The sequence below is a fragment of the Candidatus Babeliales bacterium genome, assembly GCA_035944115.1.
Taxonomy (GTDB): Bacteria; Babelota; Babeliae; order Babelales; family Vermiphilaceae; genus DASZBJ01.
Genome location: DASZBJ010000049.1, coordinates 1 through 57,671, shown reverse-complemented (window position 1 = coordinate 57,671; position 57,671 = coordinate 1). Strand labels below are relative to the sequence as shown.

General features: G+C 39.4%; 49 protein-coding genes and 2 tRNA genes (1 of these 51 running past the window's edge). 25 read left to right on the top strand and 26 right to left on the bottom strand.

Annotated elements, in window-relative coordinates:
• A protein-coding gene (locus VGT41_06240; protein ID HEV2601860.1) for a hypothetical protein crosses the window boundary here: on the top strand, positions 1-15 show its 3' end. Its footprint begins 1,071 nt before the window's first position; the window shows 15 of its 1,086 coding nt (coding positions 1,072-1,086); the start codon falls outside the window, past its left edge; its stop codon occupies positions 13-15.
• 68 nt (positions 16-83) lie between these two features.
• Here the strand turns inward: VGT41_06240 and VGT41_06235 are convergent, their stop codons facing one another.
• From VGT41_06235 to VGT41_06205, 7 genes are all read right to left on the bottom strand, one after another.
• Positions 84-1,607, bottom strand: a complete 1,524-nt coding sequence (locus VGT41_06235; protein ID HEV2601859.1) for a leucyl aminopeptidase — start codon at positions 1,605-1,607, stop codon at positions 84-86.
• Positions 1,608-1,691: 84 nt separating this feature from the next.
• A complete protein-coding gene (locus VGT41_06230) occupies positions 1,692-2,042 on the bottom strand; it encodes a hypothetical protein (protein ID HEV2601858.1) in 351 nt (116 codons plus the stop codon).
• Between the two features lie 17 nt (positions 2,043-2,059).
• Entirely contained in the window at positions 2,060-2,425 is a 366-nt protein-coding gene (locus VGT41_06225; protein ID HEV2601857.1) for a hypothetical protein, read from the bottom strand.
• A gap of 146 nt (positions 2,426-2,571) precedes the next feature.
• Positions 2,572-3,588, bottom strand: coding sequence for an alpha/beta hydrolase (locus VGT41_06220; protein ID HEV2601856.1), 1,017 nt, complete (start codon positions 3,586-3,588; stop codon positions 2,572-2,574).
• 75 nt (positions 3,589-3,663) lie between these two features.
• Positions 3,664-4,275, bottom strand: a complete 612-nt coding sequence (locus VGT41_06215; GenBank protein ID HEV2601855.1) for a thioredoxin family protein — start codon at positions 4,273-4,275, stop codon at positions 3,664-3,666.
• Between the two features lie 22 nt (positions 4,276-4,297).
• On the bottom strand, positions 4,298-5,410 hold the full coding sequence (locus VGT41_06210) for an alpha/beta hydrolase (GenBank protein ID HEV2601854.1): 1,113 nt from the start codon (positions 5,408-5,410) through the stop codon (positions 4,298-4,300).
• Positions 5,411-5,569: 159 nt separating this feature from the next.
• Positions 5,570-6,691: an FAD-dependent oxidoreductase gene (locus VGT41_06205; GenBank protein ID HEV2601853.1), complete on the bottom strand. Its 1,122-nt coding sequence runs from the start codon at positions 6,689-6,691 to the stop codon at positions 5,570-5,572.
• 137 nt (positions 6,692-6,828) lie between these two features.
• On the opposite strand from VGT41_06205, the gene VGT41_06200 reads away from it, so the two are divergent.
• Positions 6,829-9,324, top strand: coding sequence for an AAA family ATPase (locus VGT41_06200; protein ID HEV2601852.1), 2,496 nt, complete (start codon positions 6,829-6,831; stop codon positions 9,322-9,324).
• A 230-nt stretch (positions 9,325-9,554) separates the two neighbouring features.
• Positions 9,555-10,376: a hypothetical protein gene (locus tag VGT41_06195; protein HEV2601851.1), complete on the top strand. Its 822-nt coding sequence runs from the start codon at positions 9,555-9,557 to the stop codon at positions 10,374-10,376.
• Between the two features lie 78 nt (positions 10,377-10,454).
• Here the strand turns inward: VGT41_06195 and VGT41_06190 are convergent, their stop codons facing one another.
• Positions 10,455-10,901 carry an RpiB/LacA/LacB family sugar-phosphate isomerase gene (locus VGT41_06190; protein HEV2601850.1) on the bottom strand — a complete coding sequence of 149 codons (447 nt, stop codon included), beginning with the start codon at positions 10,899-10,901 and terminating at the stop codon, positions 10,455-10,457.
• Positions 10,902-10,922: 21 nt separating this feature from the next.
• The gene (locus VGT41_06185) at positions 10,923-11,567 is read right to left on the bottom strand and encodes a hypothetical protein (GenBank protein ID HEV2601849.1); all 645 of its coding nucleotides are present in this window, start codon (positions 11,565-11,567) and stop codon (positions 10,923-10,925) included.
• 103 nt (positions 11,568-11,670) lie between these two features.
• Here VGT41_06185 and VGT41_06180 point away from each other — a divergent pair, with 103 nt between their 5' ends.
• Both VGT41_06180 and pgk read left to right on the top strand, forming a co-directional pair.
• Entirely contained in the window at positions 11,671-12,912 is a 1,242-nt protein-coding gene (locus tag VGT41_06180) for an FtsX-like permease family protein (GenBank protein ID HEV2601848.1), read from the top strand.
• Positions 12,913-12,925: 13 nt separating this feature from the next.
• Positions 12,926-14,110, top strand: a complete 1,185-nt coding sequence (gene pgk, locus VGT41_06175) for a phosphoglycerate kinase (protein ID HEV2601847.1) — start codon at positions 12,926-12,928, stop codon at positions 14,108-14,110.
• Here pgk and VGT41_06170 read toward each other — a convergent pair.
• Complete coding sequence (locus VGT41_06170) at positions 14,100-14,633, bottom strand: hypothetical protein (GenBank protein HEV2601846.1); 534 nt, start codon at positions 14,631-14,633, stop codon at positions 14,100-14,102. The two genes, pgk and VGT41_06170, sit on opposite strands and share 11 nt — an antisense overlap.
• A 345-nt stretch (positions 14,634-14,978) precedes the next feature.
• Between VGT41_06170 and VGT41_06165 the strand changes: the two genes are divergently transcribed.
• On the top strand, positions 14,979-16,079 hold the full coding sequence (locus VGT41_06165; GenBank protein ID HEV2601845.1) for a hypothetical protein: 1,101 nt from the start codon (positions 14,979-14,981) through the stop codon (positions 16,077-16,079).
• Here VGT41_06165 and dnaA read toward each other — a convergent pair.
• The 3 genes from dnaA to VGT41_06150 all read right to left on the bottom strand — a co-directional run bounded on the left by dnaA (position 16,006) and on the right by VGT41_06150 (position 19,735).
• On the bottom strand, positions 16,006-17,376 hold the full coding sequence (gene dnaA, locus VGT41_06160) for a chromosomal replication initiator protein DnaA (protein HEV2601844.1): 1,371 nt from the start codon (positions 17,374-17,376) through the stop codon (positions 16,006-16,008). The two genes, VGT41_06165 and dnaA, sit on opposite strands and share 74 nt — an antisense overlap.
• A 129-nt stretch (positions 17,377-17,505) precedes the next feature.
• A complete protein-coding gene (locus VGT41_06155; protein ID HEV2601843.1) occupies positions 17,506-18,627 on the bottom strand; it encodes an N-acetylmuramoyl-L-alanine amidase in 1,122 nt (373 codons plus the stop codon).
• Positions 18,628-18,691: 64 nt separating this feature from the next.
• Positions 18,692-19,735, bottom strand: coding sequence for a C39 family peptidase (locus tag VGT41_06150; GenBank protein ID HEV2601842.1), 1,044 nt, complete (start codon positions 19,733-19,735; stop codon positions 18,692-18,694).
• Positions 19,736-19,923: 188 nt separating this feature from the next.
• Here VGT41_06150 and VGT41_06145 point away from each other — a divergent pair, with 188 nt between their 5' ends.
• Positions 19,924-21,147 (top strand): hypothetical protein, encoded by a 1,224-nt coding sequence (locus tag VGT41_06145; protein ID HEV2601841.1) that lies wholly within the window; start codon positions 19,924-19,926, stop codon positions 21,145-21,147.
• 220 nt (positions 21,148-21,367) lie between these two features.
• On the top strand, positions 21,368-22,366 hold the full coding sequence (locus VGT41_06140; GenBank protein HEV2601840.1) for a DUF2935 domain-containing protein: 999 nt from the start codon (positions 21,368-21,370) through the stop codon (positions 22,364-22,366).
• A 101-nt stretch (positions 22,367-22,467) separates the two neighbouring features.
• Here the strand turns inward: VGT41_06140 and VGT41_06135 are convergent, their stop codons facing one another.
• The 4 genes from VGT41_06135 to VGT41_06120 all read right to left on the bottom strand — a co-directional run bounded on the left by VGT41_06135 (position 22,468) and on the right by VGT41_06120 (position 25,291).
• Positions 22,468-23,409: a hypothetical protein gene (locus VGT41_06135; GenBank protein HEV2601839.1), complete on the bottom strand. Its 942-nt coding sequence runs from the start codon at positions 23,407-23,409 to the stop codon at positions 22,468-22,470.
• 197 nt (positions 23,410-23,606) lie between these two features.
• Positions 23,607-24,776 (bottom strand): FAD-dependent oxidoreductase, encoded by a 1,170-nt coding sequence (locus VGT41_06130; protein ID HEV2601838.1) that lies wholly within the window; start codon positions 24,774-24,776, stop codon positions 23,607-23,609.
• A 133-nt stretch (positions 24,777-24,909) separates the two neighbouring features.
• Positions 24,910-24,986, bottom strand: a tRNA-Arg gene (locus tag VGT41_06125).
• Between the two features lie 228 nt (positions 24,987-25,214).
• Positions 25,215-25,291, bottom strand: a tRNA-Arg gene (locus VGT41_06120).
• A gap of 77 nt (positions 25,292-25,368) precedes the next feature.
• On the opposite strand from VGT41_06120, the gene VGT41_06115 reads away from it, so the two are divergent.
• Genes VGT41_06115 through VGT41_06105 form a run of 3 tightly spaced genes read left to right on the top strand, consistent with a single transcriptional unit; the run spans position 25,369 to position 26,363 of the window.
• Entirely contained in the window at positions 25,369-25,677 is a 309-nt protein-coding gene (locus VGT41_06115; GenBank protein ID HEV2601837.1) for a hypothetical protein, read from the top strand.
• 30 nt (positions 25,678-25,707) lie between these two features.
• A complete protein-coding gene (locus VGT41_06110; GenBank protein HEV2601836.1) occupies positions 25,708-25,950 on the top strand; it encodes a hypothetical protein in 243 nt (80 codons plus the stop codon).
• 56 nt (positions 25,951-26,006) lie between these two features.
• The gene (locus tag VGT41_06105) at positions 26,007-26,363 is read left to right on the top strand and encodes a hypothetical protein (GenBank protein ID HEV2601835.1); all 357 of its coding nucleotides are present in this window, start codon (positions 26,007-26,009) and stop codon (positions 26,361-26,363) included.
• A gap of 62 nt (positions 26,364-26,425) precedes the next feature.
• On the opposite strand, the gene VGT41_06100 is transcribed toward VGT41_06105, so the two are convergent.
• The 4 genes from VGT41_06100 to VGT41_06085 all read right to left on the bottom strand — a co-directional run bounded on the left by VGT41_06100 (position 26,426) and on the right by VGT41_06085 (position 33,038).
• A complete protein-coding gene (locus tag VGT41_06100; protein ID HEV2601834.1) occupies positions 26,426-27,175 on the bottom strand; it encodes a TlyA family RNA methyltransferase in 750 nt (249 codons plus the stop codon).
• A 257-nt stretch (positions 27,176-27,432) separates the two neighbouring features.
• Positions 27,433-28,887 carry a trypsin-like peptidase domain-containing protein gene (locus tag VGT41_06095; GenBank protein HEV2601833.1) on the bottom strand — a complete coding sequence of 485 codons (1,455 nt, stop codon included), beginning with the start codon at positions 28,885-28,887 and terminating at the stop codon, positions 27,433-27,435.
• A 345-nt stretch (positions 28,888-29,232) separates the two neighbouring features.
• Positions 29,233-31,173, bottom strand: a complete 1,941-nt coding sequence (locus tag VGT41_06090) for a hypothetical protein (GenBank protein ID HEV2601832.1) — start codon at positions 31,171-31,173, stop codon at positions 29,233-29,235.
• Between the two features lie 182 nt (positions 31,174-31,355).
• Entirely contained in the window at positions 31,356-33,038 is a 1,683-nt protein-coding gene (locus VGT41_06085; GenBank protein ID HEV2601831.1) for a trypsin-like peptidase domain-containing protein, read from the bottom strand.
• Between the two features lie 228 nt (positions 33,039-33,266).
• On the opposite strand from VGT41_06085, the gene VGT41_06080 reads away from it, so the two are divergent.
• The 10 genes from VGT41_06080 to VGT41_06035 all read left to right on the top strand — a co-directional run bounded on the left by VGT41_06080 (position 33,267) and on the right by VGT41_06035 (position 49,708).
• Positions 33,267-37,025: an ankyrin repeat domain-containing protein gene (locus VGT41_06080; protein HEV2601830.1), complete on the top strand. Its 3,759-nt coding sequence runs from the start codon at positions 33,267-33,269 to the stop codon at positions 37,023-37,025.
• A gap of 13 nt (positions 37,026-37,038) precedes the next feature.
• Positions 37,039-39,465, top strand: a complete 2,427-nt coding sequence (locus VGT41_06075) for an ankyrin repeat domain-containing protein (GenBank protein ID HEV2601829.1) — start codon at positions 37,039-37,041, stop codon at positions 39,463-39,465.
• Between the two features lie 15 nt (positions 39,466-39,480).
• Positions 39,481-42,798 carry an ankyrin repeat domain-containing protein gene (locus tag VGT41_06070; GenBank protein ID HEV2601828.1) on the top strand — a complete coding sequence of 1,106 codons (3,318 nt, stop codon included), beginning with the start codon at positions 39,481-39,483 and terminating at the stop codon, positions 42,796-42,798.
• Between the two features lie 463 nt (positions 42,799-43,261).
• Positions 43,262-44,584: a glycine--tRNA ligase gene (locus VGT41_06065; protein ID HEV2601827.1), complete on the top strand. Its 1,323-nt coding sequence runs from the start codon at positions 43,262-43,264 to the stop codon at positions 44,582-44,584.
• Positions 44,585-44,756: 172 nt separating this feature from the next.
• Positions 44,757-46,106 (top strand): potassium transporter TrkG, encoded by a 1,350-nt coding sequence (locus tag VGT41_06060; GenBank protein HEV2601826.1) that lies wholly within the window; start codon positions 44,757-44,759, stop codon positions 46,104-46,106.
• 24 nt (positions 46,107-46,130) lie between these two features.
• A complete protein-coding gene (locus tag VGT41_06055) occupies positions 46,131-46,772 on the top strand; it encodes a TrkA family potassium uptake protein (GenBank protein HEV2601825.1) in 642 nt (213 codons plus the stop codon).
• Between the two features lie 65 nt (positions 46,773-46,837).
• Complete coding sequence (locus VGT41_06050) at positions 46,838-47,629, top strand: hypothetical protein (protein HEV2601824.1); 792 nt, start codon at positions 46,838-46,840, stop codon at positions 47,627-47,629.
• Between the two features lie 136 nt (positions 47,630-47,765).
• Positions 47,766-48,113, top strand: coding sequence for an IS630 transposase-related protein (locus VGT41_06045; GenBank protein HEV2601823.1), 348 nt, complete (start codon positions 47,766-47,768; stop codon positions 48,111-48,113).
• Positions 48,085-48,648, top strand: coding sequence for an IS630 family transposase (locus tag VGT41_06040; protein ID HEV2601822.1), 564 nt, complete (start codon positions 48,085-48,087; stop codon positions 48,646-48,648). The genes VGT41_06045 and VGT41_06040 overlap by 29 nt, the downstream gene beginning before the upstream one ends.
• Positions 48,649-48,808: 160 nt before the next feature.
• Positions 48,809-49,708 (top strand): hypothetical protein, encoded by a 900-nt coding sequence (locus VGT41_06035; GenBank protein ID HEV2601821.1) that lies wholly within the window; start codon positions 48,809-48,811, stop codon positions 49,706-49,708.
• Between the two features lie 83 nt (positions 49,709-49,791).
• Here the strand turns inward: VGT41_06035 and rplU are convergent, their stop codons facing one another.
• Positions 49,792-50,136 carry a 50S ribosomal protein L21 gene (gene rplU, locus VGT41_06030; protein HEV2601820.1) on the bottom strand — a complete coding sequence of 115 codons (345 nt, stop codon included), beginning with the start codon at positions 50,134-50,136 and terminating at the stop codon, positions 49,792-49,794.
• Positions 50,137-50,397: 261 nt separating this feature from the next.
• Here rplU and VGT41_06025 point away from each other — a divergent pair, with 261 nt between their 5' ends.
• From VGT41_06025 to VGT41_06010, 4 genes are read left to right on the top strand one after another with little or no spacing between them, the layout of a single operon-like run.
• Positions 50,398-51,162, top strand: a complete 765-nt coding sequence (locus VGT41_06025) for a hypothetical protein (protein HEV2601819.1) — start codon at positions 50,398-50,400, stop codon at positions 51,160-51,162.
• 23 nt (positions 51,163-51,185) lie between these two features.
• Positions 51,186-51,563: a hypothetical protein gene (locus tag VGT41_06020; GenBank protein HEV2601818.1), complete on the top strand. Its 378-nt coding sequence runs from the start codon at positions 51,186-51,188 to the stop codon at positions 51,561-51,563.
• The gene (locus VGT41_06015) at positions 51,564-52,241 is read left to right on the top strand and encodes a hypothetical protein (GenBank protein HEV2601817.1); all 678 of its coding nucleotides are present in this window, start codon (positions 51,564-51,566) and stop codon (positions 52,239-52,241) included.
• A 27-nt stretch (positions 52,242-52,268) separates the two neighbouring features.
• The gene (locus VGT41_06010; GenBank protein ID HEV2601816.1) at positions 52,269-52,895 is read left to right on the top strand and encodes a hypothetical protein; all 627 of its coding nucleotides are present in this window, start codon (positions 52,269-52,271) and stop codon (positions 52,893-52,895) included.
• Between the two features lie 4 nt (positions 52,896-52,899).
• Here the strand turns inward: VGT41_06010 and mutS are convergent, their stop codons facing one another.
• The 4 genes from mutS to VGT41_05990 all read right to left on the bottom strand — a co-directional run.
• A complete protein-coding gene (gene mutS, locus VGT41_06005; GenBank protein HEV2601815.1) occupies positions 52,900-55,521 on the bottom strand; it encodes a DNA mismatch repair protein MutS in 2,622 nt (873 codons plus the stop codon).
• Positions 55,522-55,647: 126 nt separating this feature from the next.
• Positions 55,648-56,334, bottom strand: coding sequence for a hypothetical protein (locus tag VGT41_06000; protein ID HEV2601814.1), 687 nt, complete (start codon positions 56,332-56,334; stop codon positions 55,648-55,650).
• Between the two features lie 66 nt (positions 56,335-56,400).
• On the bottom strand, positions 56,401-57,561 hold the full coding sequence (locus VGT41_05995) for a hypothetical protein (GenBank protein HEV2601813.1): 1,161 nt from the start codon (positions 57,559-57,561) through the stop codon (positions 56,401-56,403).
• Positions 57,549-57,671: IS5/IS1182 family transposase (locus VGT41_05990; GenBank protein ID HEV2601812.1), on the bottom strand; the 123-nt coding region annotated here is incomplete at its 5' end. The genes VGT41_05995 and VGT41_05990, both read right to left, overlap by 13 nt.

The window sequence follows — 57,671 nt, the reverse complement described above, 5'->3', positions numbered from 1 at the left end:
AAATCGAAATTATAATATTTTATAAAACGTATCGAGTAGAAGGCGGTAATTAACCGCCTTCTACTCTTAATACTTCACAATCACTATGACTTCTTAACATTCCAATTCATCGCAAGATCCACCAAAAGCCGTACGCCAACTCCAGTTGCAGAATCAAATCGGTAGTAAGAAATATCCGGCACATCAAACGCTGTTCCTGCAATATCCAAATGCACCCATGGGACATCTTCTACAAAGTTCTGTAAAAACAATCCGGCAGTAATTGCTCCTGCGCGGTATCGATTGCTTCCAATGTTACAAATATCGGCAAGAGGATTTTTAATCGCCGCTTTGTAATCATCATGGAACGGTAAACGCCATACACGATCACCAGAACTCTCTGCAGCTGCGGTTACACGTTCGGTAAACTCATCATGCGCACTCATCAAACCGGTATAAAAAGGTCCAAGAGCGTAGGCACACGCGCCAGTCAATGTTGCTAAATCGATCATTGCATCCGGTTTATAATGTTTGACTGCGTAAGAAAGCGCATCTGCTAAAATCAAACGTCCTTCTGCATCAGTATTACGTACTTCAGCTGTTTTACCGTTATAGAACGTAACGATATCACCGGGCATTAATGCCTTACCACTGGGTAAATTTTCAGCTAATGGGGCAATCGCAATCACATTCACGTCAGGCTTTAAAATTGCAAGGGCTTCTATCGCATTGATAACCGCTGCAGCTCCCGCCATGTCATCTTTCATTTTTTCCATATAATCTGCGGGTTTAATACTGAGCCCGCCAGAATCGAAGGTAATACCTTTACCCACAAATGCGATTGTTTCCGCATCTTTTTTGCTGCACGTGTATTCAAGGATAACCAACTTACAATCATTATCTGATCCACGAGACACCCCGGCAAGACCACCCATGCCCATCTGACGCACTTCATTTTCTGAAAATATGGTCAGTTTGAGGCCATGCTTATTTGCAATCGCTTCAGCTTTATTTGCAAGGTGTGTTGGCGTAAGATGTGATGGTGGCATGTCAATCCAATGCCGAGTCTGGTTAACTGATTGTCCAACCACTGCTCCTGCATTCATAGCCTCAACTATTTCTGCATCTGCATGATCAGTTACAAAAACAACTTGCTTTAATGTATCCTGTTTTTGGTCCGCATCAGTTATAAATTCATTAAAATGATATGCAGCGATATAGGTAATAGTAGTCGTATGATACGCAACGGCGTATGCAGTATCATTAAATAATGCTCCATGCGGAAGCTGGAATGCCATCGATGTTGTATTACGCGTTTCTGCTATGCGTACTGCACGACCAACAGCCCTGCGATATGTTTCTATATCAATGGCACCCGTTTTACCCGGCTTGCCAAGACCTATAAAAACAAGATCTACGCTCTGAGATCCATTTTCTCCAGTGACCACACAGGTCGATAACGCTTTACCAGTAAACTTTTTTTTCATCATGAGATCTTGCAGTGCAGAAAAATATTTTTCTGCTATTGGCTGCACATCTTCGTACAAAAAATTTTCCGGTACAAAAACCACTATCGCGTCGACATTTTGTTCAACAATCGATTTGGTATTTTTTATGATAGAAATCATCTATGATCCCTTTCGTAGGTAAAATCGGTAAACATGTCATTAAGTGTAACAAAAAGGGAGTGAAACTGAATCATTAACGTAACATTATGATTTTTGCTCTTCAATGTTACGCTCGCCTAATTGCTTGAGCATCAACTTAAGCTGCAATCTACTGCGCGCAGCCTCTGCTCCGTTGGGCCCCGATTGTACTTTGTGCATATTTCTTAATTTGCCCTCGCTAACTTTGCCCGCCGCTGGGTTAAATGCGCACCAATGTTGCACTTCTGTTTGCAGAGCTTCTCGTTGCAAATTTCTGAGTACGACCTTTGTTTTTTGCGTGTTGTTTGATGCACGAGAACCTTTTGAAGATAATGCTTTTGCAAGATCAGACGCAGGATTTGCTGCAAAAATAGTTCCTGAACTACATACGATCAACAGTAAGTATTTAAATTTCATAGTATATCCTTATAAAACTATAATTTTTGCTCTTCGCCAGCGTTCTTTAGTTCATTTTGTTTATTTCGAGCTTTTAATTTAGATTGTAGCCGATCATGTGCCGCATTCATGCGAGGATTACTCTCGCCTCCTTTATCTCTAAACATTTGCTGTTTCATTGCTTGATTGCTCATGTTTTCTGGATTTACTCCAGCAAGCAATGATCGGTCTTCTCCAAAAGCCTGGTTTTGCAATCTTTTCAATGCTGCTTTTGCATTTTGCGTGTTGCTTGATGCACGAGAACCTTTTTTCGAAGATAATGCTTTTTCAAGATCAGACGCAGGATTTGCTGCAAAAATAGTGCTTGAACTACATATAATCAACAGTAAGTATTTAAATTTCATAATATATCCTTATTGCATGACAGATGATGACACATTTTAACTGCGTACAGTTTAAAGATCATATTCAAATTGTCTATCATGCGATACATTATGTACAGATATAAGATACTCTATTTTTAGAATGCATCTATCATATGAACTGAACACTAATCCCTTATAATCTCACTCTTTTTTTCTTTATACAGCTGTCCCGTCTCGGCTAGATCTAAAAAGCTTCGCACCATATCGGTATACCGTTCGGGGCTATAAAAATAGGAATCAAAATGCTTACTGCCGTTGGTAATCCATAATATTTTGTAGGGGCAAGCCAAATTCGTATAGAGCTCCATCATTGCTGGGACGGGCACTTTTTCATCATTTTTGCACAGGATAAGGAACACAGGAATGGTAATCTGCTTCACCGTCTCCATAGGAGCAAATGACGAAACGGATAATTGAATGGCACCCGAATCATAAGCCGCTGACAATTTCAGTAATTTTTGTATCAGCAGTTGTACTCGAGGCTCGAATGCATGTTTTTCCAATAAGGCCCTACCAGGCATAGCAAAGGTATGTCCAAATAATGATATATGCAGAGTACTTAATCCACGCTTTACAACGTTATCAGAGGAATCAAAGGGACAATCTAAAATCATCGCCTTAAATAAACTCGGATCTTTTGCTTGCGCTTCGATTGCAGCAACCGCTCCCATAGAAACACCATATACATACAACGGTAGATCTTTTACTGCTGCATGATGTTTAATAAATTGCGCTGCTGCAACAACATCATACGCCTCATCTTTACCCAAGGTACACACTTGCCCTTCTCTTTTCTCTCCATGCGCACGGAAATCAAAGGTCATAATATTATACTTCCCGCGAGGAAATATCATGCGCAAGTAAGGCCTCTCTTGCTTATCACTTTTAAAGCCATGACACATTACTATTGTTCCCACAGCATTGGGATATCGAATAAAAAGCCCATTACGCTCAATGGTGAGATGAGAATCTTCCCGTTCTTGTGCATATAAAATTACTTGTTCCGCAACAGCGTTTTGAATAAAATCGGTTGCGGTTGAAACGGTAATTCCATACTGATGCAAGGGTATCTCGCTGTACCCTCCTTGTACAAAAAATACATACAAACTGCAATACAGAAAAAACCGAAGGCGTATCATCATACTTTTCCATGCGATATAAAGATTACTAACTGCTTACAACAATTCATAAATACTATCAAAAAAGCATAATAAGTTCTAAATAGAGAATCCAAAGCCAAAATATCCTCCCGGACGATAACAACAATCACCATAATAACCCCCATAATAATAAGGGGCCACAGACCAATAATATGCTTGTTCGGCTCGTCTTTGTTCTCGCACTTCTCGTTTATATTCTCTGCGATCAGATAGTTGATCACCTATTGTAGTATCAATAAATGTGCGGAGTTCATTCTGTGAAACAAATCCATCTATTTTCCCTACTGTATTATCTTTTTTATGTTTGAATGGCCGACCATCTTCAAAAATCAAAAATGCTGGAAATTGATCGACTCCAAATTGCTGTGCAGTCATAGTTAAATCCAATTTGCTCACATTCGCTCGTATAAAATACAGATCACCTTCTGTATATTCCCATTGACTACTTAATCTATGAAACATATTGCGAGCTGCTTTTAAATCCCGTCTATAATCACCGTCACAACGCAACTCTTTGTTTTCTTCGTAGAAAAAAACAATAGCAAATCGCTGACGCCGCAATTTGCTATATAATTTATTTTCAGAAGATACTTCATGCACACGTGCATCGACACACAATGCAAATAATCCTACTATCGCTACCATTACTGTATATATGTAACCCTTCATCTGTAACCTCCTATTCCCCTATTTACACTTTTCTATGCTCTTCCTGATCTTCTATAATTTCACTCTTTTTTGTTATGTATAAATCACCTGCAACAGCTAAATCTAAAAACCCTCGTACGGTATCCGTATACCGTTCTGGATTATGAAAATATGAACCGAAATGTTTGGTACCATTGGTAAGCCATAGCACTTTATATTCAGAAGCAACGCTCGAATACACTTTAGTAACCGCTTCTATTGGCACTTTTTCATCTTTTTTACAATGAATAAACAATATCGGAATTTTAATTTTTTCAGCACTAATCGCAGGACTAAATGGTGGAACACGCAATGGAATATCACGTGCATCAAGATTCGCTATCGTTTTAAGCAACGCCCGTACAAATGATTGTACATAGGGATGAAATGAATATTTTTCAAGCAACTGTTTACCGGGTACATCAAACTTATATCCGAATAAAGACACTTTTAAATTTTCAAGTCCACGCTTTAAAACATTCATTGATGAATCAAACGGACAATCTAATATCATTGCATGAAACAGTTCTGGTTCTTTTGACTGCGCTTCTATTGCCGCAACAGCTCCCATAGAAAATCCATAGACATAGAGTGGCAAATCTTTTACTGCTGTATGCTGCTTGATAAATTTACCAGCCGCTATCACGTCATACGATTCATCTTTACCAAGCGTACAAAACTGTCCCTTCCGATTCTCACCATGGGCACGAAAATCAAAGCTCATAATGTTATACGCGCCACGAGGAAACAAATTTCTTAAAAATGCTTCATCTTGCTTATCGCACATCAATCCATGGCATAATAAGACGGTAGCCACTGCATCGGGATATCGAACAAAGACACCATTTCGTTGAATTTTATTATGAGAACCATCTTGCTCTTGAGAATACAACACAACATGCTCTACAATTGCATTTTGAATCTGATCGCTTGAGCTAGAAACAATAATACCATGTCCCTCCAATTGCTCCTTTACCACCATCATATCATGATCTTTATGCAAAAAACCTGTTTGAACCGTTACATAGGTCACCACACAAATCGTTAATGCAATAACGACCAGCGCAATCTGCAATTTTTTTTGCTGCTCGGTCAAAAAACGCTGTATATAGTTCATCGCTTCATCTCCCTAAGACTCTCTTTTTATACCTTCTTTACCATACCTCTTATTCTTATAGTATATAAAATATCAGACAATTGTTTCAGATAGCAATACTATTGTTAAAAAATGAAATGAATCAACACAATACAAAGAATCTTGACCAAGCAACTTGTATTATTTTTTGATATTTTTCTGGGCTAATTCTTGTTGCGCAAGTCGTTGGGCGATCGCAGGAGAAAAACCGATATCTTGTAAGAAACTACGAACATCTAACCCTGCTTTAATGCCATCACCATATGAAGTACCCGCCTGACGATATCTATGATCCTCTACCTCTCCTGCGGCAAATATACCTGGCACTGACGTTTGCTTTGTACCACCCTGCGTCAGAATATACCCACTGGTATCTCTGGAAACTATTGATGCAACGAAATCTGAATTAGGGATATGTCCAATAGCAAGGAACATAATGTGCGCTGGTAGATAGGATTCTTCACCTGTTTGGCTATTAACAATCGTCACCCCAGTCATGCGCCCTTTTTCACCAAGCACCTCTTTTACTTGCGATGTATAGATAATTGAAATCTTTGGGTAATCCTTTAACCGACCCTGCATATGCGCTGAAGCCCGCATATGATCTTTGCGAACTATGATAGTCACCTTTTTTTGATGTGCTGAGGATTGTATTGCTTCTTCTATGGCAGAATCTCCTCCGCCTACAACAATCGCTTCTTTATCTTTATTCCCTGGAAGTGGTGCATCACATATTGCACAGGTAGTCACCCCTGATAGCTGCTCTCCAGGAATACCCAGCTTTAGAGGACGTGCGCCAGTTGCAATAACGACTGCCATAGCATGTATCGTAGTCCCACCTTGGGTACGTAATGCATAGGGCCAATCAGAAATATCAATCGATTCTATTGAATCATACTCAAAGACCCCACCTGCAACTTCAACCTGTTTATTAAGTTTTTCTATAATTTCCATGCCTTTAACAGAAAGATCTCCTGGCCAATTGATAACCTCATCAGTGGTCATCAATAAGCCTCCTGGTGTACTTCCAGCAAAAATGATTGTTGGCACATTATCAAGTAATGCGTAATGTGCGGCCGCAAGACCCGCTGGCCCTGAACCGATCACAACGAGGGGCTTAACATTATCTTTTGTAAATATTGCGTTAATATCGAACTCTTTTTTCGATGCACTTACCCGCTGAATGACAACTGCCAAACCCAAAAAGAGCATCAATGCTGGCAATGCAAGTGCTTTATACCAATTTTTTTGTTTAAACATCATACCAATCTCCTCATAATTCAAATTGAGCATTAAATGGTTTTTTTAAAAAATAAATTGAAGAAACCCGAATAATACCGTAAAATAAGCATGTTTATATTTTCCATTATACAAACTTCTATACCAAGGGCAACCTGCACATGAAGATACCTCACTCCTTAAAAATCATTGTTTTTTCCCTTTCTTTTATAATGTTAACAATTCCCACTCATATGCTAGCAAATGTTTCTACCGATGAGCCACAATTAACACAACAAGAGATTGACGCCTATAAAGCATCCCTTGATATGCTGTTTAAACACGAAATCGATATATTAACCGATACACTCAATGTTATTCAGGAGCTACTGCTTGGCCTGAAAAGCAGTATCATACCAAGCGAAAACCAACGAGCGGCACAAGAAAACACCCTCGATCTACAAATGTTTTTAGCCACACTAAAAACCAATCTACCTATCTATGCAGATCCAAACACCCTCGATCAGCTACAGTTTTTCAATCAATCTGCAATAGAACACTTGCTCAAAGCCCTTGCAAACAATAAAGAATTCTCAATCGATATTTTTGACCCAATGACCGTTTGCAAGCGATACACCCCTATCGACTTGTCGCTTGAAGAGCTATTTGAAAAATTTGCTACCACGGTAGAAAATAACAGTAAAAACCTCGCGCGCCTTAAAAAACGATCGAGCGTTGCCGGCCTTACTGACTGGAATAAAAAATATCGTCGCTTTAATGATAAATACATTCAGCCAACGCTTAAATACAACTTACATGGCCTATCGGCATTAACACTGGTAACTGCATTCGCTGCATTATGCGCACGCCTAGAAGTGACATGGGGAGCTGATCAAATAGTTGAAGATCATGAACCGAAAAACATATTGGACTCGAGCCTAGACGCCAATTTCGTCAGAAGATGGTTTGGATATATGCCAAGATATAATACCGCAGGGAACTCTCCTATCAACTCAAAACAACTATTTATGCTTGGCCATATCAGCGATCACATCCGTAACTTTCGATCAGGTTATATGCCCCTTCTTGCAACCTGCATTCCTATTTTAATCGGTTGGAACAAAACACTCGTAAAGCCGGTTACAAAATGGGCAACAAAAGTGATCACCCACTGGCATAACAAATCAATGGGCGGATTCTATGCCCTTAAACAAGATCAAAAAGATGGCTGGATGGTAAACCCACGCGTAGATTTCAGCGGCGTTATCGGAAACTCTGAAGGGGTAATGGAATTCCAAAGCATCGTAAGCTATTTAGAAAACCCTGAACGTTTTGATGGCAGCAGCAACGCGCCGGAAAAAGGTTGGCTCCTTACTGGACCTACACGAACTGGTAAATCATTCTTGGTAGAAGCACTTGCTGGTGAAATTAAGAAAATGTATGAGCGTACGGGTAAAAATCCTGAAAACTTTAAATTTTTCAAGGTACAACCAGAATGGCTTAATTCTGAAGGTAGCTTGAAAGCGCTGATGGTTGAAGCCCGATCATTAGCTCCTTGTATTCTCTTTTTCGATGAAATCGACCTTCTTAATTTACAAAGAACCGGTAACACCGTATTGCTCCACGCATTCCTTGATGCTATGAGCGGTGCATTAGAAGCCGATCCAGACAAAGTGGTTATTATGATCGCTGCAACCAACAGTCCTGAAACTATGGAAAAAGCGCTTAAACAACCAGGTCGACTTGGCAAACGTATTGAATTTGTGTATCCATCATTTACCCACAGAAAACAACACCTACAACGAAAATTACAAGGTATTGCAAATCTCGGTCTGTTTAATATTGAAAAGCTGGCCTATGAAACCGAAGGGCATTCATACGAGTCGCTCAACACTATTATAAAACGGGCATCGTTTACCGCCTTGGTACGCAATGAACCGCTGAGTCAATATCATCTAGAGCAAAGCTTTGATAAAGATGTACGCAACATCATCCCTGTTGATGATTTAGAACTACCCGATGACGAACGACACATCATTGGCTTGCGTCAAGCTGGTCACGCGCTATCTATGATCCTGCTTGCATCAAAGAACATTCTCAGCAAGGTGATCACCAAACCATATCTTGCAGAGCTTAAAGAGGTGCTTGTATGGGATCAATATAAAAAGAATATTGCCCCAACTCAGAAAAGAAAATATGGAAAAGTGTTTAGCTATCACACAAAAGATACGCGTAACATAAATAGTTATGAAGAACGTATCAAAGAGTGCAAAATAGCACTTGGTGGACGTGCCGCTGAAAAGCTGTTACTCGGAAACGCTGGCAACTCATATGATAACGAACAAGAAATATATGCCTACGAAATCGCTCTCGCTTTAGTATCTGACGGGCTTAACATTATGCAATTTTCTGACAAAACAAAACGGGAATATGAACAAAAAGCTCTCGCATTATACAGACAATGTGAGCAAGAAGTGTATGAGCTTTTAGCGCAAAACAAAGACACTTTAGCCATGATTGTAGATAAATTGGTTGAAAGCCAAGAATTAACCCACGAACAACTGACTGAAATAATGGGTATTGCGAAAGAACTTCCCTTGGCACAGGCACAACAGGAAGATAAAGAGCTTCCTATAGCTCAACAGGAAAGCATGGAATCAGTAGCAATAGCGGCTTAATTGACGCACATTTACGAAGAATTTTTACCTTAAAGGGGGCTACTTGCCCCCTTTTTCTATTCTAAGCCCTGCCTAATAATTGCCACTAAATCTTCCTACCCTCTTTATAAACCCTACCACCAGGCACAATTACTACAAATAGAAACAATAGCGTTTGACAGTCTGAATATATAGCTTAAACTGTACTTATGGGTAAGTAATAATAAAAAGACAATCATTAGGGGGACGATATGAAAAATATAACTATAAAAGCTCTTACCGGGCTCTTATTTTTAAATATCTCAGGAACAAGCTTATTCGCCGCGCAAGATGCACCAAGAACAAGCTGGGCTACACGCTTATGCGGATATTTTTCAAGCAAACCAAAACCAGTAATTCCTGTCGACTTTGATCTTTCATTATCTAAAACAGAAATCGTACGCGGTTTAGGGGCAAGCGCAGCCCAATCAGGCTACGATGGATTGGCATTTTTAGGTCGCAACTTCATTAAGAAACCTGTTACAGCCGCTGCAGACGTTGTGGCATATCCTTTCGGTCGATGCATAAGAAAAACATTCGAACCGTCGATAGAACTTTTTGAAGAAAAAATAAAAAAAGCTACTGAAGGCGCTAAAACAGAATTAAAAAAAGCAACAGAAGAAGCTACAACAAAATTAAAAGATACTGCCGCAGACATTACTAAAAAAACGATAGCTCAAGTAGAAGAAAAAGTATTAGGCAAAGAAGATCCAAGACAAGTTCTAGAACAAAAACAACAAGAAGAAGATCAAAAAGATCAATCTGATAATCAACAAGAAAATGCTCCCGCAGCAAACAATCAACAAAAGCCAACAGCATTGCTTCCTCGTGCATTAGCATACTTACATACTGGGGTAAACTTCACTAAATATAAAACCGAAGAAATGTCAAGAAAACTCCGCAGTGGCGCAACAAGATTTGCCATCTGGACAGCCGCTGGTATCACTATCAGCGCAGTAATTGTCATAGGGGCTCGCCATGCAATCAAATCAGGACACTTAACACGACTCATGAAATCGCAAGTGAAAGCATAAACATTTACCAAGTTCAGCAATTAAAAAAGCGGAGAGTTACTCCGCTTTTTTAATATTCATTTTACAACTTATCACACACTACTCGCACTTCATGGCATCAATCATATCAATTCTTTCTTGATACCGACCGCCCAAAAATTGTGTGGCCAGCCATGTTTCAACAATCGATATCAATTGATCTTGCGACACAAACGATGCGGGAATAACCAGCACATTTGCATTGTCATGTGCAACCGCAAGTCTGGCTATTTCATTATTCCATACCAATGCTGCATAAATATGCGGATATCGATTAGCTGCTACCGCCATGCCAACGCCACTGCCACAAATTAATATGCCATGATCTATGCAATTCGTTTTCATTGTGATGCACAATTTTTGTGCAAAGCGGGGGTAATCGGTGCGCTCATCACTATCGGCACCAACATCAATCCATTCAATGTGTTGGTTGCCAATATTCGTCACCGTTTTTAAATACGTTTTATAGGCAACGCCACGATGATCTGCGCCAATAACTATCTTCAAACGCAACTCCTTGTAAGCAGATTAGTTAACGAAACCGTTCTGTTCTAAATCCACTTCCCATACAAGCTGTACCTGTTTTTCAAGCGATCTAAAATGCAAAATTAATCCATCAGTCCCTTCATTAATAATCATCGAATCATCAACTGCTTTTGCATCAAATTTAACGCGATAAGCTGTTTTAAAACGATCATACCGTTTGCCAAAAAATAGGCGATATTCCTGCTCCATATCAATCGCTTTAATTTCAACCGGCTCAAAATAATCATCCCCTACTTGTAAAAACAGCGTCCAAAGGCTGTCTATTTCACCAAGTACATCGTTATAAGAGCTGAGAACATAGAACACAATATAATGCTGGTTTTCCGCAAGCTGTCTGCGTAACACCGCCTGCTTTTTTTCTTCAGATTTGCCATGATGCACTGCATATAAATCTGCATATGCTATACGTACTGCATCAGAAAGCCATAAAACATTAAAATCTCCTTTTGTCGCAAATTGATCATAAACAATCACAGAACGAATATACTGTTCTGGTATCTCTTTATCATAAGAAAGCGTTTTACCCTGGTAAAACACCCCTTTACCCCAATCATAAATGCCACCGCCGCATCCCGGTAAAGAAAATATCATAATAAATAATGTAAGAAGTGATATAGTATGTTTCATCTATTTGCCTCGTTAACGTAAAATAAAAATCAACAGTAGTAGATTAAAAAAAAGCATTCTATTTTACAAGAACAAACTCACAACAGATATCAAGGAGCGCATTATGCATTACATTACTTTCCTGCTTGCATGGCGTTATATACGCGGAGCACAAAAGCAATCTAACATATCAATTATGATAACTATCTGCTTTATTGGGATAACCATTGGCACATTTTCACTAGCACTCATTTTATCTATCATGAACGGCTTTGAAAAAGCAACGCATGAAAAGCTACAGGGGATCAACCCTCAAATTCAGCTCCGTGCATATGGCAACGAATTAAATGTCCCTGAAATTAGCAGTATAATTGATTCTGAATTTCCTGAAGTTGATTGCTATAGCCCAACGATTATCAAACAAGCAATCCTACAAAGCACAACAAAATCTGATGATACAACTCACGTAGTCATGGTAAAAGCAATTGATCCCAAAAGAGATATCCAGACGACTACCATTGCAAGTAAAATAACCCAAAAAAATATACCTACTGACAACCTCAGCGATCTATTACAAAGCAATCAAATTATTATCGGCGAAAAACTTGCACAAGAACTTGATGTCACGCCTGGTGAAGAACTGTTTATTTTGTATGCACCAGTTGATGATTTTAGCAGCAGTAACAAAATAAAGTTTGAACAAAAAGTTGCTATGGTGAGCGGCATATATAGCACCGGCATCGAAGAAGTCGACGCAGGATTAATTATCTGCTCAATCTCTTTTGTTAATACCATCTGGCCAGACGAAGGAGTTTCACAAATAAATATTCAACTCAGAAAAGGAATAGATGAACCTGATACCGTTAATAAATTAAAAAAACGATTTAACCTTGAAGTCTACTCATGGAAAGATCTGTATCCTGCGTTAGTTTCAGCACTACAACTAGAAAAATATGCTATGTTTTTTATCCTCGCGCTCATCACACTCGTTGCAAGCATGAACATCATATCGCTACTTTTTATGCACATCACCCAGAAAAAAACTGATATCGCAATTTTAAAGTCGCTGGGAATGACCGATGGCACAATTGCACAGATATTTATGATGATCGGCTTTATAATTGCATTGCTTGGTTCTATTACCGGACTTACTCTTGCAGCAATAGCCGGTTTACTACTACAACGATATCCGTTTATCACCCTGCCTGATGTATATTATGTTTCTCATTTACCGATTGCTTTAGAAATGCATATTTTTATTCTTGTTTTTTTTATCGCCATTATTTTAAGTTGTATTGCAACATGGATCCCCGTACGCACTACTCGCACTATTGAGATAGCTACCATTTTACGCTTTGATGCATAAAAAAGGTTCTCACATGACCAAACAAATTTTACTATCAACATTACCCACATGGAATATAACAAACAAACGGGTCTTTTTGCGCGCTGATTTAAATGTCCCCTTACAGGCAGGAATCATACTTGATGATTATCGCTTACGTGCATTATTGCCTACTATTAATCTGATACAAAAAAACGGCGGGAAGATTATACTTGCGACCCATATCGGACGCCCTAAAAATCGTGAACCGAATTTATCCACACGCCATTTAATCCCTTGGTTTACCAACGAAGGATATGCAATAGACTTTGAACCAACGTTGTCTGCTGCAACTGAAAAAAGCCACATCGATCAAAACAGAATTTTATTATTGGAAAATCTTCGGTTTTTCCCCGAAGAAAAATCATCTGACCTTCATTTTGCACAACAACTTGCGACTTTAGGTGATTATTATGTTAATGATGCTTTTGCAACACTACACAGAAATGACACATCGATCACCCTTCTGCCAACATTATACCCAGACAGTCATCGCACTATCGGCCTACTTGTAGAGCATGAATTAAAAGCATTAAACACCCTTCTTTATAATCATACAAAACCATTTGTATTCATTCTTGGCGGTGGAAAAGTATCAGACAAAATACCACTCCTTCATGGAATGCTTGATGCAATAGATACCTTACTACTCTGTCCCGCAATTGTATTCAGTTTTTTAAAGGCACAAAAAAAATCTGTCGGAAACTCATTGGTTGCCGACAGCGATCTATCTGCATGCGAAGAAATCTTAACAATGGCACAAGACAAAAATATAAAGGTCTACTTTCCGCAAGATTATCAAATTGCTCAAGGTTCATTTAACGGAGCGCTATCATTTATAGATTCTGATACAATCCCCACGAACGATGTTGGAATTTCTATTGGCCCAAAAACAATTGCAACATATTCAAAAGAAATACATACCGCCGGGACTATTTTTTATAATGGATTAATGGGAAGCATGCAACGAAAAGAGACGACAACTGGATCTCAAGCAATTTTTAATGCGATGGCACAATCGAATGGATTTTCTGTAATCGGTGGCGGTGATTCAATTGCAGCTGTCTATGCAAGCAACCTACAATCATCAATAGACTTTTTATCAACAGGTGGCGGAGCAACAATCACGTATCTCGCACAGCATGATCTTCCCGGCTTGTATTGTTTTCTTAAAAAATAGGACAAAAACCCAACAAACTCAGACCGTTCACCATATGATCGTCAGCAAAAGTATCGTGCGTATTTACCTTTTCATATAAAACAAACCCGTGATTATCATGTTTCATAGTCACATTACAGAACGCATGATTATTAAAACCTAGTTCATCCGCAAGCCTTCCTGCTATTTTTTCATGATCGTGCTTTTCTGAAGATAGACTTCCCTGCATTATCTTACGAACTTTTTTATTAAATTCTGATTGCGCCATATGTTGACTAAATGCTACTGGATCTTTCCACGCCATTTGACCATTGATTGGTACATCAGATCGTGAAAATCCTGCCACACCTTTAGTGATATTAAAATCCGGATTATCTATAAAATACGCTGCTTTATTTAAATTAAAACAGTTTATATCGCATAAATCATGCAATACAAACTCAGTAACATTCTCACGACCATGGAGTGTTAATATTTTTCTAGGGAGCTGTGCAAGGTGCTTCAACAATGCATGCTCTCGCTCTAATAACTCATATTGCTTCATATCCTTCCTTTTTTTTATAATGATTTATAACACTATATAACCATATCTCTCCTATTACTTTTCTTACTGAAACTACCCCAGTTACTCAAGAACATCAACCAACAAAAAAAATCATTGCCTAGACAATTAAAATTACAGGCTTATATTATCAACAGAGTATTTAAAAAAACAATAACTGATAAAATTTATACACAGATATAGCTATATACAACAAGAACTCTTTTTAAAAACTTTATCCATGTTTTCTTGCTATATATTGCACACTCCTGTTATTGTAAGCAGAAAATAATATAAAGTCCGTAAACGTGTTTATATATTTAATAACAATTTACAGAGATAAACCAGGTGAATTATATATATAAAATAATTACAACATTCGTGCTCTTGATAGCGTCTGCTATACATAGTCGCAGCCCACAGAGACCCATTGATCCGCAGATGCCAGAATTAACCTTTAAATGGGTTGATTCTAATAAAACGCATACACTACGCAATGCGCATTTAGAAGAATATCCATGGTTTGGCACATTTGATGAAAAACAATTTAGAGGGTTCCTATTACCAGAAAATCATCCCCTTACATTCCGATATAACCCAACGCAATCTATTAACAGCACTGTATTAAGCGCACAGATTGAGCAACTTCTCCAAGAAATAAAATTAATGAAACATAGTTATACAGATTTTACGATTATTCAAAAAAAAGATTTTAATCGCAAAAAAGCTTCTGGGCTTTTGGTAGTCAAAAACAAACATGCGCCTTTCATTGTAAAACTGTTTATTGAAACACCAGAAAGCTTTACTAACCCCTGGGAAAAAGGCTTTATTCCTATATATCTTTTTTATATGGGGGGAGGCGTCAATAGACATTTATCCGGGTTTACTCGCCTTGTTAATCACCAGTATGTACAGAACCAATTACAAACAGACCCTTATTGGGCGCAGCGCGTTGATATACCGCGCAAATGGGCATGGTTGCCTAAGGGTTGCCCTTGGGTAGATATTACCAGTAAAAACATTGGCAAAAAACCAACCTGCAATATACAAATCCCAGGGATATACGCAATTATCGCTGACGCAATAGAATCACATCCAGCGCCCGCTTATACCAGTCCACAAAAACGTAAATTTGCTATAGAGCTCTGTAATTTTTTACATTTACAAGTTGACCCACATCTTGCAAATTTCATCATCGAAAAAGATACAAACAAATTCGTTATTGTTGATACCGAACATTTTCCTACTATGGTTGGATTTAAAAAAGAAATAACCTTTAAAAACCATGTCACTTACTATAAGCACCTGTTGGGACACTGCGCAAACAACATGATATTCTGCACAAAAAGACAACTCCGCACGCAGCAATATACATCTAACGTAGAGTATCTTGCTCCATCTGCCTCAGTTGTTCGCGAAAGCCCTCCTGCTCATCAGCATAGCGCTTAATTTTATTAATCGCATGTACAACAGTAGAGTGATCTCGGCCACCTAAAAAATCACCGATTTCACGCAATGATTTATTGGCAACCGTTTTACATAAATACATAGCAACTTGTCGCGCAAATGAAAGATCCTGATTGCGCGCTTTAGAACATAACTGCGCACGATTATAGGGATAATACTTTTGCATACAGTTTACAATGGCGTCAAAATCGGTTCCTCCCATCTTAACATCTAATGGGTAGCCCAACACTTTTTTAGCAACATCTACGGTTATTCTTTCCTGGGTTAATGATGAATACGCCATGACTCGAATCAAAGCGCCTTCCAACTCACGAATGCTTGCAACTGTTGCTGCCGCAATAAAATGAGCTACATCGTCATGCAGTATCTCACCACTCAATTCTGCTTTCTTTTTTACAATCGCAATTTTAGTCTCTAGCGAAGGAAGATGGATGTCAGTAACAAGCCCCCCGCCAAATCGGGATTGCAATCGATCTGCCAACCCCTGCATACTTTGCGGAGTAACATCACTCGATAAAACAATCTGTTTACGGGATTCATACAAAAAATTAAAAATATGAAAAAATGCTTCCTGAGTCTGCTCTTTTTTAGCAATAAATTGCACATCATCCATTAATAATGCGTCTATACTTTTATATTTTGCGTGAAATTTTTGCACTTTATTAAAACGAATCGCGGTAATAAACTCATTCACAAATCGATCCGTACTTTGATAAAGGACAACTGCATTTTTATTGTTTGCCTTTAATGTGTTACCTATCGAATGCAATAAGTGTGTTTTACCAAGCCCTGCTCGTCCGTAAATAAACAACGGATTATATAAATAACCCGGCTGCTCTGTTACTGCATGCGCTGCAGCATATGCCAAAGAATTCGATGGCCCAACAACAAATGTATTAAACGTATACACGCGATCGGGATATGCTGCTTTTTTATCGAGAAGCGCAGGAGCAAATGATATATTTGCATCAGAAGTTTTTTTTATATCAGTGTCACGCGATACGATGACACCGCTCGTACTTTTTTCACTATTCTGCACAAAAACAATGGAGGGGCTTAAAACATGTAATAATCGTCCCAAATGCGTCTGAATAATCAACATATAATTATTACGCACCCAGTCGCGAACAAATAAATTAGGAACTTTGAGATATACGATTTTAGATTCGCCATCCCACCGTTCAAATGACATTGATTTAAACCATGTTTCTACAACACGGCTCCCCACGTCATTTTTTACAATTTTCAGAAAATCTTCCCAAATCACCGTCACCAACATTGTTCTCTATCATTATTTAAAAAAAGCCATCAAATAAGCAAAATATGCTCGTTTATACTCATGCGTTTTAACTGTATACCAAAGAGTACCAGTTATCAATCCTTTCGTACAATAGTAAAGCCGGTGATATCAAATCTTACTATATTGCAGAATACCATCACGTATTGCTTGAGCAATGCAACTTTGATAATCAGCATCAGCAAGCAGTTTTGCTTCTCTCTCATTAGTTAAAAAACCAATTTCTACAAGAACTGCTGGAGTATGCGTTCCTAAAAGAACCTGCGCCACGGAATGCTTCATTCGTCTATCCACAACATTTTTATATTTTTTTTTTACTGCGCCCATCACACTGCTATGAATATGTCCTGCGAGTTCCTCACTGCTACAATTACGATCACGTTGCATGCCATATATTATATTTTTATAATCTGACGACAAGACAGAACCTGCCACCTGTAACTGCTCTCTGGGCAAACAAAATGTCTCAAACCCCGATGCATGTTCATTCCCTGCCCCATTTGCATGAATAGAAACCATTAAATCCGCTTGTACACTATTAACAAATGACGTTCTGTCATCCAATGGAATCGCTACGTCTTCACTGCGTGTCAAAAAAACGTCTGTACCTGATGCATGCAAAAATTGAGCCAACGATTTACCTACTGATAGTACGACATCTTTCTCTGCAATATTATGCTTACTTACTGCGCCGCTATCTATTCCTCCATGACCACAATCAATGACAACACACAATTTTTTTTTTGCAGAAACTGTTTTTAAAAGACCATCTCGCTTTTGCCCCAATATCTGCAAATAGTGTGTATCATATAATCTAAATCCAATTCCTGCTTCATTTTTAATCGCTACAAAGTTACCCCAATCAAGCCCAACCTGTGCAGGATCAAATGATAAATGCAATTTAAATCCACTGTGCGCAAGCTCAATTGTTGCCTTATATTTTTTTGCATCTATAGCATTAAACTGCTTAATTTGTTGCTTGACTGCATCATTGACTGCAATGTTTTCTAGGGAAAATATTCTTTCATGTTTGTTTGTCGTTTGTAACTCTTTAATCACCGGAGGACGGGTGCAATAGAACACTACTTGACCCAGTTCAATCGCTGGTACATCTTGCGCAGCTCGATGATGATACACCTGCAATAATGTATTTTTTGTTTGCGCAACCACCTCTTGCGCTCCACATACTGCAATCACCATTACTGTGTATGCCATACGCTGTATAGTCATCATAATATCTCCTTATTAAATTCGCCATTACACTAATCATGTAATGACGTAATTACCCCTAAAATACCTAAACCACAGGATCTGCTACATAAACAAGACGACGGGAACGCTCCCATGCAAGTAAAAAACTTTGTATTGGATAATACTTCACCACATCTTCATCTCTCACAAATGCAGGATCATGACAAATCACCGATTGCGTACGCGCATCCCACCCAATCACCACCAATAAATGTCCACTATCGTATGATTTAGGTGCCCCATCTATCCAACCACGCACGCTTACAACAACGGGCATACCACGCCTTAACTGCTTATACATACCTTGAAACGAATGCATACGCGCTGTTGCAAACCACACTGCACCGTTACATTCCTCAAAAGCATGCGCAGTATTAAATGGCCAACTGCCATATGCATTTAAACCTTCATCAAATGCTTTTTGTGCGAAATCAACCGCATCAATCGATTCGTTCATAAAATAACCAACGACCATGCTGCATGACGTTGGCGAACATAAATGCGCTGCACGCGGATGGTCAAGACCAAGCTGCGCTTTTTTAGGCACTCCATCAAGACATAACGATGGAAAACGAATCCCTCCGTTAGGCACCACCTCTGGCTCAAATTTACTGTAATCTGATAATGAAACAGCAAATGATTTTATTGATCCTAACGATGCACCATCGTGTGCAATAATTTTTATACGAAACCCATCTGCATAACAACCACTTTGCAACTCCAACCGCACATGTTCATACCTTGTATGCGCATCTTTACTCCCTCCAAAAGATCGCTGTATCCCATTGCCCCAATCCATCATTTTATGCCAAACTCCCCATTGCTTTGTCTCCGGGTTGCGCACTTGAGACCAAAACGAAACATGCCCTTCATGATCACGCACAGCATTCCAAGAAAACATCATCTGCGAAAATGGCTGAGAATCCTCTTTTGAAAACAATAGTTCTTTCTTATAACTATTATTTTTCAATTCCTGCTGGGTAAAAATTTTACGATGCAACCAAGTCCATTCATCCCCCTGCCCGATAATCATACCGCCCCACAATGTCATTACAAAAAAACTATACTGATGAATTCTATTCACTTTCATACCGCGCTCCCCTTTAACCCCAAGCGATTCATTTCGCTAATACGATATCGCATTCTAAAATTTTTTTCAATGATTTTCAATATGTAATTTATTTGTATCGAATTAATCAAGCTCTTTCAAAACAGCACCCATAATTTGTATGATGGTCAAATAAAGAATCTGGTACCAAAATAAATAAGGATAATGCCATGCACACGCAGGTTTACAAAAATTGCTTCCGCATGCTTATTTTTTTCAACACTATTACGACCGCGCAACAAGCGATTGTAATAGTACCAGTTACCGATCTTGCTGGCAGCCCAATTGAAAAAAGCCAACTCTATACGTATGAAAATTTACCTTTGGATGCACTTGATAGACGCTGTCCAAGAATCCATCAACTATTATTTAATGAAACGGTTGAGGTTTTAGAACACAAAGATGATCAAGCTCGCATTTCCATCCCCAATCTTTATTATGAAACAGCAAACGGTACAAAAAAATATACAACATACTGGGTCCAAAAAAAACATTTACTCGATTTCGATACGTTACAAAAAAAACAATATCCGATTGATACCATACCGACCCCAATAGATTTCAAAAATAAGAAACACCACACCAATGAACAACAAATAGTTACCCTTCATACACCTTTTTACGACTCAAAGAACAAAATCTGTTATTCTGCAGGCACACGATTTGTCCAAGCACCGGAACAAAACAACCCAGAAAAAATATCGGTCTATATTCTTAATCCAAAAAAAGTTTCTTGCTCAATCCAAGCTATCCCCAAACATCTCTGCATTGTGGCCAATCACCTGAGCAAACAGGAAAAAATCGATATGTTTATAACTATTTTAAGATCATGGTGTTGTAACTCTAACACTTTTATTCCCTATGTTTGGGGTGGGTGCAGCTTTACTCAAAGATATCCGAATGAATCATTTGTCACCGAAAAAATTGCAACAAATACGAGCTATTACTATCCACAGATAGATAAAAAATCGATAAAAATGGGAATGGATTGTTCAAACATGATTGCTCAATCCGCACAAATTGTTGGCATGCCATTTTATTTTAAAAACAGCTTTACCATCCTAAAAGCATTAACCCCCATCAGCCAAGAAGATGATCTAGAACCCGGTGATATCATTTGGATTCCGGGGCATTTACTCGTTGTTGCAGATATTGCTAATAACACTCTTATCGAAGCAAGCTCATATCTACATGGTGATGGTCGGATTCAAGAAATACCTATCTCCAGAGTGTTTCATAGTATCAATACCTATCAACAACTCAAACAAGCACATCTTTTAAAGAAAAAACTACAGAGAATAAATACATTAACACATGTAGTAGAAACACCACAACTTTCGGTAGTATTACTCAAAATGAGCAGTATTTGGGATAATGAAAATCCGAGCACCTAAAAAGATGCTCGGATTTTGTATATTTCGCATAACTACTCAATAGCCGCCCTCTCTTGCAAATAATGCTACCCGGCAGGCCAAACTCCTGTCACACTCAGACTGAATAAAAAAGAAGCGCGATTTATTTATATTGTTGACTATTTGGAACTTGGTTTGTTATGGTGAGCTTAACAGGCACGAATTCCGTGCCCTAATTTCGTTATCAATAAAAGGAGTTTATATGAAAAAAATAATTTTAATGGCCCTTGTGTTATCTGCTTGCGCTACTCAGGCTAAAAAAAGTGAAAAAACTAAGGATTTTTATAACCCAAAAACAGGGATATATGCCGCTAAACCAGGTGCCTCTGTAAAAAACATCTCCCAACAACCAACTGGAGAATTAAAGGCTAGCATGGGTAAATCTGCTGTAAAAGGCCAAGAAGCAACAGAAAACAGTAAACCATTCAGCAGAGTGTCTGACTTTAGCAATCCATCAAGATATATGGAAATCAAAGCGCCTGTAGCAGTTGCTTCGGATGAGATTGATTTCTGGGTAAGACAAATGTCTGAGCATGCCCTCTTCCTTCACTTAGGTTTTGAAGATGCTCAATTTAAAGCAGAAGCTTTAGAAATTCACCAACTCTTTGAAGATTTTAGAACAACTTTTAATGCAAACCCAAACAGTATGGAACACATGAACACTGTGTTACCTTTACTAAAAAGAGAACGTGAGTTTCAAATAAAAGCCCTTACTGCCTTAGAAGAAGGTAAATGGATTGGATGGATCTTCCCATTATTTATTAACCACACCACGTTAGAGCTTGATTATCTTACCGATAAACTAAACGCAATAAAATACTCTCCTCAAGATGAATTAGTTTTCTGGAATCGAATAAATAGTGAGCATGCTGCTTTTGCCGCTCATTTACTCGATCCAGCTGAAAGAGAACTATTTCTAAAAGCAGACAAATTATCCATGAAATTTAATAATATTCCAAAAAGCGAAAAAGAAATGATGGTCAAATTATCTCTTAAAGCTAGTAAAGAGTTGGATGAATTTAACAAAACTGCAAGAACTGCTGGTAAAGCCGTGAAATCTATCATACACCCTGTGCTATTAGATCATGTGATCAGAGAAGGTGAAAGATCAATAAAAACATTGCAAGAATTAAATTTACATAAAGAAGCGGGGGAATTTGCATCTCAATATCAAAGACAGGTACAACAATATAATAAATAAAAAACTGACCATTTTAAGTAAAAAAATTGATGCATTTGAGATTTCTTCAAATGCATCAATTTCATTTTTTATACAATCACTTTAAAATCTATGGCAAATCATTATCCAAGGTGATGCGTAATATGAGCATGCTGTGCTACCGGTTGTGATGAGTCGTTACTGATAACACGTTCCATCGCTTGCAATTGATATATCTTCTTCTGGATTGTCCACATTAAACAAATTTCTGATACATAATTCCACCACAACGGTACTACAATTGATGGGATTGTTTTTGTTGGAGCTAGTACATGCATATAAAATGCCCTGCTCATCGCCGCATATTCCGGACCAGTAAGGTTTTCAAACTTAAATATTGGATCATAATAATGTCCCGACACTCTTTTTGCCGCTTCCACCGCATCTTCAAATAATGATTTAGTAGAAAACAGGTTCAGCAAATCCCACTTATTACTCAACTTTTTCATCTCTTGGAACATCGCTTCAAGATCAGCAAGATCAAGGCGAATGGAAGTTCTCATGTGATCATGAAAAGAAAGCGTGCCCGATTTTGGCCCGTGTAGATGCCAGTACGCTTTTAAATCTTTCAATAAATCTCTTTCGCCAGGCATATGTCTACGATACAAAGAATGTAGATCATCTTTTTGCCATTCTAATACTGATTTATACTGCTGCGTCTGTTCATATCCGCAAACAAATACATTTGCAAGCTCATGCGCCGCAACTAACGTTCCATTTTTAATCAATCTGAGTGCCGCTAGCAACACATACCCTGATACCAGGGCTGCACTTCCAGCCACCGCACCGGTAATGATATAAGGAGCTGCAACTGTTGCTGTTCGCTTTGTCCAGATGCATCCTCTTTTAGTGGTAACACCTGCATGCTTTGCCCCAGCAACCACATCCTTTACCAATTTCCCCAACATGCTGCTCGTCTCGTTAATCACTCCTGCATGCACGACTGACGGGGTTGATAAACCTATATTCAACGATATCATTGCCAAAGAAAAAAATGCTTTATTAATCTGCATTTTAACGTTCATAAGACATCCTCACATTAAACCTCAAAATTATATACCTTCACCTCTTGCCTCACTACCGCGTAAATATCACACCTTCATGCAATATTCTATTTGTACCTCATTTGCAAAAATAATATTTACAAATACATTCTCAGATACTGTAGCAATATAAAAAAATAAAACAAACGGTCCTAAAAAAGAGGGCTCTCGCCCAATTTTTAGCCCATCAAAAGGCGTTTTTTATACTCGCGAGATATCGCATGAGACCCAATGCCGAAAAAACCTACTGGCTTATTATTTTCTAATATGATTGAATATGCGCCGCCATCCCTAGGCTCAGTAATAATTTCATGCTCGCTGTTGGCGCTATAGGGCACGCCACCCGCCTGAAATTCAATGCCAAAAAAGGATGAATCGGTGATACGGGTTGCCCCCGGATAGACCTTTGGCACTCCCGCCATTGCCTGAGCTGCAATTAATCCTTGCTGCATCGCATCTGGCCAGGTACAGCTTTGTACATATGCATTAGTAAATTTACATCGAACTTGCGCATTATCACCGCCCGCCCATATACCGGACACATTCGTCATCAGATACTCATCCGTAATAATTCCGTACTGCGAAACGGCAATTCCTGCCTGTTGGGCAAGCGCTGTATTCGGTGTAGCGCCTACGGCAACCACAACCACATCAGCAAAAATAAATGCACCACTTGCAAGCTGAACACCAGTCACAACACCATTATCGTGCACAATTTGCAGCACCATATCATTCGCATAAAATGGTATATTGCTATGCATCATCGCATCTTCTATAACATGCGATCCTTCAGGCGAAATTAATGAGGCCAGCACACGGGGCTGTTTTTCAACCACTGCAACAGAAACGTTATGCGCATGGAGCATATCTGCCACCTCAAGACCGGTAAGTCCTGCTCCAACAACCACTGCTCGTTTTACAGGTTGTTGTTTTATATAGCTGGCAATAGTTTGGCAATCAGCCATAGTATGAAAGGTAAAAACTCCTGCTGCATCAATGCCATCTATGTTCGGTTTAGTGGCAGCTGTGCCCATTCCAATAAAAAGAGTGTCGTACTGAAACGTTTGGCCATCAGAACAGGCAACTATTTTCGCGTCTTTATCTATTGCCACCACTCTTACCCCCAATAATAACGAATGATTACTACGCAGTCGATCAGAGTTAAAGATAGAAAGCTCTTGAACCGTTTTTTCACCAACGCCATAATCTGCAAGCAGGCATGTATTATAAGGCGCCTCTTTTTCCGCTGAAATACAAATGATGGTGTCATCAGGAACTAATTGAGAAAGCTTATTTAAAACCCCAATTCCTGCTGCTGAAGCACCGATAATAATATGTGTTTTATTCATGATCCTCCTACGCCAATTCAACCTTTGCTGTCGACGGCGGTTGTTGCTCCGGCGGACAACCTTCGCTTTTAAGCGATCTAGATGTAAGTCCCTTAAAAAAACTGGCCTGCCAGGCATTTCTTGCAGAAATGACTGGTGCGCCCGACAGGGCTCGAACCTGTGGCCTACAAATTAGGAATCTGTCGCTCTATCCACCTGAGCTACGGGCGCTTATACTTAATTATTTCAAATCTGTATTCTATCCACCTGCATGTCCTACGTAGCCTTGGCGTAGTAGGAAGCTACGGGCGCTTATACATAAAATCCATAGATATCTATGGCATTATATCACGAATGCTTATTATTCCAAAAATTGTCTTTACTGAGTTCAATGCGCTATTAATATTTATTTATTTGATAAAACTGGCATGCCAGCCGTAAGCTCGTCAGAACGTAGTATGGTGCGCCTGGCAGGAGTCGAACCTGCAACCAACGGATTCGAAGTCCGGTACTCTATCCAATTGAGCTACAGGCGCATATCTGAATTGAAAAAACAGTGTAACAAAGTTATTATAAATAGCTAGCATGAGTAACAATTTTTCAAGGAACAATTATGACTAAAAAAAACTATAACCCGCTGCTCAATCTTGCGTGCATCATACTGCTACTTGGATCAACGCATAACAACTGCGAGACATCTATCGACCTGCAAGAAAAGGAATGTACCGCAATAGAACATGGCCCACAATTATCTAACAATGAAATCTCACAATTACTTGCAGCATTAAAACAGGAACTCGCTGATCTATACCCTCTCATAAAAAATTCGCCTGAAGCGTTTACCGAATTTAAACGATTAACTGCAAAAATTATTGTTCTTGCAAAATACCTTGAAGCAGAGACAGAAGAAGAGCATGCTTAATATACTATGACTATTTTAAGGGGACATTTTATGTCAAACTATATCATTTTCGTGACGATGATATTCGTCACATCAGTTACGCCCGCTCATGCGATGATGACATTTGGAGTAAGGATATCAAAACAACCGACCCCTAGACTGGTTGCTCCACCCGAACCACAAAAACAATTGCCGCTCACCTGTGAAAAATTAATAGAATTACGAAGACAAATGGGGAAACAGGCTATGGCGTTCTGGGAAAAAGACCTGATAGCTGGGCAGAATTTCAGATGATTATACGCTAAAAACGATAACATTTGGATAATACCACCTTTACACAGGAACTTCTCATGAATATATCACAATCTATTAAACTCGCCGCAATAGCGCTTATGATCTCAACTTCGTCAAATCATGGAATGTACCAATTCGCCAAAAGAATGTCTGCTGCCGAACGACAACAAGCCCAAGAACTACGACTAAAACGAGAAGCCATCGAAGGAATGCCTGTCGAATCTTTGCTTAAAGTGAGAGAACTACATGCGCTCAGGCGCCTATTGCAAACACCGTCGCCCCTCACGCCCGCACAAAAAATTTCTACCTTTCAACAACTGCGGGTACTAGAGCGCGAAGTAGAACAAGATTATCAAGCTGCACGTGCCCGACTCCGCCCTGCGCAGGGTCCTGCCGCTGCTGCACGATTTTGACTGATCCAAAAATCATCAAAATCTGTAAAAATGAAAGAAGAGAAATAGCTCCTGTGCAGTTATTATTGCATAGGAGCTGTTATTTTCTTAAAACACGCCAAAAACTCTTTATTTCCCATGGTGCCTTCAATTGGCGACTCGGTTACACCAAGATATTCAAATCCATATGCAACAATGCCTTGCGTTACTCGCTCGATTACCTGCACATGTACCGCCGGATCTTTTACAATGCCGCCGCGCGAAACTTGTTCCTTGCCTGCTTCAAATTGTGGCTTAATCAAGGTAATTAAAACACCACCTTCTTTGAGCATCCCGGCAACCGCTTGCATAACTTTCAGTATTGAAATAAACGATAAATCAAGCGTCACCAAATCAACCAATTCTCCAACCGTACCAAGGTTACGTAGGTTCGTTTTTTCCATTACTATCACACGATCATCATTACGAATCTTTTCATGCACCTGACCATAGCCAACGTCAACACCAAAAACTTTTCGCGCACCATTTTGCAACAAACAATCGGTAAATCCACCCGTTGAAAGGCCGGCGTCTAGCACAACATAATCGTGCACATCTATCTTAAAATAATCTAGCGCTTTTTCTAATTTAAAACCCGCACGGCCCACGTATTTTGGCTCATCTACATCCAAGCGTATCGCTACATCATCAGCAACCATGGTTCCTGATTTGGTAACCACCATATCATCCACAAACACTTTACCTTGCATAATCCAACTTTGCACCTGGCTGCGTGAATACTGCGGCATTCGTTCGCATATTAATTGATCAAGACGTTTTTTAGCTATTGCCACCGTATATTCCCCCACACATTTTCAATTTAATTATCACATGTTAAGTATATAACCAGTTATAAAATTTCACACGTGCCATACATTATTTAACGTGAATTCGATCTAACGATTTTATATAAAAGTTAGATTTTATCGTATTAATCATTTCGTTCGTGATGACGGCAAAACAATAATCCTTTATCATAATCAGGCTTTATAGCACGCAAAGTTTCTTTACGGAAATCTAAAAAAATTATTTTATTAGATCGAATTCGCAATCATTTATCCTTCAAAAGCTCTTCCATCACAGGAGAAATCGGATAGGAAAAATCAGAAGACAAGCGCACTTCATCTTCTACTATTGCCCGTAATAAAAACACTCCCAAAATGCCATCTTCTGTTTTTATAGTTACAAACTCTTTATCCCTGTTTTGTACTATTGCATGTGATAGCTCAGAAAGCGTTGCCACTGCCATGCCATTAACCTGCGTAATAATAAACCCACTCGTAAAACAACGCCCCTGTTGTATAACCGATCCAGGGAAAATATGAGTAATGACAAGCCGTGGCCCTACTTTATGTTCCATTTTACTGTAATCAATCAAAGATGGTGCATTTTCGGCTAGTAGTGGAATATGATTATCAACAAGCTGCATAACCACCATCCCTCCAAAAATCTCATAATCAACCGGTTCATACAACGGATACATCATTCGAATCGCATAAGAAGGAACAAGATCAAAAGTGAACGACAACTCAATACGCTTTCCTGCTCGATACAAAATAATCCCTATCTGATCACCAATTTTGACACGCGCTACTAAATCATGAATCGTTAATTTATCACTGCACCACGGCACTATTACTTCACCAAAAGAATCTAAAGCATACGCATTAAACTCGTATAACATATCTCCCGCTAAAACACCTGCTTTTTCCAATAACGTACCCGGAAATACCGTGTTAATATAAAAGCCAGAAGGCACAGGATTACCAAAATATCGCGCACATTCATCAGTTGCATAATTAAATCGAACTCCTAATGTCGGACGACGCACAAATTTATTCTTATACAAATCTTCAAGAACAGCCTTTAATTCATTAACTGGAATTGCATATCCAATGTTTTGCGCGAGAAACACCATCGCAATAGCAATACCGACAACTTCTCCATATTCATTAATCAGCGGCCCCCCAGAATTACCTAAATTAACCGGTGCAGTAATTTGCAGTAGCGTTCTGCCATCACCCGATTCGCGACCACTGATAATACCGGTGACCGTTTTGACTCCATACTGCCCCAACGGATACCCCACCAGTAAAACATTATCCGTACGCTGCACAGAATCAGAATCGCCCAATGTTAGCGGTATAATTGATCCAAGCTGCTTTTTAAAAAATTCTCTGCCTTCAGGCTTTATACGCAATAACGCCAAATCACGATCCGGACAAAAACTGACTACATCGACTGCTATAACTTTTTTTCCAAATGCTGGTACATGTATCCAAACTGTTTTTGCTTGATCTACCACGTGTGCATTGGTAATCACATGCCCCTCAACATCAATAATAAAACCTGTACCTCTCGCCTCTTGCTGCTCATCAACCCGGTATGGCTCAATCCAATCAAAGGTTGCCACTTGTGCTACCACCTGTACAACAGAATGTTGCACCGCTTCTTGCACTCCTAGCCATGTACGTTGACCTTCGAATAATAACTGCACTTGCTTCATAAAACCTCCCTATGGCGTCTCATTTTTTTGCTCAATAATAAACTGGTTATTTTCATGTTTGATGACCACTTCTTCCGGCCGTGAATTATGCATAACTACCTCTTTTTAACATCAGTACCGTTACTTAATCATTACAAAAAAATAACAGGCTAAAGAAAGATAATGGTAGAAAAATAACGCATAATCCATTTACAAGAAGAAGTTATACGAAAATCACACAACCGCAGCATCATGGATACTCAAGTACATAACAACAAACGCGCCTGTAATATATACACATTACAAGCGCGTTATTCTTTATTCAAATGATATAGTCAGATTATTCAATATCCGGCGTAAACTAAGTTATTCATCAAAATACACCCCCATGCCGGCCGCATCTGCTGCTGATCCCACGAGACTTTGTCTCATATGCTCTGCTTTTCCTTTTTCAAATTCTTGTTCAATTGCCTGGCTAATGCCATCAACAAATGCCGCAAGACCTTGCCCAGCTGGATCAGCCCCCTTAAGCATCTCAATATAATTTTGTATTGCATTCAATCGATATTGGGGAAAATACGCCATCTGGTTTACTCGTTCAAGCAGCACTCCTACTCGATCAATAACAGGCTTAATCGTCGGTTGAATATCAACGAATTTACGAGCATGTGACGCAATGGGCAATGATGGCTTTGCTCTCCATATACGTATGGAATCATCTGATGCAGTTACAATGAATTGACCGTCTGGGCTAAAAACAGCAAAACGTATTGCGGTTGTATGACCTGTAAGTGTGTATACTAACTCCCCTGTATTCACATTCCATACACATGCTTTATTAAATCTTGTTTCGATTGGATCTGAAGGATTATACAATCCTGTTACAACAAGCTGACTATCTGGGCTAATCGCTACGGCACTGCTTATTATCCAATTTCTCTCATAAAAATTATTTATCAATGTTCCATGAGAAAGATTCCATCCCTTAAAAAGATTCCACCTCATTCCATTACCGGTAAAACCGGCTACAAAAAACTGATTATTAGGACTAATGACCGCAGGACCCCCTAGACTGCCTGCGATCAGCATTCTCCACACATATCCTTGCCCAGCCTCCACGGAAGTAGATGAAAGCGTTCTATCTATGACGGATGGACTCACGCGATATAATAACGATCCTGTATCAGCATTCCATACATGTGTAGTGTTATTGCTAATTCCATGTGTTACAATGAATTGACCATTCGGGCTAATCGCAATGGAATATATTTCACGTTGAGCATCATCCATTAACGTATGAAGTATTACTCCGGCAAAACTCCATACACGTGCAGTATTATCTTCAGACCCTGTTACAATAAACTGACTATTTGAACTGATGGCAACAGATGTTATTCGATTCGTATGACCGGCTAGAGTATGTAATAATTCTCCTGAATGAGCATCCCATACGCGTGCAGTAGTATCTGCAGATCCTGTTACAATAAACTGACTGTTAGGATCGATGGCAATAGAAGTTATAACACTCATATGACGTCTAAGGGTGTATAATAATTCTAATGTATTGGCATCCCATATATGTGCATGATTGCCGGATGCTGTTACAACTATTTGGCGATTCTCGCTCAATATTATTTTATGTATTGGACCTGTACGATCAACCTCTTTAGATCTACGCACTATCCCGCCGGTGCGCGCATCTCGTATATATACATAGCCATACATAGATCCTGTAGCAATAAATGTACTGTCTGAACTAATAGCCATTACCCGTTCATTCAATCCAGAAATTATTATAGAATTCAATTTTTTTTGTGCGCTTTTTTCAAAAAGTTTCGGCTGCGCAAACTTTTCTATTGATTCGCCTAATTCTTTAGGAATACCATGCCCCCCAACTAATCTTCTCATCCCTTCATCGGTATAGTCTCTTGGCTTTCGTTCTTCTCGCACCTTTTCATCTTCTTCTTTTCTTTCTTCTTGACCAGCTCGCGCTGCGACTTGTGTTGGAGCTACTCGCCTCGCTACACGCCCTTCCTGTTGCGCCGCCGATACACCTTTTTTTGTTTTAGGCTTTGCTTGGTGCTCCGCTTGCCGACGTCGCTCGACCTCTTGCTGTCGATTAAACTTCTCAATAACCTCCGCACGTCTACGCTGCGCCCTTACCTTTTCTTGATCTGGCAATGATGCTTGCATTGCACCCCAAGTATCTTTTTGTTCTTGTTCATCTCCGCCTGGAGCTGCTGCAGATTGTACCATGCATGGTGCCAGCATAAGGCTTAGTAATAGCTGTTTCATTACACGATTCATAATTTTTATCCCCGTATTGATACCTCCACAATGATTCCCTATCTGAAATCAAACTACCATTATAAGGAATAAAAAAACAAGACTGTTGCGACTAAAAGAAATAAAACTGATTGAAACAAACACCCCTCAATACTGCTATATGCAAATATTGAGGGGTATAATTTATTAACAATTTAAAATAATTACGTAGTAACCGTATTAAATGCTTGGCCCACCGTCGGATTTTTTAACGCGAACAACTCTTTAACCGTGTCGGTGACTGCATAATGATAATCATGCGCCAATATCGCTTCGTCTTTTAATACCGTTGCATACGGCAATGCAACAAACACGTTTTCTGACGCGCGAGATACGTTATCAGCAGCTTTAACCGTCATAAATTTATTGTTTATGCCTTCTTTAAGTGCTCCACGCAATTCTGGTAAGGTATGCACCTCTATTCCATTGATTTCTCTAATCGTTGAACCAACGGTTAACGTACGTGTACGATACAATTGAGAACTCGGGAAAATATGAGTAATAATAAGCACCGGATCACTCTGGTTTTTCATTTCAGCATATTGCTGTAATCCAGAAATACTGCCACCCATAATTTGAATATGATTTAAGGTAAGTTCCATAACCACCATGCCACCAACAACCTCATAATCTATCTTTTCATATCCAGGATATACTTTTCTAATAGGTGGTAATTCCGCTTGGCTAAATTTAGCTGCAACTTTTTTACGTACCCCTTTTCGATACACAACCAAATCAACATTCTCTCCAACAGAAAGCCGTGATACATAATCAACGATAGAGAGCTTATCTTCACTCCATGGCACAGTCATCTCGCCATACACATCGAGTTGATGTCCATTAAGTTCGTAAATCATATCCCCTGGTTTTACTCCTGCTTTATACAATGTAGAATTTTTAATCACTTCAACCACATAACAACCACCCGGCTGAGGGTTACCTAAAAATTCTGTTAACCATTCTGTTGCGTTATTAAACAAGACTCCCAAGAATGGCTTGCGTAACAATGGCACATGGTATAAATCGGTCAAAACATTTTTTAAATCATTAATCGGAATAATGTATCCAACATTTTGCGCTTCAACCACACCTGCGCTATTAATACCCACAACCTCACCTTTATTATTTAAAAGTGGTCCACCAGAATTACCCGGATTAATTGCAGCACTCATCTGAATAAACATACCTTCTCGACCACTAATAACGCCTGTGGTACTTTTAAGAGACTGTTGGCCCAGTGGATACCCAAGCGCTAAAACTTCATCAGAACGAACTACTGTATCAGAATCTCCGAGCTTTAAATACGGAACTTCTCCCAATATACTTTTTACTGTTTCGAGTGATTCTGGTGTTAAACGCAACAACGCTAAATCACGGTCAGGGCTAATGCTTACCAACTCAACATCAATAATACGCTTTCCTAACGATGGAATTTGAATCCAGATTGCTCTTGCTTGGTTAACTACATGCGCATTGGTAATCAGATCACCTTTATCATTAATAAAAAATGCACTTCCTGTCATAGATCCTTGCGCTGGCGTTTTATATGGTTGCAAAAGATCCATTTTCACCACTTGAGAAAATACCTGCACAACCGTATCTTTTACTTTTTCCTGAATCGGACGCCACAGTTCGCTTTTTTCAACAATTTTTTCAATCACTACTGGCTGCGCCTGTTCTTGTGGCTCTGTCGTTTGAGATTGCACCTCTTGATTCACCCGTACCTGCTCAGCAATACTATGCAACATCCTTCGCTGCTCAATAATATGATATGCCATCACCCCAACAATAATTACGCCAACTATATAGCCATACAAACGTGATTGTTTGTCTAGTATCATATCCATACTCATTATTCCTTCTATTGTATATTCTCTCAACCATCAACAAATGCATTCTACTGCAATTCGAACGAAATACAAAATGAGCCACCACACAGAACAGACTTCTGAACAAGGAAATGAACAGTTTGAAACCAAATCAATACAATTATTGATTTGGTGTTTTATATTTGAGTACCTTTGTTGCTCTATACCAACACAATAATAAGTAGATTGTAATCAGGGGCAAGACGAATGAAATGTAATCAAATAATTATTAGATCATTAATTTTTATTATTTTGTGCAGCATGCTACCGTCCTTTGCAATGCAACCTGACCCGGGAGGAACTCAAGACATTTTTGAAGCGATTGAATTTTTATCACTCGACTCTATTAAACATTGGTTAGGTCAAGGAGTGGATCCTAACATCATTGACCCTAAATCTAAAAAGACACCACTACAGTATATGATGGAACAAGGTCAGAACTGGAGAATTATAAAATTACTTCTTGATAGAGGCGCTGCAGCTGATAGCATACTCATCAACAAAATTTTCATGCAAGCATTATCTGCACGTGATGATGAAATGATTGAAATATTACAAAAAAAGGGCTTTGCCCTTAACTTTGATCAACGTGATAATAAAGGAGAAACTCTTTTAATCACAGCCATTACCGCGGGCAACGATCAGAATGTTACATTTTTAATAGAACATGGAGCAAATCCCTATCTAGAAGACAAGCATGGGGATAACGCATTTCGATATGCAACACTTAACCCAGAGCTCATGGAAATTTTAAACAGGACAAAACATAATCCAAGAAATATTTTCCAAGCAATTATAAGCGATCGCATAGATTGGGTTACACAGTGGTTGATTAAAAATCCCGATATTAATGCTACCGATGGCCCATATGGTGATAGCCCATTAATATATGCCATTAGATACTACCAAAAGAACCTCATTCCGTTATTGCTTAGTCAGAAAAACATCGACGTGAATGTAGTGAATAATGACGATGACTGCGCCTTGTCACTTGCGCTGGTACAAAGAGATTTAGATTTAATACAATTATTAGTCAAAGCGGGTGCCAACATTGAGCAACTAGATAAAAAAGGTCGCACCGCGTTAATGCAATCGACAGTGCTCGGCGGCGATTTAAAAATAGTCACCTGGTTGCTTGATCAAAAGGCAAACATTGAAGCAACAAACAATGATGGTCAAACACCACTCATGGTAACGGGAGGAGCAACTATAACAGAGCTATTACTGAGTAGAGGCGCTAATATCAATGCAACTGATAAAAATGGGCACAGCGCGTTACAAATAGCAGCTGACAGAAATAACCTAAACAAAATAAAGGTATTGCTTGATAGAGGAGCTGCCATTGATGATGCACTCGCTCGCACTATTTTTAATCAAGCAGTACAGGCTAACAATCATACACTGTTGGCATCATTATTAGAAAGGACCATACCCACTGATTTCGATGTACCGAACGAACAAGGCGAAACTGCTTTAATAGAGAACATTATCAAAAACCGACCGAATATTGTTACCGTTCTCATGCAATATGGCGCCAATCCTTATGCAAAAAACAAATACGGATATGATGCGTTTCTTTACGCCAAGAATAATCCGAGGATGATTGCTATTTTACGCCAGCAGGAACACGAAAATCCTGAATTATTAACCACTGTAGCTTCATCAGATGTCCTGACGCCAACAGAAGCCCATTACAGGAAAAAAGAGATCGGTGATGCAATAGAATCCAAATATGGAGAAAGAAGTAAGTATGGAACACAAGGATACCCTTTATTGCAAAATCACATTGTACAGCAATGCATGGCAAACGAACGTCTTGCTTATCAGCAAAATAAATACGTTTTCTATCGATCCGAACCTGGTAAATATAGAATATATGAATTTTTTCTCGATGAATTACATACATTGATGCGGCCATTCATTAAAACAAACAAATCGTTTATTTTCGCCCGCTTTTTTAAAGATGCTGCATCAGAACAGACCATCAATGAATATATCGATACAAAACCATGGCAGGCACATAAACTAGGTGCTTCTAAAAACGTACTATTGTCCGTCAACATACCATTGTTTGGCAATGTAAATAATATCGGCAGTTGCTCATGGTACTATTTTCTTAATAATGAAGAAGCAACCGGTGGCGTTGAGCTACCTCTTCTTTTTGAACGTATTTTCGACCTCTATGATTTTAATAAAAAATATATTGATCAACTATTATCGCTGCAAACAGGGTTGTTGGAAAAAGAAGCGTCATTGCAACAAATAATTATCCCTAAAAGCATTGTCAACGACGTGGCTATGTTTGCAACTCATGGTTACTGTTTCCCCTGGCCAACAGAAGTTGATCCATCATGCTGGGATCCACAAGCAGTGAGTGCAGAGGCCGCCGGAATAGGCAAGGTTGGTAAAGAAACATTCGGTCGCCACACCTGCATAGCCTCTATTATCGATAAATATAGAAACGGTGAAATTGAAATTGACGACAATATGCAGGCGCGCATATTAATGAATGCTGTATATGGCCTCAATCCAAATAGTGGCATTGAATTTCATCTCTACACCCGTGTATCTGAAGAGGTGATCAATGATCTTAAGAAAAAGGTAAAGAAAATTGCTGATGAACTATTTGGTGAATGGCTTGCAAAGCAGATTGATACCAATGATAGATCAATGCATATGGAAAGCGAAGAATTCCATGATGCATTACGCTATTACGGCAAGGATGATCCTGAGCGACAAAAAACATTTTTTGAGGCTTTTAAAGCCGCAAAAACACGCAAAGCCCAACAAGCTGGCAAAGACATACAGGCACAGGGTGACTTAACTATACAGGAAAAAGGAGAAGCGATCGCACAGCAAGCTGCACGGGTAGCGCAAGAGCGAGCGCAATCAGGAATAAGACGCATGCCTAGTGTAGAAAAAGAAAATAAGAAACGAGCTTTAACCCGCAAAGGTGAAGAAGCCGAAACAAAAGAAGACGCATACGTTCAAGAACATCTGCCAGCATCTATTTGGCAAGCATATGCAACAGAGGGAGTTTTAGATCGCGCTACAATCGCTCCATCATTTATCAAAGATTGCGCGCGAGATGCCGTGCAAAATCAACGCATTCCTGAAAAAACTCCTGGAATTGTTCGTATTGCAATCTACAACGTTCATTTCTGGACCGATCCACTGAAACAAAAAAATTATCCGAGCATTCTGGAGACAATCAAAACTATCAATGCTGATATCCTATTATTGCAAGAAGTTAGATTATTTAATCCAGAAAAAATAGAGAACGATTTTAAAGCGTTGGGTTATACACATCAAACCTTCATGTCTATGAAACTCTGGGGAAACGATCCCTTTGGTAATATGATCGTTTCAAAACATCCATACATCGGAGAGCCCGTGAAAAAAATATATGACAGCGACAAAGAACAATCAGAAAAAAGAAATTTCATTAATCGGCTCATTCAACTTCCTCATAACAAGACCATATCACTCTATAACACCCATTTAGATGTTCGAGACGCAACTGGTTTGATGCGCACACTCGAAGCGCAAGAGCTCGTAGAAACCGCAGCACATGACATCAATCAAAACGTTTTATTGGCCGGTGATTGGAACGCAGTACGACAAAGAGATTATCAATATCATGTGTCAGGTAAACTTGTTTGGGATTTACAAACAACTAACTTTATACAATGGCAAAAAGCATCTGGCGTACAAAATATCATGCAACACATACCAACAGAGCCTCTTGATCTTATTGAAAAGCACAGGTTTAAAGATTGCTTTACACAAGCTGGGGGCACTGGCCCCTATTACACGGTCTGGACGGGAACGGTAGTAGATTTTATATTCTGCGCTCAAACATGGAATCTACCCATTGTAGGTTGCTATATTTATTATAGTGCTGCGAGTGATCATCTACCGGTGATCATGGATGTAAATATTGTAAAAGATCAAGACAAAGAATAGAAAGGCAATACCAATGAAATGTAATAAAATAATTATCACATCATTAATCATTGCCGTTTTATGCAATGCAATGCCATTATTTGCAATGCAATCCGATCAAACAAAAACAACAAAATTTTTCAAAATAATCCCCGGGGCCGGTCGGATTGATCAAGAAAATCATATCCGCTCTTGGATCAAGCAAGGAGGCGATATAAATGCCACTACAGAGTATGGCAGAAGTTTACTGTACCTAGCAAGTCAATTTAACGACCCAGATTTTGTTAACGTTTTAATCGAGCAAGGTGCTCCGATTGACGCGATAGGCGTGAAAGGCTACGCACCATTAAATATAGCCGTAAGGCACGGCAATACAAGTGTGGTAGAACTGCTGCTCAAGAACAATGCCAATATTGATGCCATCGATCAAAGCGGCAAGACACCATTAATTACAGCTTTAGATCGGATAAAGGGAGACAGCCCAGGGCAATATCAATCTATAGCGCTGCTATTGCTCAATCATGGAGCAAATATTGAAGCAAAATCTGCCGATGGCATAACACCATTACAGTGGGTAATAATCAATAAGAATGACTCAGACACACTCCATGAAGAATACAATGCACTCAATGTAGCAAAATTATTACTCAGAAGAGGGGCCAAAATAGATGCATCTACAGCTGAGATAATTTTTCGCAAGGCAATCTTCACCTTGGATGATCATTGGATCAAATTATTAAAACCAGAGATGTTGAAAAATGTCATCAATAAAACTAATAAAAGAGGCGAAACGGTTCTGATAGAAAAAATTATTGAGGGCAACGAAAGGCGAGTTGAATTTTTGTTAAAACAAGGAATCGATCCTTATATAACAGATAAAGCAGGATTTACCGCTTTTGATTATGCGCAACAACATCCAAAGATCTTTGCACTACTGGCAAAAAAGTTCCCTCAAGAAACCGCTCAGAGAAAACCTCACCTTTCTCGCCGCGCCTTCTTGTTACAAAATGCACCAATACCAACATTGATACATTATGAAAAATTTAGAAATGAAATAGAGCCTGCATATGGGACAAAACAATCACCAGTGATAGAAGATCCTGTGGTCCAAGAATGCATCAAAAAAGAGCTCTTTGCCTATCAACACGATAAATATGTTTTCTATCATGCAGAGCCAGGAAAGTATAGAATTTACCAGTTCTTTATCCAAGAACTGTACACGCTCATGCGATCTTTTGAAAAAAACAGTTATCCATTTATCTTCAACCGCTTATTCAACGATGCTTCACCGCACCAAACAATCAATGAGTATGCAGAAAAAAACTCCAGCACATCCTTCGGCAGTACAATCGAAAATGTGCTTCTTTCTGCCAACATTCCGTTATTTGGTAATGTCCGTAATGACGCAAGTTGTACATGGTATTATTTTATTAAAAATATAGGCATAGCTAAGGTCAACTTACCTGAAATGTTTGAACGTATTTTTGATATGTATGATTTTAATAAAAAACTTATCAATGACTTGCTAGAATTACAAGAAGGCAGTATGGACTCAGTCGCATCATTGCAGCAAATCATTATTCCTAAAGATATCGTTGACAGCGTAGCTATGTTGGCAGACTCTGGTGCTTGTGTTCCGTGGCCGGAAATGATTGACCCCTCATGTTGGGATGCTAGCAAAGGCAGGCATACGTGTATCGCATCAATTATAGATAAATACAGAACAGAACAAATCGATATTAACGACGCATTGCAAGCTCGCTTACTTATGAACGCTGCCTATGGCCTTAATCCAGAAAGCGGCATTGAGTTTCATCTATATACACGATTACCCGAAGAGCGAATCGCACTGTTAAAAAAACAGGTAAAAGAAATAGCAGATCAAATATTTAGTGAGTGGCTGGTAAGACAAATACAAAATCAAAATGCGCCAGCAGGTATGAAAAGCGAAGAATTACGTCATGCATTAAAAACGTTTGGTCACGGTGATAAACAAAGACAAGAAGCATTCTTTAACGCCGCCAAAGCAGCGCGCACACCAGAGCAAGAATCAAAGGCTCTAAAAGCGCACACTCCGCACGGTGAGATAAAAGAAGGACAAGAAGAATCAAAAGAAGCTGCTGATCCAACGACCAGAGAGAAAGGCCGAATAATTGCGCAGCAAGCAGGACGACTGGCACAAGAAAAAGCAAAAGAAGACATAAAGCGTTTTCCGAGCATGGAAAGAGCAGAGTTAGCAAAAAAGAAAAAAAGCAAACAAGAACAAAGGCACGCAGAGGAAGCTGCATGGCAAAAATACCAACCAGAAGAAGATCGGCAGACCACGGAACAAGAAAAGAAAGTTCAAGCAGAAGAAACCGCACAACGAGAGCCTGATGCGGCTAACCAACAAGAAAATGCTGCACGAGAAAATGCATGGGAAGAAGATTTGGCATGGAATGCTGCCTTGACCGGTTTTTAACAAAAGGAGATCTCAGTGAAGCTCAACAAAACCATTATCCAACTCGTGATAGTAACTATGCTCTGTGGGATATTACCGTGTTTTGCAATGCAACCTGATCCAATAGAGCCGCCGCGGATTACCGATGCTTTTAAACAATATCATGGCGATTTGGAAAACGATGACCTCATTCGTTCCATTACATATTGGGTCGCAAAAGGTGTTGATGTTAATTTCACTGACGCTTTTAGCCAAACCTTACTCTATTTAGCCATCCTCAGCAACAAGCCTGGATTGGTTTGGTTTTTAATTAAGCACCAAGCCGATGTTGAAATGAAAAATCAGTATGGTGCAACTCCATTAAGTCTTGCAAGTAGCAAAGGCAATATACGAATTATCAAGCTGCTCCTAGAAGATGGCAATGCCAATATCGAAAGTAAGGGCAAAGCTGGGCAAACACCGTTAATCGATGCCATTCAATCGCATCAGCTGCCGGCGGTAGAGTTGCTGTTGAATCACAATGCCAATATTGAAGCAAAAAGCCACAGTGGCCTAACGGCATTAGATTACGCAATCTACGATGATGCACTAAAGATAGCAACGCTTTTATTGCAAAAAGGAGCGAAATGCGATGATATAGCAATGAGCATTCTTTTCAATCAAGCAATGGAAAAAGGCGATCAAGCATTAATAGAAGAATTATTCAAGCGCGGCATGAGTATTGAAACTCAGAATAAAAAAGGCATAACGCCAATAATGCAAGCAATCTCGGAAAAGCATTTGGAATCAATTAGGGTATTGCTTGATCACGATGCTCGTATCGAACCGGCACAAGCAGAACTAATTTTTGATCTGGCGCTCCATAATCACCACAGTGGCCTGATCAAATCCTTACAGGCACGTGGATTTAAAACTGATTTTAATAAGTACACTCCCTATGGTGAAACACCATTAACCGACAGCATTATCAACGATGATTACGATACGATCGAGTTTTTAATACAACAAGGAGCAGACCCCAGCGTAAAAAACAAGGCTGGGTTTAATGCTTTTCATTACGCACAAAACAACAGTAAGCTCCTGCATATTTTGAATCAAAATGTGCAGGGAATAAAGGCCATAATCAATGCAGCTGCAGCTGAAATATCGCAAGAAGCATTACTCACACCAACCGAGATCCATTATCAAAAATTTCATGAGGTAGTAGACGCATACTATGATAAAAGCAAACGACATAAAGAAACAAAGCAACCCGTATTGCAAGATCCGATTGTAAAAGAATGTATTGAAAAAGAGCGTGTTGCATATCAGCAGGGAAACTACGTTTTTTATCGTGCTGAGCCCGGCAAATACAGAGTATATGAATTCTTCTTGGATGAACTGCATCAATTACTTAGACCGCTTATCAAAACAAAGAAATCATTTATTTTTACCCGTTTTTTTGAACAAGCACCTCAACAACAAACCATTAATGAGTACCTCAACACACAACCATGGAGTGTGTATAAGCCTCAGAATATTTTACTATCGGCCAACATACCATTATTTGGAAACATCAGTCACCTGTCAAGCTGTACGTGGGAGTATTTTGCAAAAAATGCTGAGGCACAAGGCGGCGCTGAACCATCCGAGCTATTTGCTCATATTTTTGATGCATACGGTTTCAATAAAAATTATATTGAGCCATTATTGCATCTGAGTAAAAGTTTAGAAGATGCCGCATCGTTACAACAAATCATTATTCCTCAGCATATTGTAGATAATGTAGTAACGCTTTCCACCTCTGGTTATTGTATTCCCTGGCAAAACATAGTAGAGGAATCCTGCTGGGATCCATCGGCAATAAGTACAACTCCTACGTTGGAACCTAAATTAGGCCGCCATACCTGCATTTCAACGATCATAGATAAGTATAGACAAGAACAAATTGACATTGATGATGCTTTGCAAGTAAGAATACTCACCAATGCCCTTTATACGCTCAATCCCGAAAGTGGTATCACATTCAATCTATATACAGACCTCTCCAAGCAAAAAATAATTGATTTAAAAAATCACGTGAAAATGATTGCTGATACCGTCTTTGGTGAATGGCTTGCTAGGCAAATAGGGAGCGATAACAAACCAATAAGTATTGACAGTGAAGAATTCCGCACACTTTTGACACACTATGGCAAAAGCGACCCCGCTCGGCAAAAATCATTCTTTGATGCCTTTAAAGCTGCAAATGCACACAAAAATCCCGCGCTCGAAGAAGAAATGCACGAAGAAACAAAAGAAGCTGCTGAGGTAAGTGTCAGAGATAGAGCGCAAGCGGTTACACAGCAAGCTGCACGCGTAGCTCACGAAGAGATAGAATCGGGAGCACGGCTCAAAAGAAAACAATTTACCAAAAAATTGCACCCGCTTGAACCAGCAACGATATGGCAAGCGTATGCTAAACTGCAGGGATTATTAAATGATGAAACTATTATAGACTCATTCATCCAAGATTGTGCACGAGATGAGGTTCACAACGCATTTATTCCTGAAAAGACTGCGGCCATTGCGCGTATTGCCACCTACAACGTCCATTTCTGGACGGATCCGTTCAAAAAAACAAACTATGAAGAAATTATTAAAACAATTAAAACCATAAACGCTGACATTCTACTCCTGCAAGAGGTTGAATTATTTGAGAACAAAAAAATTGAAGAAGAATTGAGGACAATGGGATATGTGTATCAACCGTTTATGCCCATGGATCAAATAGGAAAAAATCGTTTTGGCAATATGATCCTTTCAAAATATCCGCTTATGAGACCACCATTTCAACATATATATGAATCAAGTAAAGACAAAGAAGAAAAACGAAATTTTATTAATGTAATAATACAACTCCCCGATACCAATACTCTATCAATCTATGGCACCCACCTGAATGTGCGGGATGAAACAGGCGCAATACGCCTGCAAGAAGCAGCGGAGCTTATGGAATTTGTGAAAAAAGACACGACCAAAAACATTCTATTAGCTGGCGATTGGAATGCCGTAAGACCAAAAGATTATCAATACAAAGTTGCAGATACATCAGTATGGAAGATCCACACAACAGAATTTTTACAAAGAGCAGGAAAACAAAAAGGACTCAACAAAATACCAACCGAAGCCCTTCAGTACATTGAAAAAAATGGATTTAAAGACTGTTTTACAAAAGCTGGTATTAATGGCCCCTATTATACGGTTTGGACCGGGACAATTGTTGATTTTATATTCTGCTGCAAATCATGGAATCTTCCTATTGATGGCTGTTATATCTACTTTAGCGCTGCAAGTGATCATTTACCAGTAATTATGGATGTAAAAATTGGATAAAACACAAAGCTCATTTTCTATCCAATTACTTTATACTGCAGTTAAAAAGTCGCGTCCAGATTGGACGCATTTATTTCTGGATGGTGACGTTCGCCAAGGCTCTCTCACCATGACTGCAAGAGAACGCCAACCGTGCTAGAAATATGTATCTATACTACATTGTTTTATATTTCGAATAAGCCCCTTTCCACGAAACTATCCCATACTATTGCCCCTAACTATAAGACATAGGAGATTGCCTACTGTCATTATGAATGGAGCCATAAGCGGAATGTAATAATCCAGAATTCGTGCGTCCAACCTGGACGCGACATAATAGTGATCAAAGGCGGTTACTCGCGTTAAATAACCATGCGCCCCCCTTCAGGCATTCTCAATTATTTGATTCATAATTGATTACTCTATATTCTTATACTTCTTATACTGAGTGATGATTGTATAACATACTATAGGAAACAACTCTATGAATACCCCCACTACTTCTCCAGTTACTTTAGAAAAAATCGTCGCGCTCTGTAAGCGCCGTGGTTTTGTATATCAAGCTGCTGAAATTTACGGAGGGCTCAACGGAGTATACGATTACGGCCCTCTTGGCACACTCATGAAAGATAATATTCGTGCCGCATGGAAACAATCGCTCACACAAAGTCCACACTCTATAGTATTTCTTGATGGATCCATTTTAGGATCTCAACAGGTATGGCAAGCATCGGGGCATGTACAAAACTTTAATGACCCCATGGTTGATTGCCTTAACTGTAAAAAACGGTACCGCACTGACGATGGCAGCATCGATCTTAATAAGCCATGCCCCCATTGTGGTATCAAATCGTGGACCGAAGTTCGTCAATTTAACATGATGTTTAAAACCGATATCGGTGCCGCAGCCGCTGAAGGTTCTATTGCGTATTTACGCCCAGAAACAGCACAATCGGTATTTGTTAACTTTAAAAACGTATTTTCTTCGACTCGAGTAAAAATACCATTTGGTATTGCACAAATTGGTAAAGCATTCCGTAATGAAATTACGCCAAAGCAATTTTTGTTCCGAATGCGCGAATTTGAACAGATGGAACTTGAATGGTTCTGCAAAGGGGAAAATGCCCTTGCTGATTTTAAAATGTGGAGCCAAGAACGTCTTAATTTTTATAAAAAAATCGGAATAACACCAGAAAAGATTAGATTACGTCCTCATGCCTCAGATGAACTAGCCCATTATTCAACTCAATGCGTTGATGTAGAATATGAATTTCCTTTCGGCTGGAAAGAGTTAGAAGGCATCGCACATCGGGGTACCTTTGATCTGACGCAACATAGCACCCATTCAGGAAAAGACCTTTCCTTGTTTGATGATGAAACTAAAACATCATATACTCCGACGGTAGTTGAATGCTCTGTTGGCGTTGATCGCCTTTTCTTAACCACATTATTTGATGCTTATACAGAAGATGTAGTTGATGGAGAAACGCGGATACTGCTTAAATTATCTCCTACCATTGCACCAATAAAAGCAGCCTTTTTACCACTGGTTAAAAAACAATCCGGCCAGATGGAACGACTGTTTATCGACGTAAAAAAATCGGGCATCGCCGTACAATTTGATGAATCAGCATCGATTGGAAAACGATATCGCCGGTATGATGAAATCGGAACACCATTGTGCTTTACGTACGATTTTGAAAGCGAAGAAACACAAACAATCACGGTGCGATCTCGTGACACCACTGAGCAAAAACGGATCAGTATCGATAGCGTCCTCGATTACATTAAACGAGAACTTATTTAATACAATAACCCGCTATTCTGCTTGTATTACGTAGCTGTCTATGCACAAATCTTTACGCCTATGGTGCATTTGCATACACTACTGCAATAGAAGCAGTGTCAGATCTGCCTATCATCATGAAAACTATATATCTTGTTGCAGCATTTTTATTCAATTGTAAGGAATATAATTAATGAGTAGTAAAAAAAGAATGCATCTTTCGCCCCCCTTAATTATTTTCTTATCCGTCGTCGGAACCATTTTTATAGGCACTGCCCTCCTTGCATTGCCCTGGTCCCAGGAGCATCCCATTTCTTACATCGATCTCTTATTCACGGCAACTTCAATGACCTGTGTAACCGGACTGACCACCGTACCACTGAGCAGCTTTACTCCTTTTGGCAAGGCAATCATTCTCATACTCATTCAAATTGGTGGGCTTGGATTGGTAACATTAACTATGTCTTTGATGTCATTGTTTATGAATTTCGGCTTTGCCACTCAACTTATGGCAGGGAAAATATTTGAACTTGAATCGTGGCATAATATTAAACGATTAATTTTGTTTATTCTTGGCATCACCCTATTTTTTGAACTCATCGGCACCGGCGTTATATATTGGGTATTGTATGATCATTATCCACACTATGACGCGCTTTTTTTATCTGCGTTCCATGCAATTAGCTCGTTTTGCAATGGCGGCATCAGCCTCATTGATAAAAATCGATTACTCGATATCGCAAGTCCTATCATGATTGTAACCACGACTATCTTAATACTATCCGGTGGGCTCGGATTTATCACCTGGAAAGAAATCCTTCTGTATATTCGATCTATTCGAAGAAAAAAGAAATATCACTTTTCATTGAGCAGTAAAATTGTACTCTATGCGACAGGTCTTTTTATCGCACTATCCACCATCATAATTTTTGCCCTTGAATATTCGCATTCATTCGCGCACATGTCATTACCGCAAGCACTTCTTAATTCATTTTTTTATGCGGTATCATTCCGTGGCACTGGGTTTTTAACCGTTGACATTCATAGCTTTCACAACGCAACGCTCTTTCTTGCACTCATTACTGCATTCATCGGCTCATCTCCTGTATCAACTGGAAGTGGTATCAAACTCACCACACTTGCGATATTCTTTGCCACCATAAAATCTGCAATATCCGAACGCAATGCAGTAGAAATTAAAGAGCGATCAATTGAAAAAGATCAAGTAAATAAGGCATTTGCAATTGTATCACTGAGCCTCATTTGGATTACCCTGACTATTTTCTGCCTGCTGATCATTGAATCTCATCATAATTTCTTCCCCCTCTTTTTCGAAACAATATCGGCCTTTACCACTCTTGGGCTTTCAACCGGTATCACCGCTTCTCTCAGTACATTAGGAAAAGTAATTATCACTATCAGTATGTTAATAGGACGTATCGGATCACTCACGTTAGTCTTAGCGCTGCGATCATTTACACTCAAACGCACCCATGATGTCACCGAGTTTTCTTATCCGAAAGAACGTGTAATATTAACATAAAATGATACTAGCTATAGGAATACTATGAAATTTTGTATAATCGGACTAGGCCGTTTCGGCTACCAAGTTGCAACCGGACTTGCTGAAAATGGCATGGAAGTGCTTGCAATCGATAGCAGCGAAACTATTATCGCTTCCATCAGAGATTTGGTCACTCACGCTATTTGTATGCGCGTTATTGATGAAACATCGCTCACCAACATTGGCGTACAAGAAATGGACACCGTCGTAGTGGCAACTGGAGAGGATTTTGCACAAACCATTTTAATCACCGCGCTTCTTAAAAAGAGATTGCACATTAAACATGTAATCGCACGTGCTATTAACGACATTCATCGAGAAATTTTATATCTTACCGGTGCAGACGAAGTGGTGCTTCCTGAGCGAGAAATTGGCATCAGACTTGCGGGAACCCTAAGTCATCCATTTACCGAGCTCCTGCAACTTAATAATCGATTTTCAATAAGCCAAATAAAGGCACCCGATGCATTTGTGGGTAAAACCATACAAAAACTAGCACTGTATAAGACATATCAAGTGCATTGCATTGCGGTAAAACTAGCAGAAGAAATTGTATCGGTAAGCCCAGAATATCAAGTCCAAAAAGATGATATCTTACTGCTGTCTGGTAACAATAAAGATCTAGAAAAAATGGCACGATTATAAGCAATACATAAAAAACTGCCTTTCTTCTTTCTGCATACAAAATTCTTTTAAAGGATATCTACGACATGAAATACGCACAATTACTTCTTTTCACCATACCTGCCCTAATACTTTCTTCCCATGCATCATTGCACTCTGCTGCTGATACAGATCAAAAAGCACCATTAACAGAGGCGCGGAAATACTTAAATGTAACATTACAAGAGAACTTAAAAAAGATACGTCTGGAATCCTTCATAAGCACTCAAATAGCTTTTGCTCGAATGGCAAACCAGTCCCAAGATAGATTACGTGAAATTGGCTCCTTCTTTGAGAAAGAACACAACGAAATCACTGACTTAAAAAATCCGCGCTGGTCATGCTATAGAGAATGTCTTGCAGACCAAGTAGCGCATGCACGGGCCATCATCGATGATACAGACAGTTCAGGTCTGACAACAAGCTCTTCCGATGTAGAGGTACATAACGAAAGTGTAATCGTTGCCACAGAATGCTGGAAAAAGGTGCTCAATCAAAAAGTTCCATTTTCAAAGGTCTTATTTCCTACTGTAATACCACAAGGACCTTTACCGGTGATTATTATCAATACTATAGCTCGCCCATCATATATAAAAGGTACTGTGTATACTCATCCAGGAATCGGAGCGGCTGTATATACTCTGATGACGCTTGTAGAACGACAACGAAAAACAACCGTTGGCAGCTTTTTAAAATGGGTGTCCGCTGCGCACTGCACCGTAAGCATGCTGCATAATCTACAAGAATGCCACCGGTGGGCTAAGGTATACGAAAAGCGTCGAGCCAAATATGAGCGTTCAATGTCTCCTTTGCTGAAGCAGCTCATTAATAAAAAGTGATGCACGACAAAAAACCATCAGGAGTTTATAAAAGGGCCGCTTTGTATAAAGCGACCCTTTTTTGTTCTTTATATATAGCTTCTTCCTTTTAGTTCTACACAAATATGGTAGTCTATCTCAAACCAAAGGAGAAAACATGCCATATAGTGTTGATTTGAGAAAGCGGGTAATAGCAGCAATTAATGAAAAAATGCCTGTAGAAACTGCTGCAAAAGTATTTCAGTTATCAAGAAAGGTTATTTATAATTGGATTGATTTACAAAAAGAGACAAATAGCCTGGAGCCCAAAACGGGTTATCAAAAAGGTCATAGTCATAAAATTACAGACCTTGAAGCATTCACAAAATTTGTAAAAAATAATCAAAACTGTTCTCTTCCTAAATTTATGCTTGCATGGGAAAAGTTGACGGGTGTAAAAGTATCCCAAAGCGTTATGCAGCGCGCTCTTAAAAAGATTGGTTATACATCAAAAAAAAACGTTTAAATATGCCGAAGCAAATCAACAAAAGCGAGAATTATTCTTAGAAGAAATAAGGGATATCGATCCTGCTCTGATTGTTTATTCTGACGAAACGGGAATTGATGACAACGAAGTTCCACGTACCGGCTGGTCTCCAAAGGGAGAGCGTTGTCATGCAGTAAAAAGAGCAGAGCGTAAAACGCGATATAATATAACTGCTGCACTTAATTTGAATATCTTATTTGCACCATTTATATTTGAAGGATATTCAAATGCCTCTGTTTATGAGACTTACGTAGAGCGTATTTTAGCTCCCGCATTAAAACCTGGTATGGTCCTTATAATAGACAATGCCAGTTTTCATAAATCAAAAAAAGTTATTCAGCTTATTGAGGCTGTAAATTGCAGGGTGATCTTTTTGCCCCCATATTCACCAGACTTTAATCCAATAGAACATCATTGGCACTCTGTAAAACACGCAATCAAAACTGCTGCCGAAGTAATAAATGATTTTTATGAGGCTGCCGTTCAAACATTAGGAACAATGTGTACGATTTAATGGTTTAAGCTATATCAATTTTAAATCGATTCAATACGAATAACTGTTTATCAAGATAACCCTATTTCCCCCTTCAACCACGCTCTCTTTGATCATTCAAATAGAAAACCGTATACTATCCTTATAGAATATAAAACAATTCAAAAATGAGGAGATATGTATGAAAATCACAAAATTAACTTTTTTAGCCTTAGCTGGCATTTTTATAGGCTCAAAGACATGTCTTGGTGCCGATGCACACGCCCAACGCGCCGAATTCCAATCTGCGCAAGCCCATTGGGCTGGATTGCAAGCAAGGAATTTGAAAGAAGTAGCTAATAACTTCAGCCGCAGCTGTGATGCGAAAATTATGGAAGATGGCAAAGAAATTTCCCAATGCGACAGCGATCATGTACACTGTCTGCTAACTCTTCAGCACGGATTGATGGGTGATATTAAAAGTACACTTGCCAATAATTCTGACGCGTTTACCAGATTAGACACATTACCAGCTGACGCGCGGCTAAGGACTGCGCAAGAGTTTACACCTGCCATTAAGGCGCTAAAAAATGCTTTCGATACTTTTGAGTTTCAATACTATCTGCCAAATGATCCGTCAAGACGCCAAGAGTGTTATGCCGCATGCCTAGATAAACAACGAGATCACGTACACAAAATCAACAGAGTTTTAACTACTTTAACAACATCGCAAGACATGCCCGAATGCGGATGGGATTATCCTAACGATAGCACTTCGGCACTTTTTAATCTTTGCGAACAAAGCAAAGAACTCGCTGAAAAATGCAAAAACACCATGGACTGGCATTACTTTCCAGAGCCATCGCGCATTAAAAACATATTTTTTTCACGCTCACTATACAATCCCATTGCAGGCATCCTTTGCGTAGCCGCTACAAAAGCATATGAAAAAGTGAAGAAATCCAACCAAAGCCCAATCCTTATGCGAGGAATTCAATGTGCATCTGCGGGACAAGCACTGCTCGGTACGTACAGGGGTATAGTAGAGTATAATAAGCAAGTTGCACGCCGTAACTATTTAGCCTGCAACCGCGTATTCTGATTAATACCGATATCATAAAAAACAAACTGGCCGCTTTGTAATCTCTTACAAAGCGGCCAGTTTTATATTTCTACAATTAAATCTTAAATCGATTCAATACGGATAACCGTGATCAATTGACGGTGTCCACGTTTTACACGCACCTTTTTACGGCGTTTGAATTTGAAAACAATAACTTTGGGACCTTTCATCTGCTTAACAATAGAAGCTTTGATAGCTCCGGTTAAAAATGGGGTTCCTACATGAAACGAACCATCCATATCTTTTCTGAAAAGCACTTCCGCGAATTCTATAATCGCTCCTGCTTCCCCTTCAATCTTTTCAATAGCTACTGTTTTACCTTCTATAGCCTGGTACTGCTTGCTCCCGTTCTGGAAAATGGCATACTTACTGAATTCAGGCTTGTTCTCTTTTCTCATCGTTTCCATAATATAGTCCTGTAAAGTTCATCGAAAAACCAATAAATACAAACAATGCACGTCTGTATCAAATATCTTACTCTACAATTGTATCAAACAAGAAAATGAAGTCCAGAATAATAGTATTTTACGCCTTAAAATATCAAAGTCGGCCGCTATCATTAGCCGTGATGGGTTTCTATATGAAACAATTCATGTTATATTTAAAAAAACATGATAAAATATTTACAATTGAGACAAAAGCATAAACAATCCTTAAGGAATAACGGTATGAAAAGAATCAAGCGCTCATCACTATTTGTATCACTTTTGATTTCAACCCCCATTTTTAGCCCCTGCTATGGGATGCAAGACGAATATGGCATCCCATCTAATATCCCAAAAAAACTGTCCGCAAAAATAGCATTTTTCAGGGAAAACCCCACCACATCATGCTATTCACGAGAAACATTGGCTGCAGTAACTGATTATTCCACTTTTCCCACTGAAGCATTAAAAAATATAGCAGAATGGGAGTTTTGCATGGCAGAAAGTCTAGACAAACAAGCAGAAGCTCTTGCTCGCAAAATTTATAATATATCTCCTGATAACATTCCTCACTGCCCTTCTGTGAAACCACATAGCCACCTACCGCCCGAGGAACACTATCGGCAGTTAATGCATTTGTCCAATAAAGCAACTATCAGCGGAAGAAAGATATATGAGACAATCGCTAATCGTTATATCTACGAAAACAATATACAGGAGGCCAGTTTATACATCAGGGCTTTAGGGTCTCATTATGTATCCAAGAGTATCGGACAACTCTACGCGGATCCTCGCCACAAAGTACATGCCATACAATTATGCTTTCTAGCAGGACAATACTTTAAAGATGCTGATTTCATTAACCGAGGAAAAGAACTTCAAGCCTTATATATGAATGCAATTAAAAAGAACTACGTTCCCCGTTACCCAATGCTCGGCCGAGCTCAAACCGACGAACTGCTAGAACAAAAACAAGCACGCCGCCTCTTACGAAAAAAATCAGTATAAAACACTACAACACAGGAAAATATATGAAAAAATACGTAACATCATCTTTATGTACCGCCTTAGCCCTTCTGGCCTGCGCATTTACTCCTTGTTATGCGATGAACAAAAAACAACAACTTGCACAAAGCGCTGGCGGTGCGCATGTGATAACCGGAAGATCACAAAGATATGTACCACCGAAAATAGCATCGCGTAATCAAAATAATAATGGATCATCTCAAGGCGCACCGGCTAAAAAACCAGCGATAAAACCTCTAGAGAACGCTTATAACATACTCCCTAGTCTTGTAGGAATGGGAAATGAAATAGTGGGAGCGGTATATGTAGGAGGCCCCAATCCACTTGTACAAATGGGACACAACCTGCTAATTCAACAACAACAGAAACTCAAAAATAACTAAATGTATCATGGATATAACGCAACCTTTCCCCGTGCAACCATAACCGGAAGTATTAAAGTGAAATTATTAGCAACACCAGCTTTCCATAGCTTCTTTGTATTATCTCTTGTAATGCAAAATTTTTGCCATGCTGCAGACAATAATCCTCATAATCTTTCTCTCGCGGAGCGAGCACGGCTCACTAATTTCAGTAGATTTCCCGTCACAAAACTACAAAAAATACAGTCTTGGGAAAAAAGCATGGCTGAAAAACTTAGCCTACAAGTAAATGCTATGCCAAAAAAAGATCCACAAAGAGAAAAACTTGAAGGGTTGCGAGACGAATCGTATAAAATAGCACAAACAATTTTTGAAAAACATCTTTCTCTCAGATATACTTGCCTTTCAAAAGAACATGCGCGCAAACAGGATTTTTCAAAAGCCTTCCATTATACCATCCTTCTTGGCGCTGATACTGTATACCAAACAATCGATACACTTTTAGCAGCATCTTATCATCAACATGCAATCAGCCTTTGTTTCCAAGCGGGACAAGAACTCAACGATGCCAAATTTACCCATTACGCACACCAACTGCTCAATACGTATCGCTCTATGATAGATACCCCTTCCGCCCACATTCTTTCCAGCACTCAAGAAAAACGATTACAACGAAGAACAAAGCAGAATCCATACTAATCACATAAAACAGAAAGGTATTACATTATGAAATTGTTAAAGCAAAAATCTATGCTTTTTATGTGCATGTTCAGTGCTCTAACTGCTGCATGCTATGGCGCATATGAAATTAGTGTTGACAGTAACGCACCCGTTACTGTGGCTGACCGTAAACCATATGATGATTATAAATTTAGAGCAAGCTTATCGTTAAAACAACTTGAAACTATCGCACAATGGGAACGAGGAATGGATTATAAATTAGCTTATAAATTAAACATTATAAATAGTATGAAAAAATCTATATCTCCTCAAGATTCTCATGCACGAAAGCTGCTAAAAAACGAACTGAGCACATTAAAAAAACATGCCCATCATACAGCAAAAAACTTGCACATCTTGCTTGCCGATAAAACCAAAGATAGTGATCCAAAAAAATCTGATGGCTTTACGATCGCCGCAGGAAGAAAAGCTGCACTGAATAAAGTAGATCAACTCATAGCAACAGGCGGAACCCAACGAGCTATGCAATTATGCTTTAATGCTGCGGCTGCGCTACGGAGCAATACGCTCCAAAAGAAGGGATTATCCTTATTACAACAATCTGCCCACCGCTCTGCCAAAACCCGCAACCATCGTAGGCATCGCAGTCACCATCCCTATAGAGAAGGATAATACATCAACTGTTGAGGCTTTTCAGCTGCCACAATATATCAAGCGCTTGTTTTGGCGATACATTGTCATAATCAATTGCCTGTAACAGGGTAAGTAGTTGCTCCTGATGATTCAATCGATTTTGCATGAGGAGCAGCTGACTCTGTAGATCCTGAGCTTCTTTTATCGTGTCAGCGTCTTTCTCGGCACGATCTATGCGTGCAGGAATCATACTCGGCAATTGCACGTGAGAAAACTCCGTTACCAAAATCTCTGCCCTATCAATAATCGATTGGGGAAGGTCTGCAAGCCGCGCTACTTCGATGCCAAAACTTCCATCTGCTACCCCTTTGATGATTTTATGCAAAAGAATGATACCCGTGGCAGTTTTTTTACTCGCTGCGTGATAGCTGACAATGCCAGGATAATTGTCTGCCAATGCGGTTAATTCATGATAATGAGTAGCAAACAAACAACGCGCTTGAATCTGCGTGTAAATATATTCGACCACCGCCTGTGCGATAGCAAGACCATCAAAGGTACTTGTTCCACGTCCAACCTCATCCAAAATAATCAAGCTATTTTTCGTTGCCTGCATACAGATAGTTGCCGTCTCTTCCATTTCTACTAAAAAAGTACTTTTTCCTTCTGCTACATTATCTCCCGCGCCAATTCGTGTAAACACCCGATCGAGTATCGGTATGTGTGCAGACTGTGCAGGAACGAATGAGCCACAATGCGCCATGATTGCAATCAATGCAACCTGGCGTAAATAGGTTGATTTACCGCCCATATTCGGCCCAGTAATAATCAACAATGATTGCGCATCAGTAAGCGCTATATCATTAGCAATGAAATGTGATGCAATAGTTTGCTCTACCACCGGATGGCGCCCTGCGACAATATACAGATCTTGATTGTCCACATATGTTGGTCGCACATAGTTATTATCATACGCCACACGGGCAAATCCAAGCAGTGCATCTACATGTGCAAGTGCATGTGCTGCCTTGCGTAACGAAGCAATGTGTTGTGCTACTTCACGCTTGACTGCTTCAAATAAATCTCGCTCACGACTTTCTATCTCTATTTGTGCACGTTCAATATCATACTGCAGTTTTTGCAGCTCATCGGTCACAAAGCGCTCTCTACCGACCAACGTTTGTCGACGAATATATTCGGCAGGAACTGCATCTAAATGGGTTTTAGTAACCTCTATATAATATCCATGTGCTTGCGTGTATCGAATTTTTAAAGAATTAATACCTGTTTTCTGTTGTTCGGCTCTTTCAAGCGCAATAATCTTGTGCTGCCCATGTTCTACCAAATTACGAATCTGATCCAATTGTGTATCAAATCCCTGTTTAATAATCCATTCCGTTGTGGTATCGGTATTAATGGCACGATATAAAAGATCATGTAATGATGAAAAATCCGCTAACGCATGAGCGATAGTTTTTAGTAATGAAACAGATGCATATGCAGCAAGTAATTGGGCAATAGCAGGGATCACCACCAGCAGGCGTGCAAGCGTACAATAATCGGTGTGCGTAGCACGATACAGCGCTATACGCCCTACCAGCCGCTCAATGTCTCCCACTTGTTGCAACAATTCTTTTAGTTGCTGCATCAACACAATTGAATTCATGTATTGTGCCACCACCTCTTGCCGCTGGAGTATCGTATGCTTACTAATAAGCGGACGCATAATCCATTTTTTAATAGTGCGCGATCCCATTGGCGTAACCGCACCATCGAGTACGGAAAATAGCGTGTGGGCGCGACTGCCATCCTGATTATTTTTAACCAACTCTAAATTACGTTGTGTTGCACCATCAAGGAGTAAAAAATCTTCCGGCTCATACCAAGAAAAGTTCATCACTTGATGCGCCGCATGCATATTTGTTTTACACATATACCGGTAAAACATCTGCATCGACTCATTAACCGATGGATGTTGACGTACGATTGTTTGCGTTTGGCCGCTAAACCGCTGCAACCATGCTGCATAGGTATCATCGTATTGACTTACTTCATCAACTTTTGTCGTAAAATATCCAAGCCGCTTAAAATAGGATTCAAAGGGTTTTACTGTCTTTGTATTGGACAACAAGATTTCATCAGGAAAAAATCTCGTTAGCTCTGATTCTAATTTTTTTTCTGCATTAATCGGCAATACCGTTGCCATTAACTGCGCAGTCAACAACTCTCCAAACAATAACCCCCATGCATCTTGCAATGGTACGAATGCAAAGATATATGAAGCGGAACGCTCATCAAGAAGCTGCGCGTCGGTTAATGTTCCTGGCGTTAAAACACGCGTCACTCCACGCGCAACGATTTTTCCGGCTTGAGGATTTTCTAACTGATCGCACAACGCAACCTTAAATCCGCCACGCACGAGCTTTGCAAGATAATGATCGATTGCATGAATGGGCACCCCGCACAACGGAATGGGCACACCATTAATTGCGCCGCGTTGTGTAAGCGTGATACCTAAAAATGCAGATGCCCGCTGCGCATCCTCAAAAAACAGTTCATAAAAATCACCGACTTGGAACAACAAGATTGTATCTGCATGCTCTCGCTTGATTTCATAAAATTGTTGCATTAACGGTGTTAAGGATGATTTTTCTATATCGTTCATTTTCTTGCATGTTGATCAGTTGTTTAAATAATGAAGATTTTAGTATACAAAAAAACGGGCAAAATGCCCGTTAAATTTATAGTCGCGTCCATAACAGACGCGACTACATCTATTGATATGTGCTTATTATGGATTGATGATTGATCCATCACCTTCTAACTCAATCGTTTGAGGGCATTGATCGAAATCATTCAAACTCCATATAACGTACTTATGACAGTTTTGCCTTGCTACCAAAAAGCAGCCCTCATCACTTGTATGAATGGCAAGCGATGTTGTATGAGCATTATTCAATACAGCCTCCGGTAACGGTAAGCGAATCAACGGTGTATTGCCCCCCGCTCTATACCAGGCGCATACACTACTTACATTTTGTCGAGAATAATTTTCTACTGCAGCTATAAGAGTGCCATCTGAACTTACCGCCAAATGATCGATGGCTTCGCATATGCTATCGTGCCCTATATAATACAGCGCTCCATCCCCTGCGTGATTACCGTCAACTAGCCTTATATAACTACCCGGCACATTCTTTTTAAAGCTTCCTAATACCGTGAAGCGGCCATTTTCACTGATAGCACGATCTTCAATATGATCTTCATCACCTTCTGATGATGCTCGCATGTTGTCATTTGGTTCCAAATTTTTTTGCAACTTCATATGTGTATTAGATGCCTTAATCAAATCTTTCCATAACACTTGCCGTGGTGTTCTTGTAGTGTCATCGCTTGCCGCTCCTTGTAAAGTAGGTAAAACAGAAAAAGCTGCGAGCGTTATGAAAATATTCATGCTATATACCAAGCGTACATTCATAGAGTGAGTCCTTTTAGTAACGTGAAATTAATTATTAAACATCTATCATCAAAAAATTTCTAAAATTTATATTCCTAAGTTTTGTTGCCAAGACATGTCCTCACCATACTGTGCCTGTTCAATTCCTTTATTAAATAGTTTTTTGATTTGATCAAAATACCTTTCTTGCTGGCTTCTGATTCCAGCAAGACATTCCTCTCTCTCGCCTTTATCTGCAATGCACTCAACCTCATCATCCCGACTCAGCTCCAACTGATCAAATACCTCTAGCATTCTATCAATTGTCGGACGTGGAAACGCAGCAACATCGATTGCAGTGGTAATCATTTGCCATCCATCTATCTTTGCCTGATTTTCACAAAACTGTCCTGATTCACATGAACTACTATCACACACCTGCACATCACATGCTGTATTCGATTTAATTGAGAGCTTTGCTACTGGCCTCCAAAGATAACAAGACTTACTGTCTTTTTCTTCAGCCGTTTTTGCCCATGCATTCGTCACAACCAAACTACCGTCAGGGCTAACATATATATCTTCAGACACCATACCTCCCGATATGTCCATATCTGCAGGAAAAAAGTTTCTATCTTTAAAGTAAAAACGGTGCCGCCGAACATCGTTGTGTTCTAGAATATCTATCTCAGCCCCTTGACCCCCCTTGTTACAATGCTCAATCAATCGTGCTTCAGACAGCCCATCAACACTGGTAATAATATCGCCATAACCATGTGGCAGCTCACTGACCCCTAATCTTCTACCTTGATTGTTAGGCTCAGAACTCATACGTGTACCCGTCCTCAAATCCCACCGGCTTAGATAATGAACACGACATCTTACCACCACAGCGGTCAATACATAGCCATCAATCTGCATTGATTCTATATCTTGTGCGGATGCATTATCTTGCAATTTATCATGGTATATCTCGTTACCAGTTTTAAGATCCCACACATGTATCTCATCTATATTCGAGAAGCGCCCCCCAACCACATCTCCTGCTGCAAAAGCCAAATATTGTTTATCTGGGCTCATTGCAAATACCCGTGCATCAGGGTCTATGTTACCCATATTGAGTCCCGGCCCAACATCATATACACGACCATTAGCTGGGACTCGACCATTAGCTAGGACTGCTTGAAATCCGCAATCATTATCCTGCACTAACCGATATGCCCTTCTGCCTGGCTCTTCTAGGTTCTGTTGAGTTTTTATCGTAACCATAAACATGCTCCCACAAATGCAAGAAAAGACAGGAAATTGCGCTTTGATTTATCAAAACGTGAAAAAACCCGTCTAAAATGTTTCATTTTTCCGAAGCAACATTCTATTAA

Coding starts and splice junctions, on each gene's coding strand:
- VGT41_06215 (HEV2601855.1), bottom strand. CDS start 4,275: ATGAAGGGTTACATATATACAGTAATGGTAGCGATAGTAGGATTATTT.
- VGT41_06155 (HEV2601843.1), bottom strand. CDS start 18,627: ATGATGACTATACAGCGTATGGCATACACAGTAATGGTGATTGCAGTA.
- VGT41_06095 (HEV2601833.1), bottom strand. CDS start 28,887: ATGAAGCAAGTGCAGTTATTATTCGAAGGTCAACGTACATGGCTAGGA.
- VGT41_06025 (HEV2601819.1), top strand. CDS start 50,398: ATGAAAAGAATCAAGCGCTCATCACTATTTGTATCACTTTTGATTTCA.
- VGT41_06185 (HEV2601849.1), bottom strand. CDS start 11,567: ATGAAACATACTATATCACTTCTTACATTATTTATTATGATATTTTCT.
- VGT41_06130 (HEV2601838.1), bottom strand. CDS start 24,776: ATGAATAAAACACATATTATTATCGGTGCTTCAGCAGCAGGAATTGGG.
- VGT41_06230 (HEV2601858.1), bottom strand. CDS start 2,042: ATGAAATTTAAATACTTACTGTTGATCGTATGTAGTTCAGGAACTATT.
- VGT41_06035 (HEV2601821.1), top strand. CDS start 48,809: ATGAAAATCACAAAATTAACTTTTTTAGCCTTAGCTGGCATTTTTATA.
- VGT41_06055 (HEV2601825.1), top strand. CDS start 46,131: ATGAAATTTTGTATAATCGGACTAGGCCGTTTCGGCTACCAAGTTGCA.
- dnaA (HEV2601844.1), bottom strand. CDS start 17,376: ATGTTGGTGACGGTGATTTGGGAAGATTTTCTGAAAATTGTAAAAAAT.
- VGT41_06195 (HEV2601851.1), top strand. CDS start 9,555: ATGAAAAATATAACTATAAAAGCTCTTACCGGGCTCTTATTTTTAAAT.
- pgk (HEV2601847.1), top strand. CDS start 12,926: ATGACCAAACAAATTTTACTATCAACATTACCCACATGGAATATAACA.
- VGT41_06000 (HEV2601814.1), bottom strand. CDS start 56,334: ATGAATGTACGCTTGGTATATAGCATGAATATTTTCATAACGCTCGCA.
- VGT41_06050 (HEV2601824.1), top strand. CDS start 46,838: ATGAAATACGCACAATTACTTCTTTTCACCATACCTGCCCTAATACTT.
- VGT41_06020 (HEV2601818.1), top strand. CDS start 51,186: ATGAAAAAATACGTAACATCATCTTTATGTACCGCCTTAGCCCTTCTG.
- VGT41_05995 (HEV2601813.1), bottom strand. CDS start 57,561: ATGGTTACGATAAAAACTCAACAGAACCTAGAAGAGCCAGGCAGAAGG.
- VGT41_06220 (HEV2601856.1), bottom strand. CDS start 3,588: ATGATGATACGCCTTCGGTTTTTTCTGTATTGCAGTTTGTATGTATTT.
- VGT41_06080 (HEV2601830.1), top strand. CDS start 33,267: ATGAAATGTAATCAAATAATTATTAGATCATTAATTTTTATTATTTTG.
- VGT41_06170 (HEV2601846.1), bottom strand. CDS start 14,633: ATGAAGCAATATGAGTTATTAGAGCGAGAGCATGCATTGTTGAAGCAC.
- VGT41_06085 (HEV2601831.1), bottom strand. CDS start 33,038: ATGGATATGATACTAGACAAACAATCACGTTTGTATGGCTATATAGTT.
- VGT41_06180 (HEV2601848.1), top strand. CDS start 11,671: ATGCATTACATTACTTTCCTGCTTGCATGGCGTTATATACGCGGAGCA.
- VGT41_06045 (HEV2601823.1), top strand. CDS start 47,766: ATGCCATATAGTGTTGATTTGAGAAAGCGGGTAATAGCAGCAATTAAT.
- VGT41_06200 (HEV2601852.1), top strand. CDS start 6,829: ATGAAGATACCTCACTCCTTAAAAATCATTGTTTTTTCCCTTTCTTTT.
- VGT41_06110 (HEV2601836.1), top strand. CDS start 25,708: ATGTCAAACTATATCATTTTCGTGACGATGATATTCGTCACATCAGTT.
- VGT41_06105 (HEV2601835.1), top strand. CDS start 26,007: ATGAATATATCACAATCTATTAAACTCGCCGCAATAGCGCTTATGATC.
- VGT41_06150 (HEV2601842.1), bottom strand. CDS start 19,735: ATGAAAGTGAATAGAATTCATCAGTATAGTTTTTTTGTAATGACATTG.
- VGT41_06235 (HEV2601859.1), bottom strand. CDS start 1,607: ATGATTTCTATCATAAAAAATACCAAATCGATTGTTGAACAAAATGTC.
- VGT41_06210 (HEV2601854.1), bottom strand. CDS start 5,410: ATGAACTATATACAGCGTTTTTTGACCGAGCAGCAAAAAAAATTGCAG.
- VGT41_06115 (HEV2601837.1), top strand. CDS start 25,369: ATGACTAAAAAAAACTATAACCCGCTGCTCAATCTTGCGTGCATCATA.
- VGT41_06015 (HEV2601817.1), top strand. CDS start 51,564: ATGTATCATGGATATAACGCAACCTTTCCCCGTGCAACCATAACCGGA.
- VGT41_06140 (HEV2601840.1), top strand. CDS start 21,368: ATGAAAAAAATAATTTTAATGGCCCTTGTGTTATCTGCTTGCGCTACT.
- VGT41_06065 (HEV2601827.1), top strand. CDS start 43,262: ATGAATACCCCCACTACTTCTCCAGTTACTTTAGAAAAAATCGTCGCG.
- VGT41_06075 (HEV2601829.1), top strand. CDS start 37,039: ATGAAATGTAATAAAATAATTATCACATCATTAATCATTGCCGTTTTA.
- VGT41_06090 (HEV2601832.1), bottom strand. CDS start 31,173: ATGAATCGTGTAATGAAACAGCTATTACTAAGCCTTATGCTGGCACCA.
- rplU (HEV2601820.1), bottom strand. CDS start 50,136: ATGGAAACGATGAGAAAAGAGAACAAGCCTGAATTCAGTAAGTATGCC.
- VGT41_06135 (HEV2601839.1), bottom strand. CDS start 23,409: ATGAACGTTAAAATGCAGATTAATAAAGCATTTTTTTCTTTGGCAATG.
- VGT41_06145 (HEV2601841.1), top strand. CDS start 19,924: ATGCACACGCAGGTTTACAAAAATTGCTTCCGCATGCTTATTTTTTTC.
- VGT41_06205 (HEV2601853.1), bottom strand. CDS start 6,691: ATGATGTTTAAACAAAAAAATTGGTATAAAGCACTTGCATTGCCAGCA.
- mutS (HEV2601815.1), bottom strand. CDS start 55,521: ATGAACGATATAGAAAAATCATCCTTAACACCGTTAATGCAACAATTT.
- VGT41_06010 (HEV2601816.1), top strand. CDS start 52,269: ATGAAATTGTTAAAGCAAAAATCTATGCTTTTTATGTGCATGTTCAGT.
- VGT41_06060 (HEV2601826.1), top strand. CDS start 44,757: ATGAGTAGTAAAAAAAGAATGCATCTTTCGCCCCCCTTAATTATTTTC.
- VGT41_06225 (HEV2601857.1), bottom strand. CDS start 2,425: ATGAAATTTAAATACTTACTGTTGATTATATGTAGTTCAAGCACTATT.